45 protein-coding genes and 1 pseudogene (1 of these 46 running past the window's edge) are annotated in these 57,671 nt (G+C 69.8%); 18 read left to right on the top strand and 28 right to left on the bottom strand.

Going from position 1 to position 57,671, the window contains the following annotated elements; translation table 11 throughout:
• The 8 genes from D7V80_RS06855 to D7V80_RS06820 all read left to right on the top strand — a co-directional run.
• Positions 1 to 659, top strand: partial view of a restriction endonuclease subunit S gene (locus D7V80_RS06855; RefSeq protein ID WP_120587395.1) — the 3' portion only. 601 nt of this gene lie to the left of the window's left edge; only the last 659 of its 1,260 coding nucleotides appear in the window; its start codon lies off the left edge, out of view; it ends in the stop codon at positions 657 to 659.
• On the top strand, positions 652 to 3,744 hold the full coding sequence (locus D7V80_RS06850; protein WP_120587394.1) for a type I restriction endonuclease subunit R: 3,093 nt from the start codon (positions 652 to 654) through the stop codon (positions 3,742 to 3,744). The genes D7V80_RS06855 and D7V80_RS06850 overlap by 8 nt, the downstream gene beginning before the upstream one ends.
• Positions 3,745 to 3,752: 8 nt before the next feature.
• Positions 3,753 to 4,469, top strand: coding sequence for a M48 family metallopeptidase (locus tag D7V80_RS06845; RefSeq protein WP_120587408.1), 717 nt, complete (start codon positions 3,753 to 3,755; stop codon positions 4,467 to 4,469).
• Positions 4,470 to 4,887: 418 nt separating this feature from the next.
• Positions 4,888 to 6,285 (top strand): Tox-REase-5 domain-containing protein, encoded by a 1,398-nt coding sequence (locus D7V80_RS43605; protein WP_233585190.1) that lies wholly within the window; start codon positions 4,888 to 4,890, stop codon positions 6,283 to 6,285.
• A 12-nt stretch (positions 6,286 to 6,297) separates the two neighbouring features.
• Positions 6,298 to 7,011, top strand: a complete 714-nt coding sequence (locus D7V80_RS06835) for an immunity 52 family protein (protein WP_120587392.1) — start codon at positions 6,298 to 6,300, stop codon at positions 7,009 to 7,011.
• A gap of 347 nt (positions 7,012 to 7,358) precedes the next feature.
• Positions 7,359 to 8,306: an efflux RND transporter periplasmic adaptor subunit gene (locus D7V80_RS06830; RefSeq protein WP_120587391.1), complete on the top strand. Its 948-nt coding sequence runs from the start codon at positions 7,359 to 7,361 to the stop codon at positions 8,304 to 8,306.
• Complete coding sequence (locus D7V80_RS06825; RefSeq protein WP_120587390.1) at positions 8,299 to 10,512, top strand: peptidase domain-containing ABC transporter; 2,214 nt, start codon at positions 8,299 to 8,301, stop codon at positions 10,510 to 10,512. The genes D7V80_RS06830 and D7V80_RS06825 overlap by 8 nt, the downstream gene beginning before the upstream one ends.
• Positions 10,513 to 10,517: 5 nt before the next feature.
• Complete coding sequence (locus D7V80_RS06820; protein ID WP_120587389.1) at positions 10,518 to 11,915, top strand: MBL fold metallo-hydrolase; 1,398 nt, start codon at positions 10,518 to 10,520, stop codon at positions 11,913 to 11,915.
• 12 nt (positions 11,916 to 11,927) lie between these two features.
• Here the strand turns inward: D7V80_RS06820 and D7V80_RS06815 are convergent, their stop codons facing one another.
• Positions 11,928 to 12,821 carry an efflux RND transporter periplasmic adaptor subunit gene (locus D7V80_RS06815; RefSeq protein WP_120587407.1) on the bottom strand — a complete coding sequence of 298 codons (894 nt, stop codon included), beginning with the start codon at positions 12,819 to 12,821 and terminating at the stop codon, positions 11,928 to 11,930.
• 205 nt (positions 12,822 to 13,026) lie between these two features.
• Between D7V80_RS06815 and D7V80_RS06810 the strand changes: the two genes are divergently transcribed.
• The 4 genes from D7V80_RS06810 (at position 13,027) to D7V80_RS06795 (ending at position 18,891) form a co-directional block, all read left to right on the top strand.
• The gene (locus tag D7V80_RS06810; RefSeq protein ID WP_120587388.1) at positions 13,027 to 14,292 is read left to right on the top strand and encodes a lanthionine synthetase C family protein; all 1,266 of its coding nucleotides are present in this window, start codon (positions 13,027 to 13,029) and stop codon (positions 14,290 to 14,292) included.
• 3 nt (positions 14,293 to 14,295) lie between these two features.
• Positions 14,296 to 15,201, top strand: a complete 906-nt coding sequence (locus tag D7V80_RS06805) for an MsnO8 family LLM class oxidoreductase (protein WP_120587387.1) — start codon at positions 14,296 to 14,298, stop codon at positions 15,199 to 15,201.
• A gap of 115 nt (positions 15,202 to 15,316) precedes the next feature.
• Positions 15,317 to 15,502 (top strand): hypothetical protein, encoded by a 186-nt coding sequence (locus tag D7V80_RS06800; RefSeq protein ID WP_120587386.1) that lies wholly within the window; start codon positions 15,317 to 15,319, stop codon positions 15,500 to 15,502.
• Positions 15,503 to 15,633: 131 nt separating this feature from the next.
• On the top strand, positions 15,634 to 18,891 hold the full coding sequence (locus tag D7V80_RS06795; protein ID WP_233585189.1) for a lantibiotic dehydratase: 3,258 nt from the start codon (positions 15,634 to 15,636) through the stop codon (positions 18,889 to 18,891).
• Between the two features lie 119 nt (positions 18,892 to 19,010).
• Here D7V80_RS06795 and D7V80_RS06790 read toward each other — a convergent pair whose 3' ends face one another.
• Complete coding sequence (locus D7V80_RS06790) at positions 19,011 to 19,484, bottom strand: DUF1353 domain-containing protein (protein ID WP_120587384.1); 474 nt, start codon at positions 19,482 to 19,484, stop codon at positions 19,011 to 19,013.
• 512 nt (positions 19,485 to 19,996) lie between these two features.
• Here D7V80_RS06790 and D7V80_RS06785 point away from each other — a divergent pair.
• Both D7V80_RS06785 and D7V80_RS06780 read left to right on the top strand, forming a co-directional pair.
• Positions 19,997 to 20,539 (top strand): DUF2378 family protein, encoded by a 543-nt coding sequence (locus D7V80_RS06785; RefSeq protein ID WP_120587383.1) that lies wholly within the window; start codon positions 19,997 to 19,999, stop codon positions 20,537 to 20,539.
• A 12-nt stretch (positions 20,540 to 20,551) separates the two neighbouring features.
• Positions 20,552 to 22,120, top strand: a complete 1,569-nt coding sequence (locus tag D7V80_RS06780; RefSeq protein ID WP_120587382.1) for a fibronectin type III domain-containing protein — start codon at positions 20,552 to 20,554, stop codon at positions 22,118 to 22,120.
• A gap of 59 nt (positions 22,121 to 22,179) precedes the next feature.
• Here D7V80_RS06780 and D7V80_RS06775 read toward each other — a convergent pair whose 3' ends face one another.
• Positions 22,180 to 22,875, bottom strand: a complete 696-nt coding sequence (locus D7V80_RS06775) for a pirin family protein (protein WP_014398009.1) — start codon at positions 22,873 to 22,875, stop codon at positions 22,180 to 22,182.
• Positions 22,876 to 22,983: 108 nt separating this feature from the next.
• Positions 22,984 to 23,889 carry a LysR family transcriptional regulator gene (locus D7V80_RS06770; RefSeq protein WP_120587381.1) on the bottom strand — a complete coding sequence of 302 codons (906 nt, stop codon included), beginning with the start codon at positions 23,887 to 23,889 and terminating at the stop codon, positions 22,984 to 22,986.
• Positions 23,890 to 24,040: 151 nt separating this feature from the next.
• On the opposite strand from D7V80_RS06770, the gene D7V80_RS06765 reads away from it, so the two are divergent.
• A complete protein-coding gene (locus D7V80_RS06765; RefSeq protein WP_120587380.1) occupies positions 24,041 to 24,589 on the top strand; it encodes a YceI family protein in 549 nt (182 codons plus the stop codon).
• A 13-nt stretch (positions 24,590 to 24,602) separates the two neighbouring features.
• On the opposite strand, the gene D7V80_RS06760 is transcribed toward D7V80_RS06765, so the two are convergent.
• From D7V80_RS06760 to D7V80_RS06735, 6 genes are all read right to left on the bottom strand, one after another.
• Positions 24,603 to 25,532 carry a DUF4382 domain-containing protein gene (locus tag D7V80_RS06760; RefSeq protein ID WP_120587379.1) on the bottom strand — a complete coding sequence of 310 codons (930 nt, stop codon included), beginning with the start codon at positions 25,530 to 25,532 and terminating at the stop codon, positions 24,603 to 24,605.
• A gap of 75 nt (positions 25,533 to 25,607) precedes the next feature.
• Positions 25,608 to 26,102, bottom strand: coding sequence for a hypothetical protein (locus D7V80_RS06755; protein WP_120587378.1), 495 nt, complete (start codon positions 26,100 to 26,102; stop codon positions 25,608 to 25,610).
• A gap of 199 nt (positions 26,103 to 26,301) precedes the next feature.
• Positions 26,302 to 26,979, bottom strand: a complete 678-nt coding sequence (locus D7V80_RS06750) for a carboxypeptidase regulatory-like domain-containing protein (RefSeq protein WP_120587377.1) — start codon at positions 26,977 to 26,979, stop codon at positions 26,302 to 26,304.
• The gene (locus tag D7V80_RS06745) at positions 26,979 to 28,625 is read right to left on the bottom strand and encodes a caspase family protein (RefSeq protein WP_120587376.1); all 1,647 of its coding nucleotides are present in this window, start codon (positions 28,623 to 28,625) and stop codon (positions 26,979 to 26,981) included. The genes D7V80_RS06750 and D7V80_RS06745 overlap by 1 nt, the downstream gene beginning before the upstream one ends.
• Positions 28,622 to 29,407 carry a hypothetical protein gene (locus D7V80_RS06740; protein WP_120587375.1) on the bottom strand — a complete coding sequence of 262 codons (786 nt, stop codon included), beginning with the start codon at positions 29,405 to 29,407 and terminating at the stop codon, positions 28,622 to 28,624. Before D7V80_RS06740 ends, D7V80_RS06745 begins: the two co-directional genes overlap by 4 nt.
• Before the next feature lie 4 nt (positions 29,408 to 29,411).
• Positions 29,412 to 29,987, bottom strand: coding sequence for an RNA polymerase sigma factor (locus D7V80_RS06735; RefSeq protein WP_199738406.1), 576 nt, complete (start codon positions 29,985 to 29,987; stop codon positions 29,412 to 29,414).
• 105 nt (positions 29,988 to 30,092) lie between these two features.
• On the opposite strand from D7V80_RS06735, the gene D7V80_RS06730 reads away from it, so the two are divergent.
• The gene (locus D7V80_RS06730; RefSeq protein ID WP_120587373.1) at positions 30,093 to 30,356 is read left to right on the top strand and encodes a hypothetical protein; all 264 of its coding nucleotides are present in this window, start codon (positions 30,093 to 30,095) and stop codon (positions 30,354 to 30,356) included.
• Positions 30,357 to 30,374: 18 nt separating this feature from the next.
• Here the strand turns inward: D7V80_RS06730 and D7V80_RS06725 are convergent, their stop codons facing one another.
• Together D7V80_RS06725 and D7V80_RS06720 are read right to left on the bottom strand one after the other, a co-directional pair.
• Entirely contained in the window at positions 30,375 to 30,800 is a 426-nt protein-coding gene (locus tag D7V80_RS06725) for an OsmC family peroxiredoxin (RefSeq protein ID WP_014397999.1), read from the bottom strand.
• Positions 30,801 to 30,975: 175 nt separating this feature from the next.
• The gene (locus tag D7V80_RS06720) at positions 30,976 to 31,494 is read right to left on the bottom strand and encodes a class I SAM-dependent methyltransferase (protein ID WP_233585187.1); all 519 of its coding nucleotides are present in this window, start codon (positions 31,492 to 31,494) and stop codon (positions 30,976 to 30,978) included.
• A 292-nt stretch (positions 31,495 to 31,786) separates the two neighbouring features.
• On the opposite strand from D7V80_RS06720, the gene D7V80_RS06715 reads away from it, so the two are divergent.
• On the top strand, positions 31,787 to 32,122 hold the full coding sequence (locus D7V80_RS06715; protein ID WP_147447002.1) for a hypothetical protein: 336 nt from the start codon (positions 31,787 to 31,789) through the stop codon (positions 32,120 to 32,122).
• Between the two features lie 10 nt (positions 32,123 to 32,132).
• Here the strand turns inward: D7V80_RS06715 and D7V80_RS06710 are convergent, their stop codons facing one another.
• The 14 genes and pseudogenes from D7V80_RS06710 to D7V80_RS06650 form a co-directional block, all read right to left on the bottom strand.
• A complete protein-coding gene (locus D7V80_RS06710) occupies positions 32,133 to 33,443 on the bottom strand; it encodes a sorbosone dehydrogenase family protein (RefSeq protein WP_120587370.1) in 1,311 nt (436 codons plus the stop codon).
• A gap of 97 nt (positions 33,444 to 33,540) precedes the next feature.
• Complete coding sequence (locus tag D7V80_RS06705) at positions 33,541 to 34,341, bottom strand: SRPBCC family protein (protein WP_120587369.1); 801 nt, start codon at positions 34,339 to 34,341, stop codon at positions 33,541 to 33,543.
• Positions 34,342 to 34,472: 131 nt separating this feature from the next.
• Positions 34,473 to 35,711 carry an FAD-dependent oxidoreductase gene (locus tag D7V80_RS06700; protein ID WP_120587368.1) on the bottom strand — a complete coding sequence of 413 codons (1,239 nt, stop codon included), beginning with the start codon at positions 35,709 to 35,711 and terminating at the stop codon, positions 34,473 to 34,475.
• 109 nt (positions 35,712 to 35,820) lie between these two features.
• Positions 35,821 to 36,576, bottom strand: coding sequence for a DUF5953 family protein (locus D7V80_RS06695; protein ID WP_120587367.1), 756 nt, complete (start codon positions 36,574 to 36,576; stop codon positions 35,821 to 35,823).
• Positions 36,573 to 37,358: pseudogene (locus D7V80_RS06690) on the bottom strand (DUF6310 domain-containing protein). The gene D7V80_RS06695 and the pseudogene D7V80_RS06690 overlap by 4 nt, the downstream one beginning before the upstream one ends.
• A gap of 257 nt (positions 37,359 to 37,615) precedes the next feature.
• Positions 37,616 to 38,371, bottom strand: a complete 756-nt coding sequence (locus D7V80_RS06685; RefSeq protein ID WP_120587366.1) for a DUF5953 family protein — start codon at positions 38,369 to 38,371, stop codon at positions 37,616 to 37,618.
• Positions 38,368 to 39,285, bottom strand: a complete 918-nt coding sequence (locus D7V80_RS06680; RefSeq protein WP_120587365.1) for a DUF6310 domain-containing protein — start codon at positions 39,283 to 39,285, stop codon at positions 38,368 to 38,370. The genes D7V80_RS06685 and D7V80_RS06680 overlap by 4 nt, the downstream gene beginning before the upstream one ends.
• Positions 39,286 to 39,316: 31 nt before the next feature.
• A complete protein-coding gene (locus D7V80_RS06675) occupies positions 39,317 to 39,955 on the bottom strand; it encodes a hemolysin III family protein (RefSeq protein WP_120587364.1) in 639 nt (212 codons plus the stop codon).
• Between the two features lie 109 nt (positions 39,956 to 40,064).
• Positions 40,065 to 40,223: a hypothetical protein gene (locus D7V80_RS41670; RefSeq protein ID WP_158616560.1), complete on the bottom strand. Its 159-nt coding sequence runs from the start codon at positions 40,221 to 40,223 to the stop codon at positions 40,065 to 40,067.
• Positions 40,224 to 40,232: 9 nt separating this feature from the next.
• Positions 40,233 to 40,451, bottom strand: a complete 219-nt coding sequence (locus D7V80_RS06670) for a hypothetical protein (RefSeq protein WP_120587363.1) — start codon at positions 40,449 to 40,451, stop codon at positions 40,233 to 40,235.
• Between the two features lie 34 nt (positions 40,452 to 40,485).
• Entirely contained in the window at positions 40,486 to 42,663 is a 2,178-nt protein-coding gene (locus D7V80_RS06665; protein WP_120587362.1) for a methyl-accepting chemotaxis protein, read from the bottom strand.
• 368 nt (positions 42,664 to 43,031) lie between these two features.
• Entirely contained in the window at positions 43,032 to 43,706 is a 675-nt protein-coding gene (locus D7V80_RS06660; RefSeq protein ID WP_120587361.1) for a DUF6875 domain-containing protein, read from the bottom strand.
• A gap of 26 nt (positions 43,707 to 43,732) precedes the next feature.
• Positions 43,733 to 49,195 (bottom strand): non-ribosomal peptide synthetase/MFS transporter, encoded by a 5,463-nt coding sequence (locus D7V80_RS06655; protein ID WP_158616559.1) that lies wholly within the window; start codon positions 49,193 to 49,195, stop codon positions 43,733 to 43,735.
• Between the two features lie 40 nt (positions 49,196 to 49,235).
• The gene (locus D7V80_RS06650) at positions 49,236 to 54,218 is read right to left on the bottom strand and encodes a non-ribosomal peptide synthetase (RefSeq protein ID WP_147447001.1); all 4,983 of its coding nucleotides are present in this window, start codon (positions 54,216 to 54,218) and stop codon (positions 49,236 to 49,238) included.
• A gap of 418 nt (positions 54,219 to 54,636) precedes the next feature.
• On the opposite strand from D7V80_RS06650, the gene D7V80_RS06645 reads away from it, so the two are divergent.
• Positions 54,637 to 56,202, top strand: a complete 1,566-nt coding sequence (locus tag D7V80_RS06645) for a carboxylesterase/lipase family protein (protein WP_120587358.1) — start codon at positions 54,637 to 54,639, stop codon at positions 56,200 to 56,202.
• Between the two features lie 66 nt (positions 56,203 to 56,268).
• Here the strand turns inward: D7V80_RS06645 and D7V80_RS06640 are convergent, their stop codons facing one another.
• Both D7V80_RS06640 and D7V80_RS06635 read right to left on the bottom strand, forming a co-directional pair.
• Positions 56,269 to 56,661, bottom strand: a complete 393-nt coding sequence (locus D7V80_RS06640; protein ID WP_120587357.1) for a hypothetical protein — start codon at positions 56,659 to 56,661, stop codon at positions 56,269 to 56,271.
• Positions 56,662 to 56,737: 76 nt separating this feature from the next.
• A partial coding sequence (locus D7V80_RS06635; protein WP_120587356.1) for a hypothetical protein occupies positions 56,738 to 57,671 on the bottom strand: 934 nt, incomplete at its 5' end.

The raw sequence follows: 57,671 nt of genomic DNA, 5'->3' as shown, positions 1-57,671 counted from the left end.
CCCGGCTGCCGGGTTTCAGCGGCGAGTGGAAGTTCGTGCGACTTGGCGACCACGTCACGTTCCTGCGAAACGGAGTGAATTCGCGCGCCGAGTTGCTGCCCGAAGGCAGCGTTCGCTACCTGCACTATGGGGACATTCACGCCTCTGGCGCCACCCATATAGCGGCACGTGACCTTCCCTTCCTTCCATCCGCCAAGGCTTCGCGACTCGACCGACTGCGAGATGGCGACCTCATTTTTGCCGATGCGTCCGAGGATCTTGAAGGCGTAAGCAAGTCGGTTGAACTGAGAGACATCGGCGACCCGGTTGAAGTTGTTTCTGGCCTGCACACGATCGCGGCCAGATTTGACAAGGCGGTTTTGGCGGATGGCTTCAAGGGGTTCCTTCAGTACATCCCTATGTTCGCGGCCCACCTTCGACGTCTCGCTGCCGGAACGAAGGTGTACGCCACGAATCGTGCGCACGTCGCGAGCGCAGAAATTCCTCTGCCTTCGACCAACGAGCAGCGTGCGATCGCGAAGGTCCTTTCCGACATGGATGCGGAGCTCGCCGCGCTGGACGCACGACGGGACAAGACCCGGAACCTGAAGCAAGCGATGATGCAGGAGTTGCTGACCGGCAAGACGCGGCTCGTCCCCACAGGAGGCGCCCGTGTCTAAGAAGCCCCGCTCCGAGCGCAAGACCCAGGATCGAGTCATCGCGCTGTTCACAGACGACAAGCGCGAGGGCAACCTCGGCTACTACTTCCTCGGCAACCTCTCGAAGGAAGAGAAGAACCGCTGCGTGCGGCCCGAGCTGGAGCTGAACCTTGAGCGGCGCGGCTACTCGGCGGCACACATTACGCGCGCCATCGAAGAGCTGCACAAGGCCATCGACTCGACGGGCACCACGCTCTACGCCGCCAACCTCCGCACGTATCAGCTCCTGCGCTACGGTGTGCAGGTCAAGGTAAGCGAAGCGCGGCCGCACGAGACCGTGCACCTCATCGACTGGGAGCATCCCGAGGAGAACGACTTCTTCTTGGCGGAGGAGGTCACACTCAAGGGCGGGCACGAGCGGCGCCCCGACCTGGTCCTGTACATTAACGGCCTCGCCATCGCGGTGATCGAGCTGAAGCGCAGCTCGGTGGAGAGCGCCGACGGCGTGCGGCAGCTCATCACAAACCAGGAAGAGATCTTCAACAAAGCCTTCTTCAGCACGGTGCAGCTCGTGCTCGCGGGCAGCGACTCGCAGGGCCTGCGCTATGGCACGACGGGGACCCCGGAGCAGTTCTTTGTCGAGTGGAAGGACGAGGCGCCAAAGGCCACGCAGCCCGCCGAAGGCGCACTGCTCGACCGGCCGCTCGCGCAGCTGTGCAACAAGACTCGGCTGCTCGACCTCCTTCGTAACTTCATCATCTTCGACGGCGGCCAGAAGAAGGTACCGAGGCAGCACCAATACTTCGGCGTGAAGGCGACGCAGGAGCGCATCGGCAAGCGCGAGGGTGGCGTCATCTGGCACACCCAAGGCAGCGGTAAGAGCATCTTGATGGTGCTCATTGCCAAGTGGCTGCTGGAGCACGACCCCGAGGCGCGCATCCTCATCATCACCGACCGCGACGAGCTCGACAAGCAGATCGAAGGGGTGATGAAGAACGCGGGCGTCATCGCCCTGGAGTCCGTTTCGCCGCGCATCGCCTCGCGCGCGGAGTTCGTCGAGAAGCTCGGGGCCGCGACGCCGCGCCTCCTGTGCGCGCTCATCCACAAGTTCGACGTCTCCGACCTGAAGGGCGAGCCGCCGCCCGTGAAGGGACGCTTCTACGTCTTCGTCGACGAGTGCCACCGCACGCAGGGCGGCGACATGAACAAGCAGATGCAGCGCTGGCTCGAGAGCGCCATCTTCATCGGCTTCACGGGCACGCCGCTGCTCCGCAAAGACAAGGTGATGACGCGCGACGTGTTCGGCACGTACATCCACACGTACAAGTTCCACCAGGCCGTCGCCGACAAGGTGGTGCTCGACCTGAAGTACGAGGCGCGCGACGTGCCGCAGCGGCTCACGTCGCGGGCGGCCATCGACAAGTGGTTCGAGCAGAAGACCAAGAGCCTCAACAACTTCCAGAGGGCGGTGCTTCGCAAGCGCTGGGCAACGATGGAAGAGCTGATGAGCGCGGGCGAACGCAAGCAGCGCATCATCGCCAACATCATCGAGGACTTCAGCCTCAAGCCGCGCCTGAACAATGATCGCGGTACGGCAATCCTCGTCGCGCCGTCGATCTACGACGCCTGCCACTACTTCCGGCTCTTCCAGAACACGAGCTTCGGCACGTACTGCGGCATCATCACGTCATACGAGCCGAACCACAACGCCATCTCTCGCGAGCCAGCGAACAGCGACGAGCGCTACAAGTTCGACACCTACACGCAGCACGTCCTCAAGAAGGGGCAGACGACGAAGCAGTACGAAGACGAAGTGAAGCGGCGCTTCATCGAGGAGCCCGCGAACATGAAGTTGCTCATCGTCGTCAGCAAGCTGCTCACGGGCTTCGACGCGCCAAGCTGCACGTACATCTACCTCGACAACGAGCTGCGCGATCACAACCTGTTCCAGGCCATCTGCCGCACCAACCGCCTCGACGGAGAAGACAAGGACTACGGCCACATCGTCGACTTCAAGGAACTCTTCGGCGACGTGCAGCAGGCCATTGCCGTCTACAGCTCCGACGAACTGGACATCGACGACGGTGGCGACGCAGAGAACAATGTCCACCTCAAGAACTGGCTCGAAGAGGGGAAGAAGAAGCTCGACGAGGCACGTGAGGCGCTGCGCTACCTGTGCGAGCCGGTCGCGAATCCACGCGAGGTGGAGCAGTTCCTTCACTACTTCTGCGGCGACGCCGCGAACCCGAACGCGCTGAATGAGACCGAGCCGCTGCGTATCTCGTTCTACAAGGCGGTGGCCGTCTTCGTTCGCGCCTTCGCGGCCGTCGCGCAGGACCTCGCAGCGGCCGGCTACTCCGACGCGGAAGCGGCCACCTTGCAGAAGGAGGTAGAGCTCTACGGAGACCTCCGCGCCGCCATCAAGAAGCACTCCGGCGAGGAGCTCGACATCAAGCCCTACGAGGCGGACATGCGCCACCTCATCAACACGTACATCCAAGCCGATCCTGCCGCCGAACTCGGTGAGCTGGGTGAGATGTCGCTGACCGAGCTGATCATTGAGACTGGCATACACGACGCCATCGCCAAGAAGCTGAACGAGAAGGGCAAGCTCTCGAAGAACGCGATCGCCGAGGGCATCATCAACAACGTCCGCAAGACGATCATCCGCGACCAGCTCACCGATCCCAGGTTCTACGAGCAGATGTCGAAGCTACTCGATGACCTCATCAAGCAGAGCCGCGCCGACGCGGCGGCCTACGAGGAGTTCCTGCGCAAGTCAGAGGCGCTCGTGAAGCGGCTCGCGGCGAGGCAGCCCGAGGCGGGCATCCCTGCTGCGCTGCACGGCAAGCACGAGGCCTCGGTGTTGTTCAACAACCTGGGGAGCATCGCGGCGACGAACTTCAAGTGCCCGACGAGCGACGATGAGAAGGCTGCGCTTGCCTTGCAGATCGATGTCGTCGTGCGCGAGCGTGCCCCGGCCGGATGGAAAGGCGATCAGGCGCGCGAGGCGCAGGTCTTGAACGCGCTGTTTCCGCTCCTTGACCGAGACAGGACGGCGACCCAGGCCCTCTTCGAGATCATCAAGAACCAGCCGGGGTACTGAGGATGCTGATGGCCGAGACGCTCCAAATTGGCGAGATCGCCATCGAGATGACCCGGAAGGACGTCAAGCACGTTCACCTCTCGGTGCATCCGCCGGCGGGCCGAGTCAGTCTGGTCGCGCCGAGGGCCACTCGTGTCGAGGTCGCGCACGCCTACGCGATTTCGAAGCTGGGGTGGATCAGGGAGCAACGAGCAAGGCTGCAGGCCCAGGCGCGAGAGACGCCGCGACGCTTCGTCGAACGCGAGAGTCACTACGTCTGGGGGCGGCGTTATCTGCTGACGCTCGTCGAGGCCGACGAGAAGCCCGGCGTTCGTCTCGGCCACCGCAGGATCACGCTTCGCGTGCGGCCGGGCACAAGCGCGGCGAAGCGCGCGGACATCATCCACGACTGGCACAAGACGTTGCTCCACGAGGTGGTGCCGCCCCTCATAGCGAAGTGGGAGGCGAAGCTCGGGGTCAGCGTCACCGGCTACTACCTCCAGCGCATGAAGACGAAGTGGGGAGGTTGCAACCATCGGGTGGGCAATATTCGGCTCAACACCGAACTGGTTAAGAAGCCCAAGGACCTCGTGGAGTACGTGGTCGTCCACGAGTTGCTGCACCTGATCGAACCGACCCATAGCGAGCGCTTCATCGGCCTCTTAGACAAGCATTACCCCTCGTGGAGAGAGGCACGCGCGGAGCTCAACGCCTTGCCGCTCGCCGCGGAGAATTGGCGCGAGTAGCTGGTGATCGGCGGGGAGGCGTCTGCTTGGGAGAGCACTCCGGCCTCCAAAAAGAACCACGCCTCGATGCGTAAGCTGGCGCTCGTGCCCGCCGTCCCTCAGGAGCCGAAGCATAGGCCAGGACCAGCGCGATCTGAGTCTGCGCTGTTCCCGGAGAACGACAGTATGCTACGGCCGAGGGTCCTCGCCTTCGTGGGCATGGAGGTGGACAATGCGCGCTGACGTCCTGCTGCTTGCCCTTGCCGCGTTGGTGACAGGTTGCGTCTCAGTGTCGCCCACGCCTCGTCCAGGCGCGAGCTTGAGCTACACGGAGCGCCCAGCCCCCGCGTCACAGTGGGCGCAGGAGCCGCGTGAGGAGGAGCCTCCCATTCGGGCCTCATCGCGGACCGCCCTTTCCACTTCCAGGGAGCGAGATCGGATGGCGGGCCACCGGAACGTCCGCGAGGAAGCGGCGGGCGAAGGCTCGCGAGCAATGGCAGGGGCCGTGGGCGGCAGCCTTGCTCGCCGGGACACGAAGCAAGATGCGTGGGAGAAGCTCCTCGTGGACGCAGGACTGGAGACCCTGGACGCGCGGCCCCTGGCCGTTGGCGGGCTGACACCCACGCAGGCCGCGCGGCTGCTGGGGCAACTGATGCAGAAACCCGTGACGCTGGGCAACTTCCCTCCGCGAATGGCGGCGGGTTTCCTGCTGCGGGAAGTGCTGGAGGGCGGCGAGGTTTCGCGGGAGGAGCTGCTGCGCCGGGTGGAGCGCTTCTCCCGGGAGCAGGTGGCCGTCCTCCGGCCGGATGGCTATCTCGCGTGGGCCCTCAATGGAAACACGCAGCAGAAGGTGGCGCCGGTCGAATGGAAGGACGGAGCGTTTCGCGCGCACGGCTTCGAACTGGGGCGCTTTTACAGCGGCAAGGGCGGTGTCTTCCGGCAAGTCGATGCCCAGCTCCAGGCTTCGGACTGGCGGCCCCTGGCCGAGGTGTACAGCGACGCGGATGTCATCAGTCGCTCGCTGGATGGGGCACAGGATGCCTTCGTGGATTTGTACCACGCACTGGGGCAGGCCCTCTCCCGCCCCGTGGACAGCATGAAGGCGCTGAGCCACCTGCCGGCCGGTATCGCGGCCCTCATCGCGTCGTCGCCCGCGTACTGGGAGCGCTTTCGGTACATGACTCGGGGCGAGCAGATCCGCGAGGTGGCGCGGCTTGCGACGAGCTTCATCGCGACCTGGGGCGCAGCGTCGGCCACGACGCGGACGTTGACGGGCTTGTCTGCCGGCGTCGAAGCCACGGTGCCGGTGCTCTCGCTTTCAGTGGAGGGGGCGCTGGTCGTCGAGCGCGTCGCGGTGCCGGTGGGGCGCGCGGCGTCGGTGTTGAGTGGAGGGCCCGGGGCGGCCATCATCCTTCATCGGACCGGCGCGGCTTCGGGTCAACCCTCGGCCCCAGAGGAGCAAGGCCCTGGGCGGTGGGGGAGTGCCAGCGAAAGCATGAGCGAGGCATCTCGCAAGTACCAGGCCCAGGTCACCGGGGCACCGGCAGGAAAGGTCTACACGGTCCACGAGGTAAAGTTCGACGGCTTCAAGATGGGGGTGCTCCTTGAAACAAAGGGGCCGGGCTATGCCAGGTTCCTCAAGGATGGGAGTTTCAGAACCTGGTTCCGAGGCGCTGACGGAATGCTTGAGCAAGCAAAGAGACAATTCAAGGCGGCCAAGGGCACTCCGATTCATTGGCATTTCGCGGAACGCGAAGTTGCTGACGCCGTGAGAGACCTGTTCAGGAACGAAGGGCTTGGCACAATCAAGGTTGTCTTCACCCCGCCGTCTCCGTAGGCAACAGGCTCGATGAGCGAGAAATATTACGTAGGGGCGTACTGGCCGGGGCGGGTTGAGTCGGTCGAGTCATACGCTCGACGTGCCGAAGTCTTCTTCCGCCTCCTAGGGCCTGCCGAACCTACGTTCAGCCGATGGTTCGAGAAAGCAGGGTCTCGTGCCGCTGCGCTCAAGCACCCACTTGTGCCGAATGAGGAGTCGCTCCTCAAGCTCTTCGGGAAGAAGTACCGGAATGATGAGGCTGGCGTTTCTTTCTCTGCATGGAACGGAGAGCCTGATGGTGCAAGCACTGGCGTCAGGCTCGCCTGTGGATCCACCTCGAAACTCCTGGGGGATCTTTGCGTGATGGACCTTCCGACAGGAGGTGAAGCCAGAGAGCGTATTCTCACCGCGTCCGTCCTGTCGCAGGCGCTTCGTGCAGCGGCTTTGGCTTGGGACCCTGAATGGGGTATCGCCACGTCTACGGCGCATCGAGACAGGGTGTCGGAGTTCGCGGTGCCGGGCACGTTCGTGGGCTGGGTCACGTACCTGTCTCGTCGTTTGGGTCCGGTGCCCCCGCTTCCCGCTCCAGTGCAGATCGAATTGATCGGGGACAAAGGAACGCTGATCGTCATGTGCCCTGAGCGCTTCACGGTAAGCAACCCGGAGCACCTCGCGCTCGCCGAGCAGGTACAAGACCAGCTCAACCGGGCGGGACTGTTGAAGCCGATTCAGCCCCAAGGCTAGTACACCGGCACAGATTCGATGTGCCGGCTCGCGAGTCCGGGAACTCGCAGCCCGGAAGATTCGCCCAGCCCTGCACCTCGCCTCGGGAGAATGTCGGCCCGGAGGCGGCGATACCGTAGTGGGACGTGGCCTTGGGGGGCGCCCTTCGACCTGACTCGACGTGCTTCGCCGCTTGCCCGCGCAAGGGCCTGATTTTACTGGCGTACCTTGACGTGATCTGCTGGCTTCGAGTCCAAGCGACTCGGGGGCTCTTGTCGTTTCTGGCTCAAGCATCATCGTGACGCGCACTGCCCGCTGCTTTGTGACGGCAGAGCCTGCCGGTATCGTCCACGGCGGATGAAGCAGCCATGAGTGATTCACCTCGCCCCGTCTTCCGGCAAGAAGCCCTGGAGCACCATGCCCGACCCGAGGCCCGGGGGGGCCTGCTGCGCCTGATGCCGGGGTGGATCCACGCGACGTGGTGGGTCCTGGTGGGGCTGGTGGTGGTGGGGGGCGTGGGCCTGTCCCTCGTCGAAATCAATGACTACGCACGTGGCCCGGTGCTGGTGCGCGTCAAGGGACTGGAGGAGGTCACCTCCACGGAGGGCGGCCGCGTCAGCCGGGTGCTGGTGCGCCGCGGCGAGCGCGTCCGCGCGGGCCAGCCGCTGGTGGAGCTGTACGCGGGCGGCGAGGTCGCCGAGCGGGAGCGGGTGGATCAGGAGTTCCGCTCACAGCTCGCCGCGTGGCTCCTGGAGCCAGCCAACACGGGTCCACGGCAGGCGCTGGCGGGCCTTCGCGCCCAGCTCGAGCTGAGCGAGGCGCGCATGTCCGAGCGCGTGCTCAAGGCCCCGTGCGATGGCCGTGTCGGCGAGGTGCGCGTGCGCGAACAGCAGTTCCTCCAGCCGGGCGAGGTGGTGGCTTCGCTGGTGCGCGACGGCGCGGAGACGTGGGCGGTGGCGCTCCTGCCCGGCCAGTACCGCCCCCTCCTGCACCCGGGCCAGCCGCTGCGGCTGGAGCTCACCGGCTTCCCTTATTCCTATCAAATGCTGGAGGTGGCCTCCGTCAGCGACGACCTGGTGGGGCCGGCCGAGGTGCGGCGCCTGCTGGGTCCCGGCCTCAAGGACGCCCTCACCGTGACGGACGGCCCGCTGGTGCTGGTGGAGGCGAAGCTGCCCTCCGAGACCTTCAACACGAGCGAGGACACCTACGCCTACTTCACCGGCATGCCCGGCCAGGCCTGGGTGCGGGTCCGCGCGCGCAATGGCTGGGTGACCCTGCTGCCGGTGCTGGAGCTGCTCGGGAAACACCGTGGCTGAGCCCTCTCCTTCGTTCTTCGAGCGCTTTCCCGCGCTGGGCCGCCTGGGTGACCGGCTGGGCCGCCGGCGCATTCCCTACGTGGCGCAGCTCGCGTCCACGGACTGCGGCGCGGCGTGTCTGGCCATGGTGCTGGGCTACTGGGGCCGGCACGTGGGGCTGGACGAAGTGCACGCCGCCACGGGGCTGACCACCCGGGGCATCAGCGCGCGCACGCTGCTGGAGACGGGGCGCCGCTTCGGGCTGGTGAGCCGCGCGGTGCAGGTGGACATGGATCAGCTCCAGCTGCTGACGCCCGGCGCGGTGCTGCACTGGGAGTTCCGCCACTTCGTCGTCTTCGAGCGGCTGGCGCGCCAGGGCGTGGACGTGGTGGACCCGTCCTTCGGCCGGCGCCGCGTGCCGCTGGAGCAGTTCCGCAAGGCCTTCACCGGCGTGGCGCTGCTCTTCGAGCCCTCGGAGACCTTCGAGACGTCCGCGCCCCGCCAGGGGTCGCGCCGCTACCTGCACCTGCTGCTCCAGGAGCGTCCCGCGCTGCTGCGGGTGGCGGTGATGTCGCTGCTCTTGCAGCTCTTCGCGCTCGCCTTGCCCTCGCTGACGGGCGCGGTGGTGGACCGGGTGGTCCCCAGCGGGGACACGCCGCTCCTGGCCACGCTGGCCGCGGGCATGACGGCGCTGGTGGTCTTCCAGTTCCTGTCCTCGTTCGTCCGCGCGCACCTGCTCTTGCAGCTGCGCACGCACCTGGACGCGCGGCTGACGCTCGGCTTCCTGGACCACCTGGTCCATCTGCCCTTCACCTTCTTCCAGCTGCGCTCGGCGGGCGACCTGATGAACCGCCTGAACAGCAACGCCACCGTGCGGGAGATGTTGACGTCGGGCGCGCTCTCCACGCTGCTGGACGGCAGCCTGGTGCTGCTCTACCTGGGCCTGCTTTTGGCCGGCAGTCCCCGGATGGGCGCGCTGGTGTTCGGCCTGGCGCTGCTCCAGGTGCTCGTCTTCGTCTTCGCCAGCCGCCGGCAGCGGGAGCTGATGGCGAAGAACCTGGAGGTCAGCGCGTCCGCGCAGAACTACCAGGTGGAGGTGTTCTCCGGCATCCAGACGCTCAAGGCGCTGGGGCTGGAGGACAAGGCCGTGCAGCACTGGTCCAACCTCTACGTGGACGTGCTCAACGTGTCGCTGGAGCGCGGACGGCTGGAGGCCCTCACCGAGTCCATCACCAGCACGCTGCGCATGGCGTCCCCGCTGGTGGTGATGGGCACCGGGGCCCTGCTCGTCATGGAGGGCCAGCTCACGATGGGGGAGATGCTGGCGCTCAACGCCCTGGCGGCGGGCTTCCTGCTGCCCGTCTCCAACCTGGTGACGACGGCCTTCCAGCTCCAACTGGTGCGCAGCTACCTGACCCGCGTGGACGACGTGCTGCAGGCCCCCCCCGAGCAGCTGCCTGGGACGCGCCACCGCGCCCACACGCTCCAGGGCCGCATCCAGGTGGAGAACGTGTCGTTCCGCTACGGGGTGCACTCGCCGCCGGTGGTGCGGGACGTGTCCCTCACCATCGAGCCGGGCCAGTTCGTGGCCATCGTCGGCGCGTCCGGGGCCGGCAAGTCCAGCCTGGCGCACCTGCTCCTGGGGCTGTACCTGCCCTCGTCCGGCTCCATCCGCTTCGACGGCGTGCCGCTGGCGGAGATGGACCTGAAGGAGGTGCGCCGGCAGATGGGCGTGGTGCTGCAGAACCCGTCGCTGTTCCGCGGGGACATCCGCCGCAACATCGCCTACGCGGACCCGCAGCTCCCGCTGGAAACCGTGCAGGCGGCGGCGAAGCGCGCCCAGGTCCACGACGACATCTCCGCCATGCCCATGGGCTACGAGACGGTGTTGAGCGAGATGGGCTCGTCGCTGTCCGGCGGCCAGCGGCAGCGCATGGCGCTGGCGCGCGCCCTGGTGGGCAACCCCGCCATCCTCCTGCTGGACGAGGCCACCAACGCGCTGGACGCGAAGACGGAGCGCGCGGTGCAGGACGCCATCGCGGAGCTGCGCTGCACCCGCGTGGTGATTGCCCACCGGCTGAGCACCGTGCGCGACGCGGACCTCATCCTGGTCATGAACGGAGGCCAGCTGGTGGAGCGTGGCACGCACGCGGAGCTGATGGAGCGCCGGGGCGAGTACTTCGAGCTGGTGTCCGCCCAGGAAGGCCCTCGGAAAGCGGTGGGCTGAAGAGCATGCGCTTCGCTCCGGACGTCGTCGTGGACCTCACCCCGCTGTCCGAGCACGGGGGGGCGCTGCCCTTCGCGGAGCTGCTCCGGGAGCTGCTGCGGCGGGGCTTCGAGCCCGACGCCTCGCGGCGCCTGCTGGAGGACGCCAACGCGAGGCTGGGGCGCCCCCTGCTGCGCCCCGGGGCCGTGAAGGACGGCGGGCCGCTGGTGGACGACGGGGTGCTGTTCCCGGCGCCCGGCCCCTGGTGGTGGGTGCTCCAGCAGGGCGAGTCGCGCTGGAGCACGCGGCTGGAGCCGGAGGCCGTGCCCGTCGTCGCGGACTTCCTGCGCGCGGTCTCGCGCGCGGACACGCTGGACGAGGTGCGCGAGGCGTGGCCCTTCGATGCGGAGAGCTTCGAGGACGCGCTCTTCCGCGCCACCCCCGCCGAGGCGCCCTGGCCGGAGCCGTCCGGACCGGGCCTCTACCGCCGCGAGCATGCCAGCCTGCTCGTGTGCTCGCGCACGACGTCGGTGCTGGTGGACCCCATTCCCCTCCAGCGTCGGCTGCGGCACATCGGCTCGGTGCCGGGCAACCTGGCTCCGGAGGCCCTGGGCGCGGTGGCCATCACCCACGGCCACGTGGACCACTGGCATGTGCCGTCGCTCCTGGCCCACCTGCCGCGGGACACCCCCGTGCTCGTGCCCCGCGTGCCCCGCGTCAACCTGCTCACCCCGCAGGACTTCTCCCACGTGCTGGAGGCATGCGGGCAGGCCGTCCATGCTCCGGCCTGGGGGGAGTCCCGGCGCGTGGGCGACCTCCGAGTGGACGTGCTGCCCTTCCACGGCGAGCAGCCCGCGCCGGACGGGCCGCCGCTCCCGGAGGGCCTGCGCAGCTGGGGCAACTGCTACCGCTTCGACACCGGGGACTTCTCGTGCCTGGTGCTGGTGGACGCCGGGGATGATCCGGCGGGCCGCATGGCGGAGGTGGTGGCGCGCTCGCGCGAGGCGCACGGGCCGGTGGACGTGGTGCTGGCGTGTCAGCGGGAGTTCCTCGCCCCCTTCTTCGGGGGCCTGAGCCACTACTGGGCCGCGCTGCCCTGGGAGCGGCTGCGCGGGCTCTACGAGGAGCACCAGGCCGGGCGGCTGCGCAGCTCCACGGCCGGCCCCCAGGGCGTGGCGGAGCTGTGCGCGCTCGCCGGGGCGCGCTACTTCCTGCCCTACGCCAACGGCTTCGAGGGCGTGGGCCGCCCCATCACCGATGTGGGGTGGGGCGACGGCGAGCCCTCCGAGGCGGCCTGCAACGCGCAGGTGCGCGAGCATCTGGCGCGGCGTGGCGCCACCACCGAGGTGTTGGACTGGACGCCCGGCGACGTGGCCCGCTTCGAGCGGGGCCGGCTGGTGCTGGAGCGCGGGCCCGGGCGCTGAAGGCCCGGCACCTCAGCGGTGGGTGCCGCGCGTCCTCGTCTCGGCGGGAGGTTGGAGGAACACCTCCGCCAGCAGGCCGCTGGAGAGTCGGGCGCGCAGCGCGTCCGGGACGGTGAGCACGGCCTCCGCCTTCTGGTGCCGCGAGGCCGGGTCCACCTCTGGGGCGAGCCGCTCCACCGTGCCCTCCAGCTCCACGTCCACCGCGGCCAGGCGCACCCGCACGGGGAGGCCGGGGCGCACGGAGGGGGCGAGCGTCTCCGGGACGGCGAAGCGCAGCCGCAGGTCGTCGCTCACCACACGCAAGAGCGGCGTGGCGCGGCTCACGCGCATGTCCGGCGTGAGGTACTGCTCGGTGATGATGCCGGCGAAGGGGGCGCGGATGCGCGCCTGGGCCACGTCGCGCTCGGCCTGGGCCAGCCGCGTCTGCGCCTCCGACAGGCGGGCCTGGGCCAGCGTCAGGTCGGCCTCCGCCAGCGCCACGGCGCTCTCCGCCGCCTCCAGGGCCTCGGCGGCCGAGTGCTCGCGGATGCGCTGCTCACGCTGCAGCTTCTGCTTCGCCTGGGCGAGCAGGAGGGAGGCCCGTGCATGCTCGGCCCCCGCGGCCCGGGCGTTGGCCTGGCGCGCGCTCAACTCCAGCTTCAGCGGCTCCGGGTCCAGCGTGGCCAGCACCTGGCCCGCCTCCACCCGGTCTCCCAGGCGCGCCTTCACCTCGCTCAGCCGTCCTTCCACCTCGGAGACGACGTCCAGCACCTGGCTGGCCACCACGACCCCCAGCAGCGGCCGGGATGCCGCCAGCACCCGTGCCGGCTCCCGCGCCTCTTCGGGGGACGACGCCAGCGCGCCGCCCGGACCCAGGAGCACCACGCCCGTCGTGACCCACGCCCACGCCCTGCCGCTCCTCGTCACGTGCTTCTCCACCCTGCGGTCCTGAAGGTGCGCCGTCCTCGCGGACTGTAGCCCACGGCCCCGCCCGGCACACCTTCCCCCATGGCACGCGGTGCGCGGAGGGGAGGGCAGGGTTGTACGGGCCCGGGAAGCTGGGAAGAATGCGCGGCTTTCGCTCGGCCCCACCGCAAGCGGGGCCCGGGGCCTCCACCCAGGATCGACATCCATGAGCAACGCCTGGAAGCCCGTGCTCTCCGGCCCCACGCGGGCCCGCGCCCTGGAGGCGGCCGAGGCCATCGTCCAGGACCTGGCCCGCGCGCCGCTCGTGAGCAGACCGCCGGACCTCGCGAAGGGAGACGCGGGGCTGGCCCTCTTCTTCGAGTCCGCGGGCCGGGCGCTGGACACCGACCTTCTGGACAAGGTGGGGCAGCACCTGCAGCTCTCCGCGGAAGGGTTCCTCCGGGCCGAGCGGACGAAGGTCGGCCTTCACGGAGGTCTGGCCGGGCTGGGCTGGGTGGCCGCCCGTCTGTCGGCGCGCCACCCCGACCTGGACGTGGAGGAGGTGTGCGGGCCGGTGGACGAGGCGATTGCCCAGGAGCTGGAGCTGCGCCCCTGGCCCCATCCCTGCGACCTGCGCGATGGGCTGGCGGGCCTGGGGCTGTACGCGCTCGAGCGCCCGCCCCACCCATCCACGCCCCGGCTGCTGGAGCGCATGGTGGCCATCCTGGAGGAGACCGCCGAGCCCACCGCGCAGGGCCTCCGCTGGCCCATGCCTCCAAACTCCCTGCGCCTCTATGGCAACCCCCAGGCGTTCCCTCGGGGCGTGTACACGCTGGGCGTGGCACACGGGATGCCGGGCGGGCTGGCCCTCCTGGGCGCGCTCCATGCGCACGGCATCGCGCGGGAGCGCGTGGGAGCGCTGCTCGAGGGCGGCTTCGCGTGGATGGCGAACCTCGCGGGCCCCGGGGAGCGCCCGGGCTTCCCCCACTACCTGCACGGCGACGAGCCCGTCGTGGACGCACGCTTCAGCTGGTGCGTGGGCACGCCCGGCATCACCGCCGTGCTGTGGTGGGCGGCGCGGTCGTGGGGACACTCGGACTGGCAGGCCCGCGCGCTCGCGTGGGCGGAGGCCGTGGCGCGGGAGGGGCTGGAGCGGCCGCCCTACGTGCCCAGGCGCAGCGCGAACCTGTGCTGCGGCACGGCCGGCACGGCGCTGCTGTTCACGCGCCTCTTCCACGCGACGGGGCGCCCCATCTTCGAGGAGGCCGCGGTGCGCTGGTTCGAGCACACGCTGGCGCTGCGCCAGCCCGGGCAGGGCCCCGGAGGCTACTGCTTCCAGCAGGACCCGAAGCGGCCCGACGACAACCTCCAGTTCGGCGCCGCGGGCATCGCGCTCGCGCTGCTGGCGGGTGCCACCGGCCAGGAGCCGGACTGGGACGAGTGCCTCCTCATGTCCCTCCGGCCGCGGCCGCCCGCGAAGACGGAGGCCTGAGCCATGCGGCTGGGCATCCTCGACTTCTGCTCCCTCCGCCAGGGCGCCACGCCCCGCGCGGCCCTCTACGAATCGGTGGAGCTGGCCCAGCACGCCGAGGCCCTGGGCTACTCGCGGTACTGGCTGGCCGAGCACCACGAGCCCACCGCCGCCCACCACGCGCCGGACATGCTGGCGGCCCTCATCGCCGGCAGCACGGAGCGCATGCGCGTGGGGGTCGCGGGCATCCTGCTGAAGCTGCACAGCCCGATGCGGGTGGCGAAGGCGTTCCGGCTGATGGAGACGTTCTTCCCGGGACGCATCGACCTGGGCGTGGGCGGGGGAGGGGCCGAGCCGTCCGTCATGGAGGCCATGCGCTGCGACACGCGTTCGCTCGCGGAGGTGAACGAGGAGTACCCGCGGCGCGTGGCGCAATTGCTGGAGTTGCTCCGGGGGGAGTCCCCCCTTGCATTCCACCCTCCGGGCGCGCCTCCCGTCTGGCTGCTGGGCGCGGCGCGGCCCTTCACCGCGCGCATGGCGGCCCTGCACGGCACCTGCTACGGCCACTCGCTGGCGCACCTGTCGAGCCGGGACGACCCCAGCGTCCTCGACATCTACCGCGCCGAGTTCCGCCCCCGGCCCGAGCAGCCCCGGCCCCAGGCGGTCCTCGCGGTGACGGGCCTGTGCGCGCCGACGGAGGCGGAGGCGCGGCGGCGGGCGGCTGCCTCCGGCACCAAGACCGGCGACGTCGCCCCCGTCATCGGAGACCCACGGCAGTGCCGGGAGCAGCTCGAGGCCCTCGCCCATCGCTACGGCACTCGGGAGCTCGTCTTCCTGGATCAGGCCCCGGATTTCGCCACGCGCCGGGAGTGCTACGAGCTTCTCTCCGAGAGCATTGGACTCAACGCGGGCCCGACTGAAGCAGATTAAGCGCACTGCTTGTTTCAAACAGCGCGGCGCGCATTTATCGTTGGCCTCCCACGGAGGATGGCCCCCGGAGCACTCCGGGGGCCGGCCGTGGTCTGACCCCTACCCGGAGGGCTTCATGGCCAACACCAAGTCGCAGAAGCAGGACAACGCCAAGTCGCTGAAGCTGAAGCTGTCGCTGAAGAAGGAGACGCTGCGCGAGCTGAACGACTCGCAGGTGGGCGCGCTCGACCAGGTCGTGGGCGGTACCATCGTGTGGCTCTCGAACAACTGCTGCGACTACACGCACGAACAGGCCAACTAAGTCCTGCTCGACTGCGATGACACCGTGATGTCATCGCACACTGTCGTGCCCGGGGCCGGAGGGGTGGCACGCGCCATCCTTCCGGCCTTTTGTCCGTTCGCTGCTCCCGATTCTCCGGGGCCTCTCCTTGGGTGACGCTCACTCCCCAGCCGCCCATGTCCACGAACCACTCGCGCCCGCCCTCGAAGGCCCCCACCTACGCTGCCTCCGGCTTCTTCGCCCTGCGCACGCCGCTGCTTCCCTTCGACACGCTCGTCGACTGGGGCCAGGACCTGAGCGCCTGGCGGCTCCCGGAGGGCCAGCGCGCGGACGCACTCCGTGAAGAGCGCGCGCGGCTGCGCGAGCGCCTGCGCGGGTGGGTGGAGGAGCCGGTGGTGCGGGAGGCCCTCTTCCTCGCCTCGCCCGGCCTCGAGGAGAGCATCCCCGTCTGGCTGGAGTCCCCGGACTCGGAGTGGGGCCAGAAGGTGGAGCGCGGCCTGGTGCGCTACCTGTCCCGGATGGCCGGGCGCGCGACGCCCTTCGGCCTGTTCGCGGCGCACTCCGTGGGCAGCCTGAGCGGCAAGGCGCGGCTGCGCGTGCCGGAGCGCTCCGCCGTCCGCAAGCACACGCGCCTGGACATGGACTACGTCTGCGCGCTGGTGGAGCACGTGCGGCGCGAGCCCGAGGTCCTGCGAGCGCTGCGCTACGTGCCCAACACCAGCCTGTACCGAACGCCCACGGAGCTCCGCTACCTGGAGATGCGGCAGCGCGGGCGGGAGCGCAGCTACGGGCTGGTGGCCGTGGAGCCCACGCCCTACCTGGACGCCACGCTGGAGCGGGCCCGGGCGGGCGCGACGCTGGAGACGCTGGCCCGGGCGCTGGTGGCGCTGGACGCGGAGATTCCGCTGGAGGACGCGCGGCTCTACACCGAGGACCTGGTGGAGGCGCAGCTCCTGGTGCCCACGTGGGCGCCGAACCTGACGGGGCCGGAGCCCGTGCCCTTCCTCCTGGCGGGCGCCGAGGGCATCCCCGCGCTCGCGCCGGTGCGGGAGCGGCTGTCCGCCGTCCAGTCCCTCCTGGCCGACCTGGATGCCGCCCCGCCGGGCGCGTCCCCTGCGTCGTACCGGCACGTGGCGCGCACCCTGGAGGCGCTGCCGGTTCCGGTGGAGCTGCCGCGCCTGTTCCAGGTGGACTCGGTGCGTCCGGCCGCGGACCTCTCGCTCCCGCCGCGCGTGGCCTCCGAGCTGCTGCGCGCCGTGGAGGTCCTGCGCCGCATCACCCCCGAGCGGAGCGAGCAGGACCCGCTGGTGCGCTTCCGGGAACGGTTCGCGGCGCGCTACGAGGGGCGCTCGGTGCCGCTCTTGGAGGCCCTGGACGAGGAGCGGGGCATCGGCTTCGTGGCCGACCCCCGGCCCGGCGGTGGCACGGGCCCGCTCGTGAAGAACCTGGGCTTGCGCTCACCTCGTGGCGCGGAGCCTGCCGGCCTGGACACCCGGGCGCGGCACCTGCTGCGCCGGCTCCAGGAGGTGAGTGAGGCGCATGCCCATGAGCTGGTGCTGACGGAAGAGGACCTGCGGGCCATGGAGGCGGAGACGCCCAGGCGGCTGGCGAATGCCTTTGGCGTGGTGAGCACCCTCATCGCCGACTCCGCGGAGGCGGTGGACCGCGGAGACTTCCGCATCCTCTTCGAGAACATCCATGTCGCGGGTGCCATGTACATGGGCCGCTTCTGCCATGGAGACCCGGAGCTGGAGGCGCGGGTGCGCGAGCACCTGCGGGCCGAGGAGGCCCTGCGCCCGGACGCCGTCTTCGCGGAGATCGTCCACCTGCCCCAGGGACGCATGGGCAACGTCGTCTGCCGGCCCGCGCTGCGGCGCCATGATCTCGTCTTCCTGGGACAGTCCGGCGTACCCGAGGAGGACCGCATCGACGTCGCGGACCTGCGCCTGTCGCTGGAGGGCCACCGGCTGGTGTTGCGCTCGGAGCGGCTGGGGCGGGAGGTGGTTCCCCGGCTGACGAACGCGCACAACTTCGTCGGCTACGGACTGAGCCTCTACCGCTTCCTCTGCATGCTGCAGAGCGAGGGCGGCGAGCGGGGCATGCGCTTTCTCTGGGGCCCGCTGGACGCCGCGTCCTTCCTGCCGCGCGTGCGGTACGGGCGGACGGTGCTGTCGCTGGCCTGCTGGAACCTGCCCTCCGCGCTGCTCAAGGCCTGGGGGAAGCTGCAAGGCGCCGCGCGGTTCGATGCGGTGCAGCGCTACCGCCAGGAGGCGAGGCTGCCGCGCTGGGTGTGCCTGCGCGAAGGGGACAACCAGCTCCCGGTGGACCTGGACAACGTCCTGTCCGTGGAGACGCTCGTCCACACCGTCAAGGAGCGCTCGCTCGCGGTGCTGGAGGAGCTGTACCCCGGGCCGGAAGGGCTGTGCGTGGAGGGCGGCGATGGGCGCTACGTGCACGAGGTGGTGGTGCCCTTCGTGCGCGAGCCGTCCCCGGAAGCACCGCCGCTGCCCGCGCTGGCTCCCGCCCCGCCGGCGCAGGTGGCGCGGCGGTTTCCCCCTGGCTCCGAGTGGCTGTACCTCAAGCTCTACACGGGCACGGCGACGGTCGACCGGCTGCTGCGCGGCGGGCTGGGAGACACCGTGCGGCAGGTGCTGGCCTCGGGCGCGGTGGACCGCTGGTTCTTCATTCGCTACGGCGACCCGGACTTCCACCTGCGGTTGCGCTTCCAAGGCGATCCCGCGCGGCTGGAGTCCCAGGTGTGGCCGGTGCTGCGCTCGGCGTGCGCGGACCTGCTGGACGAGGGCACGGGCTGGAAGCTGCAGCTGGACACCTACGAGCGCGAGGTGGAGCGCTACGGCGGGCCTGTAGGCGTTGTCCTGTCGGAGGCGTTCTTCTCCGTGGACAGCGACGCGACGCTGGACCTGCTGCGCACGTGCGAGGGCGACGCGGGCGCGGACCTGCGCTGGCGGCTGGTGTTGAAGGGGCTGGACCTGTTGCTGACGGACCTGGGGCTGCCGCTGGACGCGAAGGCGCGGGTGGCCGAGCGGGCACGGGATGGCTTCGCGGCCGAGTTCAAGCCAGGCAAGGTGCTGGAGACGCAGCTGAGCGCGCGCTTCCGCGCCGAGCGCCCGAAGCTGGAGGCGCTGCTGGACGCGACGCCCGCCACCGAGGGCCCGTGGCAAGAAGGGCTCACGGTGCTCCATCAACGCAGTGAGCGGCTCGCCACCGTGGGCCGCGAGTTCCAGGCCGCCGAGCGCGAAGGCCGGCTCACCCTTCCCGTGGAAGCGCTGGCCACGAGCCTGATGCACATGCACGTCAACCGCGTGCTGCCGGACGACGCGCGAGCCCACGAGCTTGTCCTGTATGACTTCCTCGCGCGGCTGTACCGCTCGCGTCTGGCCCGGGGCTGAGACAGGCGCCTCCTCCTTGGTAGTGCGAAGGGGAGCCCCCGTCTCTCTCTGGCTGTCTGTCCATGGCCCCCCAGGCGGGAGGGGCTATCGGATGGGGTCGGTGTCTGGCTGTGGGGCAATCACTCGTAGGCGCTGGGCACGTCGATGCTATCGCCCAGCTTGCAATAGGAGGGGGTGCCCTGTTCGGGAGTCTCAATGATGCCTGCGGCTTTGAGTTTTACGCGCAGGTTCGCCCAGGATTCGAAGCTCTGAAGGTCTCGGTATTCAGTGGGGACATAGCGCGTGAGGCCCGAAGTCCTCTCGCTCTTGTTGTTCTTCCACGCTTTGCTTCCGCCCACGACCACTCCGCCATAAACAGCCCAGCGCTTCACGGGCGAAACACCTTCTTCCTGCATGGCGATCATCAGAAGTGCGTCGGCTTGTTCCCTTGTGCAGCCTTGAGTCCAGTAAAGATAGTCGTGGATGATCGCCGCGCGGCTGTATCGGTCGTGCGGCGAAAGTCCTATTGACCAGAATCCGCGTGGAATGCTGGCGTAGTCGTGGACAAAGCCTTCAGGAACAATGATTGTTTCGTTTGATTTCCGATGTGCCATTCGACGGGCTCAAGCAGAACCCAGTGCTCGTTGCCATAAAAGGCTTTGACCGCAGGGGAGTTGATTCGCGTGCAACCGCTAGCGAGGAGCGCAAGACACAGGCCAAGGGTAATTCTATGCATGGGCAACACCTCCGTGCGTCAATTCTGACAGGTTCCGCAAGACAGGCCAAGGCAGCCAATCGGTTGCGATGAAGCTGTCGAACCAGTCCTGGGTGGTGGAGGCAGAAGGCAGAGCGATTGAGGCCCGGTCGCTCGTGGCCTCCAGCCCTGAACCGGAGGGTTTTCCCCTCTCTTTCGCGGCTGGGCCCGCCGAGTTCTCCCGGACCCGGCTGAGTCATTGAATTCATGTAATACACGAACTAGGAAACAGCATGGCCAGCCGTGAAACATCGGTGGGACGTCTCAGACCCGGGTCGTAGCCCCAGGGGGCTTCGGATTTGTCAGGGGGATGGTGTACGCTTCTTTGCGACACGGCGGAATGGGACCGCCGGGTTTGGGCCGGGGTGTTTCGTGGAAGAAGAGATCGTCTATCGCCACACGGTGGAGGGAGTGTTCCGCTCCATCGGTGACCGGCTCACTCTGGAGCTCCGGACGAAGCTGAAGGACGTGGGACTGGACCTGGACGCTCAATCCCCGCACCACACCTCCCGGTCCATCTTCGCGGAGGCCCTTCGCGTCACCGTCGAGCACCTGTATCCGCAGGTCGATGCGGGCGAGGGCTACCGGCGCCTGGGCATTGGCATCATCCAGGGGATGGAGCAGACCGTGCTCGGCAAGTCGCTCGTGTCCATGTGGCCCATCTTCGGGCCCGAGCGCGTCGTGGTTCGCATCCAGGAGAGCTTCTCCACCGTCAACAACTACATGCAGTCGGAGCTGCTCACCCAGGGCCCCGGGCACCACATCATCCGCGTCAACGAGTGCAACGGGAACCCGGGCTACCTGCGCGGCCTCATCGAAGCAGGGCTGGCCAAGGCCGGGGCGAAGAATCTCCGCGTGGATCCCTTCGACTTCGACGGCCACGCCTGCTCCTACCGCGTCCGGTGGGCTCCCTGATAAAACGGGGAAATGAAGAAAATCGCCTTCGTTCGGCACCGTGTGCTGTGTTTCACTGGCGCCTTCCTGCTGTGCCTCGCCTGTGGGCCGCAGGAAGACCTGACGCTGGACCTGGAGGAGACCGGCGAGGTTTCCCAGGCGGCCCTGGCTGCCCCGACGTTGCTCGAAGCCGTCCCCGGTAATGGGCAGGTGACCTTGAAGTGGACCGCGGGCCCTACGGGCACCCAGGGCTACCAGGTCCGCTACCGCGTGGGCTCCGGTTCGTGGAGCTACCGGAGCGCAGGGGCCCAGACGACGACCCTCGCCGTCACCGGCCTCACCAATGGCACGAAGTACGAGTTCGTCGTGCGCATCAAGGGCTCCACGAGCGACACGACCTCCGGGTACTCGAACGGCCTGTCCGCCACGCCCACCGCGGACGAGTGCTCCGGCCCCTCCGTCCGCCACATCACCGTCACAGGCGCGGGCTCCAAGGACGGCCTCACTGCTCAGACTGCGGGCACGCTCTCCAATCTCAACACGTTCATCCAGGCGGTGGGCCCCGGGGGCACGGTTTGCATCCACGGGGGCATCTACGGCACCGGCACCACCGTGTCCCAGGGCGGTGCCCTGGGCGCTCCTGTCACCATCAAGGGCGTGGCGGGGCGGCCGGTGTTCCAGTCCACCTTCCAGGCCTCCACTCGCGCGAAGACGGGGCCCGTGGCCTTCACGGTGAAGGCCAGCAACCTCGTGTTCCACAACCTGGAGTTCAGCCACGTGGGCACGTGCTTCAGCTTCAAGGCCGCGACGTCCGTGGCACACGTCACGCTCAGCCAGTTCCGCGCGGAGAACGTGGCGACCTGCGTGGACGTGGAGCGCTCCAGTTCCACCGCCTTCACCGACCTCACCATCCGCGACGCGATGATCCTCCAGTTCACTCGTGGCGGCATCTTCCTCGCGTCCGGGACGAACCAGTCGCTCGTGGAGGATGTCTATATCGACATGGAGCCGGACCAGATTGGCGGGCAGGGGAGTGATTACCCCGTGGGCATTGCCCTCTACGACACCACGAACAACGTCACCCTTCGCCGGGCCACTGTGATGAACGTCACCGGCATGCAGACCGGCTACACGCAAGGGGACGGCATTGACGGGGAGAGCTCCGCCAGCGACGTCATCCTGGAGGACAGCTACTTCCGCGGCAGCGAGGACGGCTGTGTCGACACCAAGGTGCGCAACATGCTCATCCGCAACACCGTCGCCGCTGAGTGCAAGCGCAACTTCCGCCTGTGGCAGTCCGTCACCCCGGGCCCTCGCGTCGAGAACGTGAGCAGCTATCAGCCGCGCGACGGCCATTTCTTCATGCACACCGGTACGACGACCGCGAAGGACATCGCCGTGTACTCCAGCAACGGCGCGAAGCTCGTCGCCTATGACTGCTCGTCTTCGTCCCCCTGCACGTTCAACGCGCAGAACATCCGGGGGACGCTGCTGGACGCGACGAAGCTCAACGCCACCGGCACGGTGTGCGGCAACACGCTGGTGTACGGCCAGGCCGTCACCATCCCTCCCGTTCCCAACACCACTTCATTCACGCCATAGAAACGACAAGGCCCCCGGGTCCACTCAAGGATCCGGGGGCCTTCTTCGTGGCCGCCGCATCAGGCCAGGTCGAACAGCAGGGCCTCCAGCGGCTCGGAGGCGGTGAGCACGAGGCTCGACTCGTCGGACACGGCGACTCCGTCACCGGCCTTCAGGGCCACGCCGTTGAGCGTGCCGCTGCCGCGGGCAATCTGCACCCAGGCGTGACGCCCCTTGGGCAACGTGTACTCCGCCTTCTCTCCCGGGCTCAGCAGCGTGCTGTTGAGCACCACGTCCTGGTGCACCGTGAGGCTGCCGTCGCGGGCGTCGGGGCTGGCCACCACGCGCCAGCGTCCCTGCCGGTCCTTCTCCGGGAAGAACTTCTGCTCATACTCGGGCTTCAGGCCCTTCTTCTCCGGGATGATCCAGATCTGCAGGAAGTGGACGTCCTCGTTGGAGCCGTTCATCTCGCTGTGCATCACGCCCGTGCCGGCCGTCATGCGCTGCACTTCACCGGCGCGCAGGAGCCCCTGGCCTCCCGTGCTGTCACGGTGCGCGATGGCGCCGCTCAGCGGGTAGGTGATGATCTCCATGTCCCGGTGCGGGTGCGTGTCGAAGCCCTCGCCGGCCTGCACGCGGTCCTCGTTGATGACGCGCAGGGCGCGGAAGCCCATGTTGTCGGGGTCGAAGTAGCTCGCGAACGAGAAGGTGTGATGCGAATCCAGCCAGCCGTGGTTGGCGTGACCGCGTGCTTCGGAAGGGCGAACGTTCATCATGGTGTGTGCTTCCTTTCGAGACACAACATGCGCTTGCGAACGCCACCTGGCCAGACGCGAACCTTGGGACACATCGTTCCATCCGCGGAACGAAACGCCGGCACTGTCTCAGCGCTTCGCCCGCTTGAGTGCTTCCGGGTTCTGGGGCCAGTGCTCGCGCAGCACCTCCACGAAGGCCATCACCTTGGGCACGTGGTGGCGCGTGGGCGGGTAGACGGCGTGCACCGGCGCGCCCGTGGAGCTCCAGTCCGGCAGCACGCGCTGGAGCCTCCCTGACGCCAGGTCCTCAATGCATTGCTGGCCCGGGATGAGCGCCACCCCGGCGCCCAACGTCGTCACCGCGCGCAGCATGTCCGGCTCGTTCACCACCAGCCGCCCGGAGACCTTCACGTCGACGGAGCGCCCGCCCGCATGCAGCGTCCAGACGTTCCCCTGCACCGACTTGCCGAAGAAGAGGCAGTCATGCTTCGCCAGGTCCGCCGGCGTCTTCGGTGCACCCCGTGCCTGGAGATACCCGGGCGAAGCCACCACGAGCCACTCGATGTCCCCCAGCCGCCGAGCCATCAGCGACGAGTCCGGCAGCCGGCCGGCGCGCACCGCCAGGTCGAAGCCCTCCTCCATCAGGTCCACCGCGCGGTCCGTGCAGAGCAGCTCCACCTGCACGTCCGGGTACTGCTCCATGAAGCGCGCCACCAGGGGCGCGAGGAAATGCACGGACAGGGGCGTCGTCACGCGCAGCAGGCCTTGTGGCCCCGCCTGCAGGCGCGTCACCGCCAGCTCCGCGGCCTCCGCTTCCGCGACGATGCGCTCGCAGTGCGCGTAGTACGCGCGGCCCACCTCCGTCAGGTGCAGCGTGCGCGTGGTGCGCTGGAGCAGCTGCGCTCCCACTCGCTCCTCCAGCTCCGACACCTTGCGGCTCACGGTGGACTTGGGCATGCGCAGCGCCTTCGCCGCCGCCGTGAAGCTGCCCGCCTGGACCACCCGGGCGAAGACGAGGAGTTCGTTGAGGTCCATGGCCCTTGCCTCGTGCAGGAGGAGGACTGTTCCAGCCGTGGAACAGTGCTTCCTGTCCGTCCCGTCTAATCCGGAACGTGGGGGGCCGCTACCTTACGCCTCGTTGAAACACACCGCCGCCAACGCGGCGCTCACGACAAGGACGACGACCATGGCCACCACCTCCTGGAACATCGACACCACGCACACCGGCATCCACTTCAGCGTCCGCCACATGGTCGTGGCGAAGGTGCGCGGCAGCTTCACGAAGTTCGGCGGCACCATCACCCTGGATGACGCGAACCCCTCTGCCTCGGCGGTCTCCGTCTCCATCGAAGCGGCGAGCATCAGCACCGGCGTGGATCAGCGCGACAACCACCTGCGCTCGCCGGACTTCTTCGACGTGGAGAAGTTCCCGGCCATCACCTTCCAGAGCACGAAGGTGGAGCCCTCCGGCAAGCACCTGAAGGTGACGGGCCAGCTGTCCATCCGCGGCATCAGCCGCGAGGTCGTCCTGGAGGCCGAGCAGCTGGGCATCGCCAAGGACCCCTGGGGCAACACCAAGGCCGCGTTCGAGGCCAAGACGTCCATCAACCGCAGCGACTTCGGCCTGACGTGGAACCAGGCCCTGGAGGCGGGCGGCGTGCTGGTGGGCGAGAAGATTGAAATCGCCCTCGAGGTCCAGGCCGCCCAGGCGCAGTCGGGCGAGAAGGCGGCCTGAACCCCGAAAGGGACTACTCGACGTCGAAGGACGTCAGCACGAAGTGCACGTCGGACTCCGCGCCCGAGCTGACCGTCGCGGTCGCCGGGCGCGTGATGTCCGTGGTGAAGGACACGCCCTCAGGCCCCACCAGGTCCACCTGGTAGGTGCCGGGCAGCAGGTACTTGAAGTCCGCCACGTAGGTGGTGCCCGTGCTGGCGCTGAAGGCCAGCGTCTCGCGGCTGCCGTCGGCGTTGGTGAGCACCGCGGAGAAGCTGCTCAGCTGCGTGATGCCCAGGGGCAGGGACACGCTGCCCGCCTCCAGCGTCACCTCCACGTTGCCGGAGAACTCCATGTCCGCGCCCTTGATGACGGGACGCATGACCCACTTGCCAGAGCCGCCGGCCTCCTTGCCGAAGCTCTGCGCCACGTCGAAGTCCACCAGGATGACCTTCTGGTCGTCATCGCTGGTGATGGTGACGTCCGCGTCCTTGTCGAACTTCACCTTGAGGCCGGAGCTGCTGGCGCTCGGCATCTGCAGGTCGCCGTCCACCTGGGCCCCGTCGGGCAGGCCCTCGTAGTTGGCGGAGGTGGCGAAGATGCGGCTGACGCCGTCCTGCTTCACCTGGATGTAGCCGCCGGTGATGACGAAGCGCAGCTCCTTGTACGTGCCCGCCGGCACCTCCGCGTCCTTCACCAGGTCCGCGGTGTCGTTGGCCAGCGTGAGCAGGTCGGTGGTGACGGGCTCGCTCAGGAGCACCACGTCTCCCTTGCCGTCCGCGTCCTTGTCCACGCTGCCCTTCAGGTAGACCTTCGAGATGGTCACGACGGCCTTCTCGATGCCGTCGCCCGGGGCGTCGGTCAGCTTCAGGGTGACGCGGGCGGTGTCGTCGCCGCAGGCCGCGAGGAACAGGAGTCCCGTGGCCATCAGCAGGGTGGAGGTCAGGTGTCGCAGGGTCTTCATGGGTCTGCCTTTGTTGGATTCAGGGAAGAACGCGGGAGAAGACCCTCCCGCGTCCGGACCGGCCACGGCGCTGGTTCAGCCGATGACCGGCCAGCAGCGGCCTTCCGTGCACGACAGCGAATCGCAGCAGCTCTCCTGGCCATCCTCGAGGGAGCACTCGTTGCCTTGGGGGATGCACTGGGGGCCGGCGTCGATGCCGCCGCCCGAGCCGCCGTCGGTCGTGCCCGCGTCGGGCTCGCTGGTGCCGCCATCCGCGGGCGTTTCGCCTTCGCACGGGCCCAGCGTGTCGCCATGGCGCAGGTGCGCGGCCACCGCGGGCAGGCCCACCGTGATGGAGTGCGCGTTGGCGGGATTGCCGGGCGGAATGTGGCAGATCGTGACGCGGCCAAGGTTACCGGGCTCGGTGCCGCCATCCGCGGCGGGCGCTTCTCCGGCGGCGCCCCCCAGGTTGTCATCACCCGTGACGAGCGACGGATCCTCCGCCTCCGTGGGGCCTCCGCAGCCCAGGGACAGCATCGTCGCGCACAACACCATCCATGCCGCGGAAGAGCGAGCGGTCGGGATACGCATGGTCATCCTCCTGTGAAACGAGGCGGTGGGGGGCCGCTTGGGGAGCGGAGTGCCTCGTTGTCAGGAAGACCCGGGTGCTCGCGGAGTGGCCACAACTCCAGACGGGCGGCGAAGTGTGAGGCGACGGACGGTCTGGAAATGTGTGGCTTTGTGGAAAGCTCTCTTCACAGCGGAAGCCATCGCGAACCGGCGACGATTTTCAATGGCTGTCTTCAGGGCGTTTCACGCCGCGGCCATCCATCGCGGAATGGCTGTCACCGCCGCCACAGCCCGCCAACGCGCAGCGCTCCTCGCCGGAGGAGCCCTCGGGGATGAGCTCCACGTTCAAGACCGTCTGCTTGCCCGTGTCCACGCAGTCCTGGACGGAGGTGGAGCTGAAGCCGGGCGCGGAGATGCTCACGCCGTAGCAGCCCTCCGGCAGCGGCCCCAGGCGGGCGGGGTCCTTGTCATCAAACCCGGAAGCTTCGATGGGCGTGCCGTCCACGGAGGCCTTCACGTCCGTCACCTTCCGGCTGCCCCGGACATGGAGCTTCACGAAGAAGGCCCCGGCGGGCCGGGGCGCGACGTCCGGGACGTCCACGGACTGGCCTCCCTGCACGGTGAGCGTCACGCGCTCGGCCTTGTCCTCGGTGGCCAGGATGAAGAGCTCCGCCGGGCCGGCGGGCACGTCCTCCAGCGTGAAGCGGCCCTGCGCGTCCACGCCGCTGCGCACGCCGGGCGCGCCGACCACGGATACCAGCGCGACGGCGGGGTCGAACTCCGTGAGCCGGCCGCGCACGGTGCCCGCGCGGAAGGGCTCGTTGTCCAGGCTTCCGCACGCGCCCAGGCCCAGGAGGCCGAGCGACGACAGCGTCAGGATCAGGCATTGGCGGCGCATCAGAAGCGGTACCCCACGCCGGCGTTTCCGCCGATGAAGCCCACGGCCTGTCCCTGCCCGTCCACCACCACGTACGTCAGCATCCCGTGGCCCTGGGCGGTGAGCTCCAACCGCTCCCCCAGGCGCCACGCCAGTCCGCCCACCACACCGGGGCTGACGGTGAAGTAGCGCTGGCCTCCCGAATAGGCCTCCACATCGAAAGACCTGCCCAGGTACAGCGCGGCCACACGCGGGCCCGCGAACAGCGTCAATTGCTCCCAGCGCCACAGGTACGGCACCGCCGCGCCCAGCGTGAACGTGGTGTAGGCGAAGGGCACCTCGCTGCCGGGCGCCACCTGGAGCTTCTGGCGCCCACGTCCCAGCCCCATGTCCAGCATCAGGCCCAGGTCCTGGAGCGGCAGGTCCTCCAGCCGCAGCACCACGCCCACCTGGGGCGCCGCGGGCAGCAGCTCGCGCTGGCTCCTGCCGTCCGCGAAGGACATCATCCCGCCCACGAGCGACAGCGCGCGGCGCGGGATGGCGTCCGACAGCAGGCGCTCCAGCGGCAGGCGCTCGCCCCGGGCCACGTCCACTTCGCGCCGCACGAGGACGGCGTCGCCCTTGGTGAGCTCCACCGTGCGCTTGCCCGGGCCCACCGCGGCGCCGCCCGGCAGCTCCAGGCGCGGCTCTCCGTCCACCTTGAGCAGGAAGCCGTCCAGGCGCGGGTTGTAGGAGAAGAGCTCCGGCTGGCCCGTGCGGTCGATGCGGCCGGCGAGGATGACCGGATCCGCGCCCACCTCCATGATTTCGGCGGACGGCCGCTGACGTCCCTCCGTGAAGGTGAAGGTGCGGCGGCGCGAATAGTCGTGCGCCTCCGTGGCGGTGACGGCGCCGTCCGCGTTGCGGTCCGCCGCGCCGCCCAGGCCCTCGATGAGGAAGTACGTGTAGATGTCGTTGCGCAGGCCCTCGTCCTCGCGCGCCGTCTCGCCCCAGTCGCTGGCGGCGAACACCATGGAGGCCCGGGAGGACTCCTCCAGGGGGCGCGCGTAGAAGCCGGACTTGATGCCCGCGAGCTCCACTTCCAGCTCGTGGGGCAGCAGCGACTTGCCGCTGCCGCTGTGGCAGGTGGCCAGCACCAGCAGCCGACGCCGGCTGGGCAGCTGTTCGAACTCCGCCTTCAGCGCGTCCATGGAGAGCGCCGTCTGCGGGATGGCGCGGTAGGACGCGTCGCGCGTGACGAGGTAGCGCGTGAGCTCCCCGCGGCCGTCTCGCGCGAGCGTGCCGTGCGCGGACAGGTACACCACCACCACGTCGTCGGGCCGGGTGGCTTCACGCCGCAGCTGCCGGAGCGCCGCGAGGATGGCGTCGCGGGTCGTCTCCTCCGGGCGCGTGAGGACGCGCACCTGGTCGAAGTGGCCTCGCGCGGGGTCCTTCAGCGCCGCGGCCAGGTCGCTGGCGTCCTTGGAAGAGAAGCGCAGGGCGCGCCACTGCGGATCATCGAAGGACGACACGCCCACGAGCAGCGCGAGCCGCCGGGGGGTGTACGCGCGCGACAGGTCCGCGGCGTCGAGCCGCAGCGGCACGAGCCCGCCCTTGTCTCCAGCCGTGGCGGATGGGCCCGCGCAGGCGGAGAGGAGGACGAGGAGCAGGGGAAGGAGGCGCCTCACGGGGCCAGAGTCTGACCGGATTGGACCCGCACGTCGAACCTCACCACGGTCCCTGGGCGTGCATCCGGGCCACCGTCCGCGGCGAGCGCGGCGAGTGCGTCCTGCTCCGAGGCGGACTCACCGGGAGCGAAGGCCACCAGCGCCAGCGACAGCCGGCCCTCGTCCGACTCCAGGCTCACGCCCGCGAGGCCGTCGGGCCCCTCCAGGTCGTGGGTTCCCGCCGTCAGGGGGAAGCGGCCAAGCAGCTCCGGCGCCTGCTGCTCCTGCTGCTGGTAGAGCAGCGCGGTGCCGGACTCCGTGGCGTGGTAGCGCAGGAGCAGCACCTCGTCGCTGGTGACGTCCGCCCCGGAGTCCAGCCGGCGCAGGGCGCCGTCGGTGCTCCGCGCGACCACGGCCAGCTCCAGGGAGATGCGGCCCGGGCCCTTCTCACCGGTCCACTCGCTGGCACCTCGCGCGGGCCCCTTCACCAGCGGCACCAGCACCACCATCAGCACGGAGGCCGCGATCGCGCCGGCCATCCATCCCAGGTACCGGCCTGACGGAGGGGCGAAGCGGCGGGCGCGGGGCGGGGAGCGCAGCGGGACGACTTCCGCTTCGGCTTTTCCCTGGGGCGCGAGCGCCAGGAGCAGCGCGTCCGTCCGCCCGTCGAGCGGATCCGCGTGTGTGGCGAGGAACGTCTCACAGACCTCGCAGGGCGAGGCCAGGTGCTCGCGGAACCAGGCGACGGCGGCGGGGTCGCGCCCGGCGAGTTCGGCCATCGCGGTGGCATCCAGGTGTCTCATGGCTTCAATCCCACCGTCCGGCGAGCACCCGCAGGAGGAGCTCGCGCTTGATGCGCCCGCGAAACCGCTCCAGCCGCATGGTGACCGTGCTCTTTCCCACGCCGAGCTTCTCGGCGATCTCCCGCGCGGAGAGCTGACCTTCGATGTAGAAGAGCTGCACGGTCTTCTTCTCCTCGCCTTCGGGCAGCTCCGCGATGAGCTGCCGCACCACCTCGATGTCCCGCTCCACCTGGAGCGTGGGAGGCAGGGCAGGCACTGTCTCCGGCGTCGGGTCCGCCAGCTCCTCCTCCATCCGATGGAGCAGGTTGCGGCGCTCCAGCCGCGTGCGCGCCCGGTTGCGCGCGATGGTCAACAACCACGGGGTGAAGGCCCCCGCCGACTTCAGCTGGGACAACCCCCGAAACGCCCGCACGTAGGATTCTTGGAGGACGTCTTCCGCCTCGTCTGGATCCAATGTGCCGAAACCCGCCACCAGCCGGGCTACCAGGGGGCGGGTGCGACGGTATAGCTCGCTGAAGGCGGACGACTCCCCCCTCGTCGCGCGCCGAACCGCGTCCGTGACATCGTCCGTCTCACCCACCTGCGCAGAAGACCTCCTGGTGGGCGAATCGGCCACGGGCCCGGATTCTTCCACGGCTTTCGCGGTTAGAGTGAAGTCCTCACCGTCCAGCGCGAGGGGTGGCAGATGCGGCGGAAATGGATGATGGCGCTGGCCGCGGCGGGATGCCTCCTGGCGGCCTGTGGCCCCGCGGACGCTCCCCCGGCGGACACCCCTCCCGGGGAAGACCCTCCGGGGGACGCGCGGGACCCATCATCCGGGGAAGAGCCCGGCACGGCGGAACATGAGCTCACGCCGTGCCTGAGCCAGTGCTACGCGACCTGCGTGGGCAACACGCCCGAGGTCGTCGCGTGCCGGCAGGACTGCCGCGACGCGTGCGCCAGCGGCTGAAGGCCGGCGCGAGGTTCGTCAGGTCGCGAGCTTCGCCTTCAGCGTGATGTTCACGCCCCCGAGCGCCTTGGAGACGGGGCAGCCCTTCTTGGTCTCCTCGGCGATCTTCTGGAACTGGGCGTCGTTGGCGCCGGGGATGGTGGCCTCGGTGACGAGGTCGATGGTGGTGATGGCGAAGCCGTCGCCCTGCTTGTCCAGGTGCACGTCCGCGTTCGTCTGGATGCGCGTGGGCTTCAGGCCCGCCTTCTCCAGCCCCACCGACAGGGCCATGGAGAAGCAGCCGGAGAGCGCCGCGCCGATGAGCTCCTCCGGGTTGCTGCCCTGCTGACCCTCGAAGCGAGTGCCGACCGAGAAGAGGACCTCCGCGGCGTGACCGGGCTTCATCGAGCCCTTGCCGTCCTTGAATCCGCCGTTCCACTGCGCACTGCCCTTGCTGATACCCATGGCGTCCGTCTCCCCATGCGCGGCGCGGCACCGTGCCGCGTCCGTTGCGTTCGCGCGGCGGAAGGGTAGGGCGCTCACCGGAGCGCGGCGGTCCTGTTGGCGGACAGGGGCCGGGGACTGCCGGGGAGTGGACGCTCGCGCGCGCGGAGGCCTGGGTTCTGGACGGTTGGGGCCGTCAGGGGCTCACGACGGGTCGCAGGAAGAGCAGGTAGTGGTCCGGCAGGTCGCTGTACTCGGAGACGATGGCGTAGCCCGCGGACTGCGCCGCGGCGACGAGCGGGGGACGCATGGCCCTCAGGTGCGTCACCGCGATGCGGCCCTGGGGCGTGAGCGCGGGACGCAGCCGGGTGAGGTAGTCCACCCGGTCCCCGAAGAAGTGATCCACCTCCGAGAGGAGGATCAGGTCGTACGCGCCCGCTTCGAGTCCCGGCGCGTCCGGGGCCACCTTCCGCACCTCGACGTTCTTGCGTCCGAGGACCCGCGCGCGGAGCCGCTGAATGGCTTCGTCGTTGATGTCGGTGGCGACCACCTGGCCCGTGGGGCCCACCGCCTCCGCGAGCCGCTGCGTGAAGTACCCCAGCCCGGCCCCGACGTCCGCCACTCGCTGTCCCGGAGTGAGCCCCAACGCGGCCACGAACCGGGCGGGCTGACGGGAGCGGTCATACGCGGCATCCACGCCTTCGATGCCCCCCACGCCATGCAGCTCCGTGGCCGGCTCCGGCGCGGCGGTCCGCGCGGGCGTGGGCGGTGCTTCGGCCTGGGGGTCGGAGCGGCAGGCTCCGGCTGTCGTGACCAGGGCGAGACACAGACTCCACCGTGTAAGGAAAGGGAACACCGCCAGCGGACGGAAGAGAGTCATTGCAGGCACCGGGGCAGGAAGGGAACAGCGGAGTCAAAGTCAAACGTCCCGGTTGCGCAGGATATCGCTTTCTGCCGGACTGTGGGGACGCGAGGCATTTCCGCCTCCGTCACCTGGAGCCTCCTGCATGCGAAACATGATCCGTGGTTTGTTTTTGGCGGCCTTCTCCGTGGGCCTCCTCTCCGCCTGTGGTCCGGCGTCGGAGCAGGATGCGTCGCCGTCCACCGGTGAGGCGGCGCAGGTGGAGCAGGGCATTGGCAAGACGCCGGACTGTGCCTTCAATGAATCCCTGGCGGAGCAGGTCATCTGGTCTTCGACCTGCGCCGCGTGTCGCGAGGTGGGCGGCGACGGCAGCTGGCCGAACGGCTCCTACGGCCGGAGCGGCACGCTCTACATGACGTGCTGCGGCCCCAACGGCTGCGGTTCGTGGCAGAACATCCGGCCGGTCTGCACCAGCTGCTAGGCATTGCCCTTCAGCGCTTCGCGGTCACCTTCCACAGCGTGTTGCTGGCGTCATCCGCGACCAGCAGCGCGCCGTCCGGCAGCACGGTGACGCCCACCGGCCGGCCGTGCACCCGGGCCTGGGCCGCGTCGGCGATGAAGCCCGTGAGGAAGTCCTCCGGCGGCCCGGACGGCTTTCCGTCCTTGAACGGCACGAACACGACCTTGTAGCCGGACAGCTCCGCGCGGTTCCACGAGCCGTGCTGTCCGATGAACGCGCCGCCCTGGTACTTCCGCGGGAACGCCTGGGCCTCGTAGAACGCCAGGCCCAGCGACGCGGTGTGGGAACCCAGGGGCACGTCCGGCACCAGCGTCTTCGCCACCAGGTCCGGCCGCTGTCCCGCCATGCGCGGATCCTCGTTCGCTCCGAAGTATGCGTAGGGCCAGCCGTAGAAGCCGCCGTCCTCCACGTGCGTGAGGTAGTCCGGCACCAGGTCCTCGCCCAGGTCGTCTCGCTCGTTCACCGCCGTCCACAGCGTGCGCGTGCCCGGGGCCCAGCCCATGCCCACGGGGTTGCGCAGGCCGCTCGCGTAGATGCGCTCGCCCGTGCCGTCCGGGTTGAACTCCAGGATGTTGGCGCGGCGCTCCTCCTCCTTCAGGCCGTGCTCGGCGACGTTGCTCGCGGAGCCCACGGACACGTAGAGCTTCGAACCATCCGCGTTGGCCAGCAGGTTGCGCGTCCAGTGGTTGTTGTAGCCGCCCGCCGGCAGCTCCAGGATCTTCTCGCCGGGAGTCTTCAGCGACGTCTCACCGGCCGTGTACGGGTAGCGCCAGACGGCGTCCGTGCCGGCCACGTAGAAGCGGTCGCCCAACAGCAGCATGCCCAGCGGCTGCTTCACGCCCTCCAGGAACACCTCGCGGACCTCGGGGGTGCCGTCGCGGTCCGCGTCGCGCAGCAGGGTGATGCGGTTGGCGCTGTGGCCCAGGTTCTGCGAGCGCACCTTGCCGGACTCGATGGACTCCTCCTTGTCCTCCTCGCTCTTGAACTCGGAGCTGGCCTCGGCCACCAGGACGTCGCCGTTGGGCAGCACGTAGGTCCAGCGCGGGTTGCGCAGGCCGTCCGCGTAGCGCGTCACCTCGAAGCCCTCCGGGGCCGTGGGGCGCTTGCCTTCCGGCCAGCCGACGACCGTGCTGTACCGCTTCACCTTGAAGCTGGGGTCGGGCGCGGGCAGCGCGGGCGCCTTCGCGGGCGCGGCGGAGGTGTCAGGGGTGGAGCGGTGCGCGCAGTTCATCAGGAGCAGCGCGGCGCCCACGCAGCTGGAGGCTCGGAGGAGGAAGGACATGCCCTTCCTCTAGAAGCCCCCTCTCTGTCCGGCGATGACGGACGGAGCCGCCCCTCGCACGGGTGTTGAGTTGTGGGAAGGGCAGGACGCCCGCGGCTCAAGAAGTGAACACGTTCCGCACGTAGCCATCCACCTTCTGCTTGATGGACGCGTACCCCTTCGGCGCGTCCTCCGTGGGAATCTCTCCGGTCTCCGCCAGGCTCTTGAAGCGGCGCAGCGTCTTCGTCACCTGCATGGCGGGGATGCCGCGCATCCGCTGCGCCAGCGCCTCGGCCAGCGCGCCGCCCGGGGGCAGGAAGGCCAGGTGCAACGTCACCACCGTTACCCCGTTCGCGGGATCGGGCCGGAAGCGCACCCAGCCGCGCGTCTTCATGGGGCTGTTCTCCGTGGACTCCCAGCTGTGGAACTCCGGCGGGCGTTCCTCCGCGAGGTGTGAGTCCCAGCTCACGTCGCGCCCCAGCGGGCCATGGATCCGCCAGTGCCGACCGCCGTCGGCCGTGGGCGTGACCTCCGCGAAGTGCTCCACCAGGCGGCTCAGCGTGGAGGGGTCACGCCACAGGCGGTAGAGCTCATCCATCGGGCGTTCCACCGTGATGGTGCGCTCCACTTCGATGAGCTGTCCGTGCCGAGCTTCCTCGCCTGTCAATGCGCGGCGGGCCGACCGGGCGACCTCGAAGAGCGCACGCCGCTGGGATTGCAGGCCTCGGTAGAGCAGGGCGCCGCCGGCCAGGGCCACCGCCGTGCCCCCGAGCGAGCGGCGCTTCAGCCCCACGGACATCATCGTTCCCGCGACCACCGCGGTGCCGGTCAGCTTCCATTGCGCCGAGCGGAGCTCCTCCCGGGCCTCGGTTGTCTGGGTACGGACTTCCTGCAGGGCTGTTGTTCGTGAACTCGCCATGATTCCTCCTGACCTGACGCGCAGGAGGGTGATGCACGGGCGTCAGGCACTTCCCGCGAAACTTTGGGCCGGAATGCGCTGGGACAACCGTGCCTGGAGCCAGGGCGGAGGAATCGGCGCTCCGGCGGTCCTCAGTGAAGGGGTGAGGCGACCGGCGTGTGGATGTGTTCAGGGCGGACGCCCAGGCCTATCAGGCGAGCGGGGATGCGGCGCAGCGCGGGGATGCGCTTCACCAGCTGGAGGCTCAAGGGCAGCCGGCCGTTGCTGAAAGCGTGCTTCCGGAGCGCGGGGTCCACGACGCGGTTCTGGATGAGCACCTGCGCTCGCTGGGTGAGGCGGGTGGGGAACTCGCGGCGCTGCTGGACGCGGCGCAGGTCCTCGGTTGTGACATGGCGGGCGAGCAGGGGGCCCGCGAGCAGGTTGGCGGTGGCCACGGCATCCTGCACCGCCAGGTTGATGCCCACGCCGCCCACGGGCGACATCGCGTGCGCCGCGTCGCCAATGCACAGCAGGCCGGGTTGATACCAGGTGCGCAGCCGATCCACGCGCACGGTCAGTAGCTTCACGTCGTCCCAGCTTCGGATTTCACCGGCGCGGTCGGCGAGGAACGGCGCCTGCTTCACGAGCTCGGCCCGGAAGGACTCCAGGCCGCGCGCCTGGACGGACGCGATGCCGCCCTTGGGGATGACCCGGCCGCACTGCCACTGGTCGCCCCGGTTGATGAGGAGGAAGAGGGCTCCGCGCTCGAAGTGGCCCAGGGGCGGGCTGGGATCGTCCGGCCTGCGCGTCACGCGGAACCAGAGCACGTCCATGGGGGCGCCCAGGTTCTGGACCTCCAGGCCGGACTGCTGACGCAGCGTGGACTTCCTGCCGTCCGCCGCCACCACGAGCGACGCGCGCACCTCCAGCGGGCCCTCGGGTGTCCGTGCGCGGACCCCGACGACCTGGCCCTGGTCGCGCACGAGGTCCGTCACCTCCGTGCGGCGCAGCAGCTGGAAGGTCGGATACATGGTGGCCTTGCGCGCGATGAAGTCGAGCAGGTCCCACTGGGGCATGAAGGCCAGGTAGCGCGCGTGCGTGGGGAGGTGGCGGAAGTCCCCCACGGTGACTTCGTGCTCGCCGACCTGGAAGCGCAGGTCGAGGAGCTTGGAGTGGGGCAGGGCGAGCAGTTCATCCAGCCAGCCCAGCTCGTGCATCAGCTCCAGCGTGGACGGGTGGAGCGTGTCGCCCCGGAAGTCGCGGAGGAAGTCCGCGTGCTTCTCCAGCACCTTCACCTCCACGCCGGCCCGGGCCAGGAGCAATCCCAGCATCATTCCCGCCGGTCCACCGCCCGCGATGCAGCACTGTGTGGTGAGCGTGGGCTCGGCCATGGTGGAGCCTCCTCGGACGAAGGATCCATCCCGCCAGGAGGCGCGGCACCTGGAGCCCTGGCCGATGCGGCGTGCGGTGTCCGACGCATCCAGAGCCTTGGCGTCCGGGTCAAGGCGTCGCGCGCCCGCCGATTTCGGGGAAGCGCTCGTAGGCCCGCTTGAGCGCTTCCAGATGGGCGGGGTCGTCCAGGTCGAGGGGCGCCTCCGTCAGCTGCACGATCCACCCGCCCGTCGCCGTGCGCCGCGACCGTGAGAGCAAGTCGGTGTCGCGTGCAGGATCCGGGAACCCGATGGCCCGTGCGGCAGCCTCCGACCAGTAGTTCAGCCAGCCGAGGTAGTAGGGAATCTCGGGTGAACGGATGTGCTCGAAGAGCTTCAGGGCCGGCAGCCCCCGGCGAGGGGACGGGGGGCCTCCCCGGGTGGGGGCTGTCTGATACGCGATGTCCAAGGCAGCTCCGTCTGGCGTTGCTTGTCCCCAGAACGCTCGGGCGCCCTCCGACACGGCTTCAAGCACATTCGTCGCTGTGGAGATTACAGCCACGTCCAGGGGCAGCTTCGCGTGGATCTGGAATTGCGGCTCGCCGCCAGGGCTCGCAGACACGGAACGGTTGTGCCCGGAAATCATCACGGGAAAACGCTCATCTCCGTTGCATATGAACGGGAACTCGCCACGCGTTGCCTCCTGGGCCAACCACGCGTCGCGCTGTGGCACGACAGCGAGCTGTCGCTTCTCCGTCACTCTCCACTCCAGGCGCAATCCGGGCATCACGCGTTCGAGACCGTGGACAGTCGCGAGCGTGCGGTTGTCGTCGCCCACAAGCGCAGGCGCATAGATGTTGAGAATGAGGGGGCCTTGAGCGGTCATCTTTTGCACCCCGTGACAACCACCTTGAAGGTGGAGTCCTGCCTGAGCAGTGCGAGCTTATGTGCTTCAGAACTCACGCCAACGAAGAATTCATATCCGCAGGCCCGTGCGATGTCACGCTCCTTGGTTAATTGTTTGATTTCGTCTTCGATTTCGTGGTCCTGAATGAAGGTACTGTATGACTCAAACTGGTGGGTCTTGATTTCCCAGAGCACCTACGCGCCGACTTGCAGCGCATCGAAGCGCACCCCGCCCACGCTCACGTCCATTCCGGGGTAGCGGTTGGGTGGGAACCAGTCGGCGCACTCGTTATGTGGCCTGTCTTTGGATGCGCGCGGCACTGGAACAGGCTCACAGCTGGCGCGCCGTGTCCGGTCCACGGGCACGGGTGGCACCGGGGGCTGCCTGCCCTGGCCGGCTGGCTCCGGTTCCAGCTTGGGCTTCGGCTTCTCTACAGCATCTCGGGACGCAACCTTCGTTCCTCGTGAGGTCCCTGCTTCCTCCGGGTAGAGGTGGCGGAACTCATATGCATCCAGGGCCTCCTGGATGGCGACACCGACCACCACCACGCCCAGGATAATCACGGCTCCCACGGCGATCTCAGGAGCCGCCAGCACGCAGAATCCGAGTCCAATGGTCGCGGCGCCAGTGGACGCGACCGCGCACCTTCCCGTGGTGTCGTGGAACTCGACCCGGTCATGGTCGAGCGTCCGGTAACACCTCTCCACCAGCTCGGGCCACGGCTGGGACGCTTCGCGAACGACGCACCGCCCGCCGTCCATCCAAGGCAGTGCCGCCGCTCGCTGGAGGTTCGCAACCCGTTGGCTGCGGCGTGCGGGTGCTTTCGTGATGGGCTCTGTCGCGGCACAGCCCGAAAGGAACAGCAGGATTGCGATGCACGCGCGCAAACGCATGGCCACGGCCTCTTCTCGAAGGCAAGGATCTGCGGAGCCGGAAATGGCCCGGTCTGGAGTATGCCAGCCTTCGCGGTGGAGCGAAGTCGCGTCCGGCGGACGCGGCAATCCCTGACACGTACGGGTCAAGGTGCCGCGCGCCCGCCGATTTCAGGGAAGCGCTCATAGGTCCGCTTGAGCGCTTCCAGATGGGCGGGGTCGTCCAGGTCGAGGGGCGCCTCCGTCAGCTGCACGATCCACCCGCCCGTCGCCGTGCGCCGCGATCGTGAGAGCAACTCGGTGTCGCGAGCAGGATCCGGGAACCCGATGGCCCGTGCGGCAGCCTCCGACCAGTAGTTCAGCCAGCCGAGGTAATAGGGGATCTCCGGCGAACGGATGTGCTGGATGAGCTTCAGGGGCGGCAGCCCACGGCGTGGGGATGGCGGCCCCTCCAGCGTGGGCGCAATCTGATACGCGATGTCCAAGGCAGCTCCGTCCGGCGTCGCATGCCCCCAGAACGCGCGCGCACCCTCGGCAATGCGCTCCAGCAGCTCTGCCGCTGCCGTGATGACGGCCGCGTCTAGCGGCAGCTTTGCATGAACATCCAGCAAGGGCTGCCCGCCTGGCGCCTGACTCGCTGGAGTTGTCAATCCGCTCAGCATCACCGGGAAACCCTCATTGCCATTGCATACGAATGGGAACTTTCCCTGGGCCGCAGCCTTGGCAAGCCATTCGTCGCGCTGTGGCAAGAGGGCAAGTTGTCGCTTCTCAGTCACTTCCCAATCCAGGCGCAAACCGGGCAACGCTCGTTCCATGCCATGGACTGCTGCGAGTGTGCGGTCATCTCCACCCATGAGCGAAGGGGCGTAGACGGCAAGAACGAGTCGTTTTGTAGTGGTCATCGTTTGCATCCCGTGACGACGATCTTGAGCGAGGAATCAAGAGCGGACAGCGCGTCTTTGTGTGCTTGGGTGCTCACACCAACAACGAAGTCGTATCCACAGGCTTGCGCCACCCGGCGCTCATTGCGCAGTTGCTCAATCTCCTTCTCGACCTCCTGGTTTTGAACGAATTCGTTGTATGTATCAAAGCGATGGGTCTTGATCTCCCACAACACGCGTATGCCGACTTGAAGCGCATCGAAGCGTATCCCGCCAACGAGCACGTCCATCCCCGGATAGCGGTTCGGCGGGAACTTGTCGGCGCATTCATTGTGCGCGTCGTCCTCGCCCGCATGGGGAACCGGTACAGGCTCACAGCTGGCGCGCCGCGTCCGGTCCACGGGAACAGGGGGCGCTGGGGGCTGCCTGCCCTGGCCGGCTGGCTCCGGTTCCAGCTTGGGCTTCGGCTTCTCTACAGCATCTCGGGACGCAGTTTTCGTTCCTCGTGAGGTCCCTGCTTCCTCGGGATAGAGGTGGCGGAACTCATATGCATCCAGTGCCTCCTGGATGGCGACACCGACCACCACCACGCCCAGGACAATCACGGCTCCCACGGCGATTTCAGGAGCCGCCAGCACGCAGAACCCGATCCCCATGGCAGCGGCGCCAGTGGACGCGACCGTGCACCTTCCCGTGGTGTCGTGGAACTCGACCCGGTCATGGTCGAGCGTCCGGTAACACCTCTCCACCAGCTCGGGCCACGGCTGGGACGCTTCGCGAACGACGCACCGCCCGCCGTCCATCCAAGGCAGTGCCGCTGCTCGCTGGAGGTTCGCAATCCGTTGGGCGCGGGCCGTGGGCTCTTTCGCGATGGGCCCTGTCGAAGCACAGCCCGAAAGGAACAGCAGGATTGCGATGCACGCGCGCAAACGCATGGCCACGGCCTCTACTCGAAGGCAAGGCGTCCTACCGCCCCACGAAGTCCAGCAGCACAGCGTAGTGCGTGCCGGCCGCGGCGACGACCATGACGTGGAACACCTCGTGGTAGCCGAAGACGTGGGGGATGGGATCCGGCCAACGGCGCGCGTATACCACCGCGCCCACGGCGTAGAGCACGGCTCCGAAGAAGAGCCAGCCCACGCGGTCCTGGCCCATCACCCCAGGCAGGTTCCAGAACACCGGGGCCGCCACGCAGCCCAGCGCCACGTAGAGCCCCGAGCGCAGGCTCCTCGACGCGGAGATTCCCGCGAGCGTCAACGTGGCTCCCGTCAGCGCCGCGCCCCACATCACCCAGAGCAGCCTCTGACTCAGGCCCCCCATGGGGTCCAGCGTCGCCAGCGGCGTGAAGCTCCCCGCGATGAGGATGAAGATGGCCGCGTGGTCGAACCGGCGGATCCGCTGGTACGTCGCCGCGCTCCAGGTGGGCCAGTGATAGCCGCCGCTCACGCCGAACATCAGCACCAGGCTGCAACCGAACACCAGGTTCGCCGCGTACTGCACGCCGTGCACCGGCAGCTGCGCCAGCCGCACGCAGCCCACCAGCGCCGCCACGAACGCGATGACGTGGGACAGGCCGCGCAACCGGGGCTTCACACTCTCTTCCATGGCGGTGCTCGTACTTCCGGCACGTCATGGCTTCGTCAGCGCTCGCGCGCCTTCGCGCCCCGGACGTCGCGTTCTCCACGCAACGCCCCGGACGAGTGTCGCCAGGACGTCAGCTCGCGGCCCCGGACGGCACCCGGCACGCGGCGTGGCCCAGGATGACGTCCCCGTCGACGGTGCTCGTCGGCGTGGGCGTCCAGCCGGCGCGCAGCCGCGCGTCCAGCAGCTCATCCGCGGTAGGGCAGTGGTCCCACACGGAGACCGAAGTCACGCCGCCCAGTCAGGTGGTGTCGAAGACGAGGTAGCGCTCCTCTTCCCAGGGCAGCACCACGTCGTGGGTGAACTCGTCCTGGACCACCACCGCCGTCACGTCGCGCGGCGGCTTGCTCGCGAAGCCCCAGCGGACCACGTCCTGGAGCAGCGTGAGCGGCGCGAGCTGCCGCTCCAGGGCAGCTCGCCGCTCGGGGGACAGCCCGGAGTGGTCGGTCAGGGGCACCATGTCCCGGAGTGTAGCCCCATCCGGGCCCCAAGCTTCACGCCGCCGCGGGCTTCTGCTGGTCGTCCAGCGTGCCGGAGCGCAGCGCCTTGCTCGCGGCCCCCGACATGACCTCCGCCAGCGTCTGCACGGAGTGCGTGACGGTGCGCGTCTCCTCCACGGCCTGGAGCGTGCGCTGCATCTGGCCGGACAGCTCCTGGATGGCCTGGGCAATCTGGTGCGTGCCCGAGTCCTGCTGGGCCACCGCCTGGGTGATCTGCCGCACGCTGCCCGTGGTGTCGCCGATGATGCTCGTCAGCTTCTGCAGCTGCGCGCCGGAGTTGCGGACCGCGTCCAGGCTCACCTGCACGCGCGCTTCTCCCTGTCCGCTCATCTGCGCGGCCTCGCGCATGCTCATGCTCACGCCGTCGAGCACGTCGCGGATCCGCTCGGTGGCGCGGATGGACTGGTCCGCCAGCCGGCGCATCTCCTTGGCCACCACGCCAAAGCCCTTGCCGCTGTCGCCGTTGCGCACCGCTTCAATGGCGGCGTTGATGGCCAGCATGTTGGACTGGTCCGCCAGCGTCTTCACGTCGTCGACGATGCTGGACACCTCGCGGGTGCGCTCGTCGAGCGCGAGGATGCGCGCGGCCATCCCCGACACCTCCGTGCGGATGGCGGCCAGGTCCGTCAGCGTGCGCTCCAGGGCGGCGCCGCCCTCGCGCCCCACGGCCTCCGCGCTCTCCGCGGACGCCGCCAGCACGCGCGCCTTGTCCGCCGTCAGGTGCGAGCCCTGGCGGATCTCCTCCACCGTCGCCTCCAGCTCGCGCAGCGCGGCGGCCTGGCGGCTGATGCCCACGGTCTGCTCCTCACTGGAGGTGTGCAGCTGCTGCACGACGGCGGCGAGCTCGTCCGCGCCGCGGCCCATGCCCTCGGCCAGCAGGCGCACGTCCTTGCGGCGCGCGTCCAGCTGGTGCGTGTACTCCGCCAGCGAGCGCACCACCTCCGCGGAGCGCCGCGCCACGATGGCCACGAGCGACAGCGTGAGCGCGAAGAAGCCCCAGTGCACCTGGCTGTCGGTGGCCTCCATCACGCCCAGCATCGGCAGGGTGCTGAGCAGCAGCACGATGGTGAGGACTCCCAGGCCCGCGACGAAGATGCGCGCGTCCTTGTTGCCCTTGAACGCCTCCACCACCGCGACCCCCACGCACACCAGCAGTCCGGGCAGCGAATAGAGGATGAAGGCGGACAGCAGCCGCCACGCGGAGCCCAGGTCCACCACCACGATGATCGCCTGGAGGATGGCCGGCACGGTGACGACCGCCGCGCCCCGGCGGAACCAGCGCAGCTTGTCCGTGCCCACGGTATCGGAGATGAACCACGCCAGGGCAGGCAGGATGGCGTACGAGCCCAGCAGCGTGAGGACACTGCCGGTGGCCGCCTTGCCCCAGAGCGCCGGGAACAGGCCGCTGGAGCCGAGCAGCAGCGCGCCCGAGCCCGCGGAGAACACGGTCAGGGCAGCGAGCATCCGCCACTGGCGCCGCAGGATCGCGGCGAACAGCGACACCGCGCCAATGCCGACCAGCAGCGCCCCCATGACGAAGGGCGCCAGGCCCACGCGCGTCACCTCCGCGAGCAGCGCCTGGTGCGAGCCCACCTTCGCGTCGCGCGTGACGCCGATGGCGGGCCCATGGGCCTGGATGCGCAGGAGCACGCGATGGCCCAGCGACGCGGGCGGCACGGGCACCAGGTGCCAGACCATGTTCTCCATGAGCTCCTGGCCGTCGGGGGTCAGCGTCCCGCTGGAGTAGACGCGCTGGCCGTTGGCGTAGACCTCGAAGGCGTTGGCGACGTTGCCTAGGAAGAGGGCGGGCTCCAGCCACGGGCCCTGGGGCACGGGGATGCTCAGCCAGAGGAAGGTGTTCGTCCCCCGGCCCGGCGGCTCCTGGAGCGCGGTCACGGCCTGCCAGCCCGCCGCGTCCTCCGGCTCCGTCGCCCACGTGGGAACGCCGTCAGGCCCCAGCGGTGAGTCGCCCCAGCGATAGCGCCACCCGTCGAGCGCGGGCTGGGCCGCCGTCGTCCCAGTGGCCTCCGCTCGCGCCGCGGGCACGAACGCGAGGAGCATCAGCAGCGCGGACCCCAAGGCCGCGAGCCGCGATGCGAGGGCCTTCCGGGAGCCGCGGAAGGAGATGGGTCGGTGGAGCAAGTCGATAGCGAAGACGCGGGAGCGACACATTCGTGACACATGCTCCAGCGCCAGGGGGTCCAAAGTAAAATGGGTCCCTGATGCCTCGCCCGCCGTGCCTCCGGCCATCGTGGTTCACGCACCGTCCTCGGCCCTCGCGAACATGCCTGGATAGAAACGTAAAACATGGAATTGTTCTCAAGCTCGCCGCGCCGCCGGTTCTGTCGCAAGCCCCTACCCTGAGGGTTCAGCGCTCCTCTGGGCGCGCCATGAGGCAAGCCCCGGTGGCGCATGCACCCTGGAGGGGGCCGGGCCAGCGAGGGCCCGGCACGGCGCCGCCCGCGACTGTGCGCGGAGTGAAAAAAGCAGGCCGCCTGGACGGGGGTCCCATGCGTGTTTTCAGCACAGGGGCGAGCCTCTCAGCGCGGTTCGAGGACGCCCGGGTGCAGCCGGGCGATCAGCTCCTGCTGCTTCGCCGACAGCCTTCCGTTGAAGCGGGCCACGTAGGACTCCACCAGCGGGCGCGCGTCGGTGAGGAAGGGCAGGTCGCTGGTCACCATGTGGCGGATGACGAGCATGGGCATGGGGCTCTTCAACGGCCGGAAGTCCGGGTTCCACAGGCCGGGGTTCGCGGGCGGCGCGCCGTGGAACTGGCCCACCATCAACCCGTCCGCCACGAAGGCGGGCTTGAGCCGCTCCTGCGGTCCGTCGATGAGGCGCGCGTAGTCCTCCGGCCGCAGATCCGGGAAGAGGAGGAGGATGGACTTGTACTGCGCATCCCGCCCCTCGCGCGGCTCCAGCTGGAGGAACCAGTCGCGGTAGCGGAGCACCATCGCGTCGATGTCGCCGGGCGTGAGGTCCGCGCCGCGGCGGACGGTGGGGAGGAACAGCGACAGGTCCAGGGAGCGGGGCACGAAGGGACACACCAGCCCCGGCCGTCCCAGCTCGGGATGCGGCGCGGAGAGGTACGTGCGGGCCCAGTGCACCGCCTGCCGGGCCACGTGCAGGTCGGTGCCGGGCGGGGCGTCTTGGTCGCCGGAGAGGTCGGACAGGTCGAACAGCCAGCAGGAAGCGTCGTCGGGGTGAACGCGCATGGAGGAGTCCTCGAAGGGGGCGGTGCCTAGGCGGCCTTCGACAGCTGGAGGTCGGCCTGTTGTTGCAGGGCGTCCTTGTCCAGGATGACGGGGTCGGGAATGGCGTCCGGCAGCGCGTCCTCCACCCGGCGAAGGGGCGCGTAGAGGAAGCCCAGGACGGTCAGCAGCAGCGACAGCACGCCGGTGAGCACCACCAGCAGCGCGATGCCGCGCCCCGGACCTTCGCCCAGCAGCGGCGCGAGCGTGGACGCCACGCGTGGATCCGCGAGCAGCGGCGTGAAGACGCCATCCACCAGCCGGCCCGCGGCGAACGCGCCCAGCGGCATCAGCGAGCGCGCCAGCATCTGGTTCGCCGCCAGCACGCGGCCCTGCAGCTCCAGCCCGACCTTCACCTGCACCAATGACAGCCAGTGCGCGTTGATGAAGGCCGTGCACACGCCGATGCCCAGCATGCCCACCATGGGGAAGCCGAGCGCGGGCCTGAGGCCCATGCCCACCGCGGAGACGCCGAACAGCGCGATGAAGCCAATCATGCCGTCCATGCGCCGCCGGGTGCCGCCCCAGAGGCTCATCACCAGGCTGCCCAGGAGCATGCCGGCGCCGTTCATGGCCATCACCGAGCCCAGCCGCGCCGCCGAGGAGAAGGACAGCACCAGCGGCGTCACCAGCACGTTGGCGACGCTGGCCAGGCAGTTGCCCAGCGCGAAGAACACGGCCAGCGCCAGCAGGCCCTGGCGCTTCTGGAGGTAGCGCCAGCCCTGCGTCACCTCCTGGAGGAAGGGCTCCTCCTGTTTGCGGAAGAGGGCGGAGGGGAAGCGCACCGCCAGCAGCGTCACCAGCGCGACGGCGTAGGTGGCCACGTCCAGCAGCAGGATGCGGTGCAGCCCCAGCGCCAGCATCAGCGCGCCGCCCAGCATCTGCGACAGCATCACGCCCGTTGCGCCGCCCAGCTGCGCGAAGCCGTTCGCGTGGCCGAGGTAGCGCTTGGGCGCGAGCTGGGCCACGGCCGCCGTATACGCGGGCTGCCGGAAGGCGCTCGTCACCGCGCTCACCACGGCCAGGACATACAGGTGCCCCATCTGGAGCGCCCCGGACCACGACAGCGCCGCGGTGACGGCGGCCGTGGCCAGCGTCACCGCGTCGCAGGCGAGCATGATCTTCCGCCGGTCCCACCGGTCCGCGAGCGCCCCCGCGATGGGCAGCGCGAGGATGCCGGGCAAGAGGCCCAGCGTGGACATCAGCGCGAAGCCGGACACCGCGCCCGTGTGCTGATACGCCCAGACGCCCAGCGCGAACGTGGACAGGCCCGTGCCCACCATGGACACGAGCTGTCCCACCGTCACCGTGAGGAACGTGCCCAGGCCCGGCGCGACCGTCCGCCCGGTGGCGAGGGTCTCGGCTCCAGGCGCGGGCCCGACGGCGGCGCCCGTGGGGCCCTGCCTCCAGCGCGCCGCCTGACGCTGGCCCAGCGTGGCCAGCTCCGTCGCCTGATGCTTCTGGAAGAAGTGGCCCGCGTGGGGAATGACCTCCAGCGAGATGGACCGGCTGAAGCGGCCCCACTCCAGGAACTCCTCCTGGTGGAACTCCGTCGCGCGGTCGCGCTCGCCCACCACGCAGACCAGGGGCGTGCGCAGGGGCGGGCCCGTCTCGCCCCGGTAGGCGCGCGTGTAGAAGTCCTCCGCCTCGCGGCCGTCGTGGCGCATGTTGCGCGCCAGGAACTCCAGCTCCGCCGGGTCCTCGCCGCCAGAGGCGCCGCCCGTCACCAGCAGGCCGTCCACGATGGAGCGCGTGGACACCAGTCCGTCCGTGGGCAGCACCTTGCTGATGATGTCGAACAGCGCGCCCGGCAGTCGCGGCATCGGGAACGAGCCGCCCACCATGATGCCCAGCAGCGGTGCCCCGCGGTCCTCCAGGTGCCGCGCCACCGCCACGGCCATCGCCGCGCCCAGGCAGTGGCCATAGAGCAGGATGGGGCCCGTCACGCGCTGGAGGACCTCTTGCGCCACCTGTCGCACCACGGTGTCGAAGGGCTGGAGCGCGTCGTCCCGGCGGGCGTAGTCGTGCCCGGGCAGCTCCACCGCGTAGAGCGCGTCCTTCGCGGCCATCCGCTCCGCGAGGTTGAGATAGGAGATGGCGCTGCCTCCGCCGAAGGGGACGCACACCCAGGTGATGCCGTCCGGCTTCGCGTCCGCCTTCGTCAGCCGGTGGAGCAGGCCCTGCTGCTGCTCGGTGCCTTGCGACAGGTGCTCCGCCAGCTTGCGCACGGTGGGGAAGCGGAACAGGTCCATCACGCTCACGTCGCGGCCCATGCCGCGGACGGCGCGCACCGCCTTGAAGGACTCGCCGCCCAGCTCGAAGAAGTTGTCGTCGATGCCCACCTCGCTCACGCCGAGCACGCCAGCCCAGACGGTCGCGATGTGGGCCTCCAGCTCGTCGCGCGGCGCCACGCGGGGCCCGGCGGACGGCGTGCGCTCCGCGCTGGGGGCGGGCAGGGCGAAGCGGTCCAGCTTGCCGTTGGGGTTGAGGGGCAGCGTGGGGATGACCACGAAGGCGCCAGGCACCATGTAGTCCGGCAGCGCGGCCCGCAGGCCCGTGCGCACGGCCGTGAGGACCGCGTCCGGCGCGGAGGCCTCGGCTTCGGCGAGCACCAGGTACGCCACCAACCGCTTGTCTCCGGGGGTGTCCTCGCGCAGCAGCACCACCGCGTCTCGGACGCCCGCGTGGGCCTGGATGAGCGCTTCGATTTCACCCGTCTCGATGCGGTAGCCGCGGATCTTCACCTGGTGGTCGATGCGGCCCAGGAACGTCACCGTGCCGTCCGCCCCCCACCGCGCCAGGTCTCCCGTGCGGTACAGGCGGCCTCCCGGCGTGTCGCCAAAGGGGTCCGGGATGAAGCGCTCGGCGGTGAGGGCCGGGCGCCCCAGATAGCCTCGCGTGACGCCCGCGCCGCCGACGTGCAGCTCGCCCGGGACGCCGATGGGGACGGGCTGCCCCGCCGCGTCCAGCACGTACACGCGCGTGTTGCCCAGGGGCCTGCCCAGCGGCAGCGACGGACCCCGGTGCGCGGGCGGTGAGGGCGGCGGCACGTAGGTCAGCGTGGCCACGGACGTCTCCGTGGGGCCGTAGTGGTTCTGGAGGATCAGCTCCGGCGCGGCCTCCCGGATGGCGGCGACCAGCTCCCACGGGCACGCCTCGCCCGCGAAGACGAGCCTCGCGCGGGGCAGCAGTTCCGGGAGCGCGCGCAGGGAGCGCAGCGTCTCGAAGTGGCTGGGGACCAGCTTCAGCACGTCGATGGGGTGGTGCTTCAGGTAGTCCGCGAACGCCGCGGGATCCGCCGCGCGGTCATGCGACAGGACATGCAGGCATCCACCCGTCGTGAGCGCGCCCCAGACCATGGTCGTGCCCAGGTCCGCCGCGAAGGTGGAGACGATGGCGAAGTGGCTGGCGGGCGGTGCATCCAGCCGGCGCAGGATGCCGTCCAGGTAGTTGCCGTAGGTGCGGTGCTCCACGGCCACGCCCTTGGGCTTGCCCGTGGAGCCGGAGGTGAAGAGCACGTACATCAGGTGCTCCAGCCCGTGGAGTCGCGCGGGCCGCGTGGCGGGGTGGCGCGCGAGGACGTCCGCGTCACGGTCCAGGCAGACGGCGCTCAGCGAAGGCGAGCCCTGGAGCGGATCCGCGAGGTGCGCCTCGGTGACGACGATGCGCGCGCCCGCGTCCTCAAGCATGAAGCGCACGCGGTCCGCCGGGTACGACGGGTCGACGGGCACGTAGGCCGCGCCCGCCTTCAGGATGCCGAGCACGCCCACCATCGTGTCCAGCGAGCGCTCCAGGTAGAGGCCCACGCGGGACTCGGGCCCCGCGCCCAGGCCGCGCAGGTGGTGCGCCAGCCGCGACGCGCGCGCGTCCAGCTCCCGGTAGGTGTAGCGGCGGCCCTCGAAGGCCACGGCCGGGGCATCCGGCGTGCGGTCCACGTGGGCTTCGAAGCGCTGCACCACGTCCAGCGCGGGCGGGTACTCCGTCCGCGTCGCGTTCCAGTCGCGGACGACGCGGGCGGACTCGTCAGGAGGCAGCAGGGGCAGGGTGGACAGGGGCGCTTCCGGCCGCGCCGCCATGCCCGCGAGCAGCTCGCGCAGGTGGCCCACCATGCGCACGACGGTGTCCCGCTCGAAGAGGTCGGTGTTGTACGTCACGGAGCCGGTGAGGCTCGAGTCCACGTCGTCCACGGACCAGCTCAGGTCGAACTTGGACGTGCGCGTGTCCAGCGGCAGCTCCTCCACGCCCAGGTCCGCGAGCGCGGGCGTGCTCCGCGGGATGTTGTTGACGGAGAGCAGCACCTGGAACAGCGGGCCGTGCGCCAGGTTGCGCTCGGACGTCGTCGCTTCCACCAGCTTCTCGAACGGGAGCGCCTGGTGGTCCGCGACGGCGAGGAACTCCTCGCGCACCTGCTGGAGCAACTCGCGCGTGCTCGCCCTGCCCACGGGCCGCGTGCGCAGGGCCAGCGTGTTGACGAAGCAGCCCACCAGGCCCTCCAGCCCGGAGGCGTCGCGTCCGGCCACGGTCGTGCCCAGGACGAGGTCCTCCTGGCCGGTATAGCGGTGGTACAGGGCGCTCAGGCCGGAGAGCAGGACGACGAACGGGGTGACGCGCTCGCGCTGCGCCAGGGCCCGCACCGCCTGGGACAGCGCGGGCGTGAGGTCGAAGGGCTCGATGGCCCCGTTCGAGGTGCGCACCGATGGACGCGGCCGGTCCGTGGGCAGTTCCAGCAGCGCGGGGGCACCCTGGAGCCGGGCCTGGTAGGCCGCCAGGTGGGACGCGAGGCTGTCGCCGGACATGCTCGCGTTCTGCCAGTGCGCGAAGTCCGCGTACTGGAGGGCCGGCTCCGGCAGCGGCGAGGGCTGCCCCGCGACGAACGCCGCGTAGAGCGCGCCCAGCTCCTTCAGCAGCACGCCCATGGACCAGCCGTCCGCGGCGATGTGGTGCAGCGTGAGCAGCAGCACGTGCTCCGCGTCGCCCACGCGCCACAGGTCCGCGCGCAGCGGCAGGTCGTGCTCCAGCGCGAAGGGACGGCGCGCCCGGGCTTCGACGGCGGCCTGGACCTGTTCGAGGCCGGAGCGCTCCGGTGTCACGTCGTGCCGGGTGAGCGTCACCCGGGACGCGGGATGCGTCACCAGCGCGGGGGCGTCGTCGCGGGTCGCGTAGGTCGTGCTCAGGACCTCATGGCGGCGCGCGACCTCCTGGAGCGCGGCCTCCAGCGCATCCGTGTGGAGGGCTCCAGTGAGGCGCAGCGCGAGCGGGATGTTGTACGCGGCGCTGCCCGCTTCCCACTGACCCAGGAACCACAGCCGCCGTTGCACGGAGGAGATGGGCGGCTCCTCGTTCGGGGGACGGCGTGGAATGACGGGCGTGCTGGCTTCCTTCGCCCGTGCCTTCTTCAGGCGCTTCTCCAGCAAGGCCCTGCGGGCATCCAACGTCGGATTGGGATCGCTCATCGTGATGGCTTCTCGGGGGTGGCGAGGAGGGAGCGGTGCTTCAGGAAGCGCGGGAGGCGCCGGGGGCCAGCGCCTCGGCGACCTCTTCGTCGCTGAGCGCATCGATGTCGGCCATCAGCGCCTGCTCGATGCGCTCGGCGAGCGCGGCGAGGACGGGGGACTCGAAGAGCACCCTCACGGAGAGGGGCACCTCGAAGCGCTCGCGCACGCGGGCCATGACCTGCGCGGCGAGGATGGACTGGCCGCCCAGCCCGAAGAAGTCGTCCTCCACGCCCACGGTGGGCAGGCGCAACACCTCACACCAGAGCTCCACGAGGAGCTCCTCGGTGATGGTGCGGGGCGCGACGGGCGGCGAGGTCCGCGCGCTGGCGTCGTGCGCGGGTACGGGCAGCGCGCGGCGATCCACCTTGCCGTTCGGCGTGCGGGGGAACGCGTCCAGGGGGATGAAGGCGGAGGGCACCATGTGCTCCGGCAGGCGCTCGCGCAGGAATCGAGGGAGCCCGTCCAGGGCCACCGGCGTGCCGGGAGTGCCAAGGACGTAGGCGATGAGCTGCTTGCCGCCCGGGCCCCGCTCATGCACGGCCACCAGGGCCTCATGCACGCCGGGGTGCTGGCGCAGGGTGGCTTCAATCTCGCCCAGCTCGATGCGGAAGCCGCGGAGCTTCACCTGGTCATCCACGCGGACCACGAACATCAGCGAGCCGTCCGGCAGGAAGCGCGCGAGGTCGCCCGTGCGGTACAGCCGCTCGCCGGGCACGCGCGCGAAGGGGTTGGGGATGAAGCGGTCCGCGGTGAGGTCCGCCCGGCCCAGGTAGCCGCGCGCGAGCCCCGCGCCCCCGATGTAGAGCTCTCCCGTGACACCGGGCGGCACGGGCTCCAGCCTCGCGTCGAGCACGTACACCCGGGCATGCGGGATGGGACGGCCGATGGGCGGAGCGCCGCCGCCGGGCTGGCAGCGGGCCATCGTGGTGCAGATGGTCGTCTCCGTGGGGCCGTACGCGTTGATGAAGCGGCGGCCCGGCGCCCAGCGGTCGACGAGCCCGGCGGAGCACGCCTCTCCACCCGCGATGACGGACCTGAGCGCGGGCAGCTCCGTGGCGGGCAGGGTGGCCAGCACCGACGCGGGCAGGACGATGACGGTGACGGACTCGTCGCGCAGCAGCGCGGCCAGCTCCGCGCCGCCCACCACGTCCGCGGGGCGCAGGAGCAGGGTCGCGCCCACCGCGAGCGTCATGAACACGTCCGACACGGAGACGTCGAACCCGAACGACACGAACTGCAGCACGGTGCTGTCCGGGAAGATGCCGAAGCCGTCAATCTTCGCCAGCACCAGGTTGTAGAAGGCCCGGTGCTCCACCTCCACGCCCTTGGGCCGTCCCGTGGAGCCCGAGGTGTAGATGACGTACGCGAGGTGCTCCGGCCCCACGCCGCTGTCGTGAGGCGTCGTCGGCTGTCGCGCCAGCGCCTGCGCGTCGCGCACCACGTCCACCACCGCTGGCGCCGGGCTCCCCCTGGAGCCGAGGCCCGTCGACAGGGCGTCCGCACGAGCGCCCAACCCGGAGCCGGAGACGACGACGCGCATGCGCGAGTCGGTCATCATGAACGTGAGCCGGTCATCGGGATGGGCGGGATCCAACGGGACGTAGACGCCGCCCGCCTTCGCGATGCCGAGCACCGCGCAGACCAGCTCCGGGCTGCGCTCCATCAACAGCCCGACGCGCACCTCCGGCCCCACGCCCAGGCTCCGCAGGTGGGCGGCGACCTGGTTCGCGCGGGCATCCAGCTCACCGTAGGTCCAGGACACGCCACCGGACCGCATGGCGACCTTCCCGGGCTCACGGCGCGCCTGGGCCTCGAAGAGGGCGTGGCTACAACCCGAGGGCGGCGGATGGACGGTCTCGTTCCAGGCCTCCAGCATGCGCTGGCGCTCCTGCGGGGAGAGCATGGGCAGCGTGTCGAAGGGGGCATCCGGCCTGGCGATGGCCGCGCCCAGGAGCGCCGTGAAGTGCTCCAGCATCCGCGCGGCGGTCCCTGCCGCGAACAGGTCGGTGTTGTATTCGAGCGAGAGGGTGGGGCCCTCCGGAGGGAAGTCGACCACGAGCGTGAGGTCGAAGCGGGCCTTGTCGGTGTGCACCTCTCCGCCCGACGCGACGGTCAGCCCGGGCTGGAGCGTGGCCGGAGCGACGCGGTCCTGCACCACCAGCATCACCTGGAACAGCGGCGCATGGGACAGCTCACGCCGCGCCCCGAAGACCCCCAGGACGTCGTTGAAGGGCAGCGCGCCGTGCGCGTAGCCATCGAGCGCCACCTTGCGCACGCGCGCGAGCAGCTCGCGGAACGACGGAGTGCCCTGGAGGTCCACCCGCAGCGCGAGCGTGTTGACGAAGAAGCCCATCAGCCCACGGGCCTCGGAGGGGGGCCGGGATTCGAAAGGCGTTCCCACCACCACGTCCCGCTGGCCGGAGTATCGCGACAGCCACGCGCAGAACGCCGCCAGCAGGGCCATGAACGGCGTGGCCTGCGCGCGCCGTCCCAGCGCCTCCAGGTCCGCGAGCAGGCCCCGGGGCACGTCGCGGGTCAGCGTGGCGCCACGGAACGTCTGGGCGGGCGGACGCGGGTGATCCATGGGGAGCGTCAGCACCGGCAGCTCGCCGCCCAGGTGCTCCGTCCAATACGACAGCAGCCGTTCACGCGTGGCGCCCTGGAGCTGCTCGCGCTCCCAGGCGGCGACGTCGCGCGCCTGGACGGGAAGGGCCGGCAGCGGCGACGCGAGCCCTCGCGCGAAGGCGGGATAGAGCACCTCCAGTTCACGGAGCAGCAGGTCCACGGAGGCGCCGTCGAAGACCGCATGGTGCGCGGTCAGCAGCAGCTGCGCGCGGCGGGCGTCCCACCGCAGCAGCAGGCCCCGCAGGAGTGGCGGCTGGCGCAGGTCGAAGGGTTGGAGCGCCTGCGCCTGCTCACGCGTGTGCGCGGTGGCCGCGGCATCCGCGACCCCGTCCAGGTCCACCACCGTCAGAGGAAAGGGGCCAGGGGCGACGACGTGCAGTCGGGGTTGACCGTCACGGGAGACGAAGCCCGTCCGCAGCACCTCGTGGCGGCGCAGCACCTCGGTGAGGGCACGCTCCAGCACGGCGACGTCGAGCGGCCCGTGGAAGTGCAGCCGCACGGACGTGTTGTAGAGCGCGGCGTCGTCCACGAACTGGTCGATGATCCACAGCCGCTCCTGCGCGAACGACAGCGGGCCGTCCGAGTCCGGAGCACGGAGGACGGGAGGCGGCGACGACGCGGGTTCGGCGTCCAGCCAGCGGGCCAGTCCCGCTAGCGTCCCTGCCTCCAGCACGGCGCGCGGCGGCACGTCCCGGCCCAGCTGGCGGTGAAGCTCCGTCGCCAGCCGGGCGGCGAGCAGCGAGTGCCCGCCCAGGTCCATGAAGTGCTCGTCCCGGCCAATGGCTTCCAGCCGCAGCACCTGCCGCCACACGGGGAGCAGCCGCGCTTCAGTGGGCGTGAGGCCGGCGTCGGAGGAAACAGGCCGCGGCGCGGCTTCTGGGACGGGGAGGGCGGCGCGGTCCACCTTGCCGGTGGCCGTGAGTGGCAGGGACTCCAGGAACACGAACGCGGAGGGGACCCACGGCTCGGGCAGCGTCGCGCGCAGGCCCTGGCGCAGCGTCGCGGGCGTGACGGCTGCGCGGGCGACGACGTAGGCGACCAGCCGGCGCTCCGTGCCTGGGTCCTCACGCACGAGGCTCACGCTCGCGCGCACCTCCGGCAGCCGGGCCAGGGCGGTGTCAATCTCCTCCAGCTCAATGCGGAACCCGCGCAGTTTGACCTGGTGATCCGCGCGGCCCAGGAACTCCAGCGCGCCGTCATCACGCAGCCGGGCCAGGTCGCCCGAGTGGTACATCCGCGCTCCCGGCACACCGCTGAACGGATCCGGCAGGAACTGGCGCGCCGTGTGGGCAGGGTCGCCCCAGTAGCCGCGCGCCAGCGTCGCCCCACCGATGAAGAGGGCCCCCGGCTCTCCGGGCGCCACCGGCCGCAGCGCCATGTCGAGCAGGTGGATGGACACGCCATCCAGGGGCCTGCCGATGGACGGCAGGGTGGAGCCCTCCGGGAGCACCCGCTCGCGCGTCACGAAGACGGCGGTCTCCGTGGGGCCGTAGCAGTTGAAGAACGCGAAGGGCGCGGACGCATGGGGACGGACGCGCAGGGACTCGCCGCCGGTGAGCAGCGCGCGCAGGGCCGGAGCGGCGGGCCAGGGCAGCGAGGCGAGCTGTTCCCCCAGCGCGGTGGTGAGGAAGCAGACGTGGATGGCCCGCTGCACCAGCCACTGCTGGAGGCGCTCCGGCACCAGCCGCACGGTGTCGTCCGCGACGTGGAGGCTGGCGCCCGCGGACAGCGCGGGCCACACCTCCAGCACGGAGGCATCGAACGCAGGGGAAGCATGGAACGACACGCGGTCATCCGACGTCAGCGCGAACTCGCGCACGAACGCCTCCGCGAAGTGCCGCACCGCCCCGTGGGTGACGGCCACGCCCTTGGGGCGCCCCGTCGTCCCGGACGTATAGATGAGGTACGCGAGCCGCTCCGGCGTGAGTGCCCCGCGCGGCGCCGCACGGCCCCGGTCGCCCACGGGCAGCAGCGCCACCGAACGGTCGACGGTGACGGTGCGCCGCTCTCCCTGACCCGGCAGTGACGCCTGCCGCGAGTCGAGCACGAGCACCCGGACGCCCGCGTCCTCCAGCACGTCCGAGAGCCGCGCCGCCGGCCACGTGCCCTCCAACGGAACGTAGACGGCGCCCGCCTTGAGCGTGCCCACGAGCGCGACGAGCAGCTCGGAACCGCGCCGCGCGCACACGCCCACCCGGTCCTCCGGCCCCACGCCCAGCGCCTGGAGCTGGGCTGCCAGGGCCTCCGCTCTCGCCTCCAGCTCGCCATACGTCAGCCGCTCGTCATCCCCGGCCAATGCCAGGCTTTCAGGCGCCGCGAGGGCCCGGGCCGATACCCGGTCCGTGAGCCACGGCAATTCCTCCCGCACTGCGGACGCAACGGGGCCCACGTCCGGTGGGGCCGGGAATGCGACTTTGTCTTGTTTTGACACAGGGCTGTCTCTTGTCAGGAACTGCCGGAAAGCCTTGGCGAATCAGCGATTGGCGTCTGGCTGGGGTGTCGGCGCTCGGACAACATGCAGGATGTTACAGGATCGCCTTTGGGTCCCAACAGGATGTGCTGAGTCTGACATTCTCCCGGGTTGGAATCCTCCCGGGTGCCGCCCATGACACGGGAAGCCGTTAGGGCATTGCCCTGATGCTCTGGAGTCGGGGCCCGCGTCGGCTGGCGGACGGGTGATTGTCTTTGAAATCCAATGCATTGACTTGCATGGGCGAAACCTCTACTTCGCACCGGCCCGGCCCTGGCGCCGGGTCTCGTGGGGGGTTCCAAACATGGTCCAGCAGTCGGCTCCCGTCGTCAGCACGGTCGAAGGACAGCTCCAAGGCGTCGTCGAGGAAGGGGTGTATGCCTTCAAGGGCATTCCCTACGCCCAGCCTCCCGTGGGCGCGCTGCGGTGGCGTCCTCCCGCTCCGGTCGTGCCCTGGAAGCACGTCCGGCAGGCGTCCACGTTCGGCAAGTCCTCGCTCCAATCTCGCGACGGCTGCATCGCGGGCGGTGGCGGCGATCCGTACCCGATGGGCGAGGATTGTCTCTACCTCAACGTCTGGACGCCGCGCGTGGACCCCCAGGCGAAGCTGCCCGTCATCGTGTGGATCCACGGCGGCGCGTATGTGATTGGCGCCAGCGGCCTGCCCCCGTACGACGGCGTGCCCATGGCGTCCCGGGACGCCATCCTCGTCACGCTCAACTACCGCCTGGGTCACCTGGGCTTCCTGGCCCACCCGGCGCTCCAGAATGAGCCGGGCGGCGGCGCGGCCAACTTCGGCCTGCTGGACCAGGTCGCCGCGCTCCAGTGGGTGAACCGCAACATCGCGAAGTTCGGCGGGGATGCGGGCAACGTCACCCTCATCGGCCAGTCCGCGGGCGCCAAGAGCGTGCTGTCCCTCTTCTGCATGGAGTCCGCGAAGCCGCTGTTCCACCGGGGCGTCGCGATGAGCGTGTACGGCCTGGACGAGATGCCGCTGGACAAGGCGATGCTCAAGGGCGAGGCGCTGATCCGCGACATGGGCGTGCCGGACGCGGACGCGACCCCGGAGCGCATGCGCCAGCTGTCCGCGGAGTCCTTCTGGCAGCAGTCGCCGGACCACTCGCTGGCGCCGGTGGCCGTGTGCGGCGACACGGTGCTGCCCCAGTCCATCCTGTCCACCTTCAAGGCGCAGCAGCAGGCGCGCGTGCCGCTCATCCTGGGCAGCACCAGCGACGACGTGAGCGTGATGACCGCCATGGGCCGCGACCCCATGGAGATCCTCCAGGCGCTGCGCGACAACAACGTGCCCATCGGCCTGCTCTACCCGGGCGTGTCACCGGACGAGGAGCTGGCGCGGCAGGTGTGCCGCGACATCGTCTTCACGCTCATCCCCCGGCAGGTCGCGGACCTGCACAACAAGGTTTCCGACGCGTGGCGCTTCTACTTCGAGTACACCGCCACCGAGCTGCGCCCGGAGTACCCCGACGGCGTCCCGCACGGCTCGGACGTGCCGTACTTCCTGGACACGGTGGCCCGCTGCCCGCCCACCCGGGACGTGCTCACGGACGAGGACCGCGCGTACTCGCGCCAGGTGAGCGGCTGGATGCTCCAGTTCGCCCGCACGGGGGTGCCCGCGTCCGCGACGGAGTGGCCGAAGCACCAGCCGGGTGAGGACCGCACCCTGCGCATGCAGCAGCCGCCGAAGGTGGAGCACAACTTCATGCAGCTGCGCCTCAACGCCTTCCTGCTCGCGAGCGCCATCATCAACAGCTCGGACAGCCGCGCGGGGGGGAAGTCCGGCGCGCAGCGCAACGTCCGCCACACGGGGGCCACGCCCCAGAAGAAGTCCCGGCCCGAAGGCATGACGTAGCCTCTGGATGGAAGAGGGCCCGGGCGCGAGCGTTCGCGGCCGGGCCCTGATTCTTCGCGCGGGACTTCAGCTGCTGAAGAGCACCAGCACGAAGGTGCTCGACTGGGGCAGCTGGAACACGGTGCCCTGGCGCAGCGAGCCCTTGAAGAAGGGCGCCGCGTCGTAGGCGGTGGCGCCCTTCAGGGACTCCCGGGTGGCCTCCGGCAGCCACCCGCCGTCTTCCAGCTTCACCGTCAGCCGCGTGGGCTTCAGCTCGGCCTGGAGCGCCTGGGCGTCCGCCGCCGGGTACTCCAGCACCGCGAGGAACTGCGTGTCCGTGGGGCCCAGCCCGCCGGGGATGCCGCGCGGAGACGTGCGCCACTGCACCGCCTGGGGGCGGCGCGGCAGCGTCACGGTCTTCTCCAGCGTCTCCAGGTCCGTTCCCGTCTTCGCCGCAGGCGCGGCCGTCTGTGTCGTCATGGATGCACTCCCCCCTGAGGGCTTGTCGCAGGCCAGCGAAACACACCCCGCGAGCAGGGTGGTAGCCAGCGTGCGCCTAACGGCCACCGATGGGACGCGACGTCGCATTCTCGGGGCTCCCCTGGTCCCACGTCACGTGCCGCTGGAGCGTGCCGTAGTTGGTGTACTGGTGCCCCAGGCCCGTGCGCTCCAGCCGGCCGTTGTCCGCGTCCGGCGTGCCGGTGTTGATGTCCGCCTGGCCCGGGTTGAAGTTGTAGCGGTCCTCCGCGTGGAGCGTCATGTCCATCTCGAAGCGGGGCTTTCCGCCCGGCGTCTCCGGCGGGTAGACCGTCACGGTCGCGCTGTTCCAGATGGAGTGGCCGCCAATCGCCTTCTGCCAGTTCTCCGTCTCCGGGTAGGGGAACTGCTCGCTGGAGCCCACGCCAATCTGCGAGCCGGTGATCTGGAACGTCACCGGCTTGCCCGCGAGCGACGGGTCCCGGGCGATCATCTGGTTGTAGGTCGCCTCCGCCGCCTGCTGCGTGTCGCGCGTGGAGTTGGTGAGCACCGCCTGGCCGGCGGGGTCCGTGCTGACGAACCGCTCGTAGTCGAAGTGCCGGTCCGCCCCGTTGCCGTGCAGGAAGTGGTCGTACGTGTCCAGGCCATCCGGGATGTCGTTGTGCGGCACGCCCGGCACGCCCTGGATGGCGCGCGCGGCGTTGAGCTTCAGCTCCCACTCGGCCCGCGCCGCGTAGTCACCCAGGCCCGGGCTCTCCGTGGGGATGGGCTTCGGGTCGTTGGGATCGTTGGGGTTCTGCAGGAAGCCGTTGTCGTGGTGGATGTCCGGACGCCGGGGAGGACCCACCTGGTAGTCCGCCACCGTGGCGCCGTTCGTCTGCACCGCCGTGCCGGACGTGCCCACCGGGGTGGGCGTGGCCGCGGGCGCGGGAGTTCCCAGCGCGGGGCCTCCGCGACGGGCGGCCGGAGCGGACTCGAAGGTGTCGGAAGGACGCCGCGCGACCGGCGGGGCC

Source organism: Corallococcus sp. CA054B (assembly GCF_003611625.1).
In the GTDB taxonomy this organism is placed as follows: Bacteria; Myxococcota; Myxococcia; order Myxococcales; family Myxococcaceae; genus Corallococcus; species Corallococcus coralloides.
This window is presented reverse-complemented; position numbering and strand designations above follow the sequence as displayed.

Coding starts and splice junctions, on each gene's coding strand:
- D7V80_RS06830 (WP_120587391.1), top strand. CDS start 7,359: ATGAGTGATTCACCTCGCCCCGTCTTCCGGCAAGAAGCCCTGGAGCAC.
- D7V80_RS06700 (WP_120587368.1), bottom strand. CDS start 35,711: ATGGCCGAGCCCACGCTCACCACACAGTGCTGCATCGCGGGCGGTGGA.
- D7V80_RS06705 (WP_120587369.1), bottom strand. CDS start 34,341: ATGGCGAGTTCACGAACAACAGCCCTGCAGGAAGTCCGTACCCAGACA.
- D7V80_RS06685 (WP_120587366.1), bottom strand. CDS start 38,371: ATGACCACTACAAAACGACTCGTTCTTGCCGTCTACGCCCCTTCGCTC.
- D7V80_RS06715 (WP_147447002.1), top strand. CDS start 31,787: ATGCGAAACATGATCCGTGGTTTGTTTTTGGCGGCCTTCTCCGTGGGC.
- D7V80_RS06755 (WP_120587378.1), bottom strand. CDS start 26,102: ATGCGTATCCCGACCGCTCGCTCTTCCGCGGCATGGATGGTGTTGTGC.
- D7V80_RS06655 (WP_158616559.1), bottom strand. CDS start 49,195: ATGAGCGATCCCAATCCGACGTTGGATGCCCGCAGGGCCTTGCTGGAG.
- D7V80_RS06820 (WP_120587389.1), top strand. CDS start 10,518: ATGCGCTTCGCTCCGGACGTCGTCGTGGACCTCACCCCGCTGTCCGAG.
- D7V80_RS06645 (WP_120587358.1), top strand. CDS start 54,637: ATGGTCCAGCAGTCGGCTCCCGTCGTCAGCACGGTCGAAGGACAGCTC.
- D7V80_RS06770 (WP_120587381.1), bottom strand. CDS start 23,889: ATGGACCTCAACGAACTCCTCGTCTTCGCCCGGGTGGTCCAGGCGGGC.
- D7V80_RS06775 (WP_014398009.1), bottom strand. CDS start 22,875: ATGATGAACGTTCGCCCTTCCGAAGCACGCGGTCACGCCAACCACGGC.
- D7V80_RS06760 (WP_120587379.1), bottom strand. CDS start 25,532: ATGAAGACCCTGCGACACCTGACCTCCACCCTGCTGATGGCCACGGGA.
- D7V80_RS06640 (WP_120587357.1), bottom strand. CDS start 56,661: ATGACGACACAGACGGCCGCGCCTGCGGCGAAGACGGGAACGGACCTG.
- D7V80_RS06805 (WP_120587387.1), top strand. CDS start 14,296: ATGCGGCTGGGCATCCTCGACTTCTGCTCCCTCCGCCAGGGCGCCACG.
- D7V80_RS06765 (WP_120587380.1), top strand. CDS start 24,041: ATGGCCACCACCTCCTGGAACATCGACACCACGCACACCGGCATCCAC.
- D7V80_RS06740 (WP_120587375.1), bottom strand. CDS start 29,407: ATGAGACACCTGGATGCCACCGCGATGGCCGAACTCGCCGGGCGCGAC.
- D7V80_RS06665 (WP_120587362.1), bottom strand. CDS start 42,663: ATGTGTCGCTCCCGCGTCTTCGCTATCGACTTGCTCCACCGACCCATC.
- D7V80_RS06695 (WP_120587367.1), bottom strand. CDS start 36,576: ATGACCGCTCAAGGCCCCCTCATTCTCAACATCTATGCGCCTGCGCTT.
- D7V80_RS06800 (WP_120587386.1), top strand. CDS start 15,317: ATGGCCAACACCAAGTCGCAGAAGCAGGACAACGCCAAGTCGCTGAAG.
- D7V80_RS06670 (WP_120587363.1), bottom strand. CDS start 40,451: ATGGTGCCCCTGACCGACCACTCCGGGCTGTCCCCCGAGCGGCGAGCT.
- D7V80_RS06725 (WP_014397999.1), bottom strand. CDS start 30,800: ATGGGTATCAGCAAGGGCAGTGCGCAGTGGAACGGCGGATTCAAGGAC.
- D7V80_RS06675 (WP_120587364.1), bottom strand. CDS start 39,955: ATGGAAGAGAGTGTGAAGCCCCGGTTGCGCGGCCTGTCCCACGTCATC.
- D7V80_RS06790 (WP_120587384.1), bottom strand. CDS start 19,484: ATGGCACATCGGAAATCAAACGAAACAATCATTGTTCCTGAAGGCTTT.
- D7V80_RS06750 (WP_120587377.1), bottom strand. CDS start 26,979: ATGCGCCGCCAATGCCTGATCCTGACGCTGTCGTCGCTCGGCCTCCTG.
- D7V80_RS06845 (WP_120587408.1), top strand. CDS start 3,753: ATGGCCGAGACGCTCCAAATTGGCGAGATCGCCATCGAGATGACCCGG.
- D7V80_RS06730 (WP_120587373.1), top strand. CDS start 30,093: ATGCGGCGGAAATGGATGATGGCGCTGGCCGCGGCGGGATGCCTCCTG.
- D7V80_RS06810 (WP_120587388.1), top strand. CDS start 13,027: ATGAGCAACGCCTGGAAGCCCGTGCTCTCCGGCCCCACGCGGGCCCGC.
- D7V80_RS06660 (WP_120587361.1), bottom strand. CDS start 43,706: ATGCGCGTTCACCCCGACGACGCTTCCTGCTGGCTGTTCGACCTGTCC.
- D7V80_RS06680 (WP_120587365.1), bottom strand. CDS start 39,285: ATGCGTTTGCGCGCGTGCATCGCAATCCTGCTGTTCCTTTCGGGCTGT.
- D7V80_RS06710 (WP_120587370.1), bottom strand. CDS start 33,443: ATGTCCTTCCTCCTCCGAGCCTCCAGCTGCGTGGGCGCCGCGCTGCTC.
- D7V80_RS06835 (WP_120587392.1), top strand. CDS start 6,298: ATGAGCGAGAAATATTACGTAGGGGCGTACTGGCCGGGGCGGGTTGAG.
- D7V80_RS06780 (WP_120587382.1), top strand. CDS start 20,552: ATGAAGAAAATCGCCTTCGTTCGGCACCGTGTGCTGTGTTTCACTGGC.
- D7V80_RS43605 (WP_233585190.1), top strand. CDS start 4,888: ATGGCGGGCCACCGGAACGTCCGCGAGGAAGCGGCGGGCGAAGGCTCG.